The organism is Treponema bryantii, from assembly GCF_900111035.1.
Taxonomy (GTDB): domain Bacteria; phylum Spirochaetota; class Spirochaetia; order Treponematales; family Treponemataceae; genus Treponema_D; species Treponema_D bryantii_C.
The window spans coordinates 57,672-108,160 of sequence record NZ_FOFU01000011.1 but is presented as its reverse complement, the minus strand read 5'-3'; the positions used below and the strand labels follow the sequence as shown (position 1 = coordinate 108,160).

General features: G+C 33.2%; 46 protein-coding genes (1 of these 46 only partly in view). 32 read left to right on the top strand and 14 right to left on the bottom strand.

Features of this window, described 5'->3' with window-relative positions; genetic code table 11:
* The coding region (locus tag BMY21_RS14250) for an IS3 family transposase (protein WP_143064247.1) at positions 1–301 on the top strand (301 nt) is incomplete at its 5' end.
* Positions 302–367: 66 nt separating this feature from the next.
* On the opposite strand, the gene BMY21_RS14245 is transcribed toward BMY21_RS14250, so the two are convergent.
* The 7 genes from BMY21_RS14245 to coaD all read right to left on the bottom strand — a co-directional run bounded on the left by BMY21_RS14245 (position 368) and on the right by coaD (position 7,209).
* Positions 368–658, bottom strand: a complete 291-nt coding sequence (locus BMY21_RS14245; RefSeq protein WP_074645337.1) for a hypothetical protein — start codon at positions 656–658, stop codon at positions 368–370.
* Between the two features lie 42 nt (positions 659–700).
* Positions 701–2,422 carry a M30 family zinc metallopeptidase gene (locus BMY21_RS14240; RefSeq protein WP_074645335.1) on the bottom strand — a complete coding sequence of 574 codons (1,722 nt, stop codon included), beginning with the start codon at positions 2,420–2,422 and terminating at the stop codon, positions 701–703.
* Between the two features lie 21 nt (positions 2,423–2,443).
* Complete coding sequence (locus BMY21_RS14235) at positions 2,444–5,335, bottom strand: adenylate/guanylate cyclase domain-containing protein (RefSeq protein ID WP_074645333.1); 2,892 nt, start codon at positions 5,333–5,335, stop codon at positions 2,444–2,446.
* A gap of 40 nt (positions 5,336–5,375) precedes the next feature.
* Positions 5,376–6,071 carry a ribonuclease III gene (rnc, locus tag BMY21_RS14230; RefSeq protein ID WP_074645332.1) on the bottom strand — a complete coding sequence of 232 codons (696 nt, stop codon included), beginning with the start codon at positions 6,069–6,071 and terminating at the stop codon, positions 5,376–5,378.
* 68 nt (positions 6,072–6,139) lie between these two features.
* Positions 6,140–6,379, bottom strand: coding sequence for an acyl carrier protein (acpP, locus tag BMY21_RS14225; RefSeq protein ID WP_027726958.1), 240 nt, complete (start codon positions 6,377–6,379; stop codon positions 6,140–6,142).
* 18 nt (positions 6,380–6,397) lie between these two features.
* Complete coding sequence (gene rpmF, locus BMY21_RS14220) at positions 6,398–6,586, bottom strand: 50S ribosomal protein L32 (RefSeq protein ID WP_074645330.1); 189 nt, start codon at positions 6,584–6,586, stop codon at positions 6,398–6,400.
* Positions 6,587–6,732: 146 nt separating this feature from the next.
* Entirely contained in the window at positions 6,733–7,209 is a 477-nt protein-coding gene (gene coaD / locus BMY21_RS14215) for a pantetheine-phosphate adenylyltransferase (protein ID WP_074645328.1), read from the bottom strand.
* Positions 7,210–7,264: 55 nt separating this feature from the next.
* On the opposite strand from coaD, the gene BMY21_RS14210 reads away from it, so the two are divergent.
* From BMY21_RS14210 to BMY21_RS14160, 11 genes are all read left to right on the top strand, one after another.
* Complete coding sequence (locus tag BMY21_RS14210) at positions 7,265–7,900, top strand: hypothetical protein (RefSeq protein WP_074645326.1); 636 nt, start codon at positions 7,265–7,267, stop codon at positions 7,898–7,900.
* A 75-nt stretch (positions 7,901–7,975) separates the two neighbouring features.
* Entirely contained in the window at positions 7,976–8,692 is a 717-nt protein-coding gene (locus BMY21_RS14205; protein WP_074645325.1) for a HEAT repeat domain-containing protein, read from the top strand.
* 94 nt (positions 8,693–8,786) lie between these two features.
* A complete protein-coding gene (locus BMY21_RS14200; protein WP_074645323.1) occupies positions 8,787–9,377 on the top strand; it encodes a Maf family protein in 591 nt (196 codons plus the stop codon).
* Between the two features lie 123 nt (positions 9,378–9,500).
* A complete protein-coding gene (gene rpsB / locus BMY21_RS14195) occupies positions 9,501–10,376 on the top strand; it encodes a 30S ribosomal protein S2 (protein WP_074645321.1) in 876 nt (291 codons plus the stop codon).
* A gap of 3 nt (positions 10,377–10,379) precedes the next feature.
* A complete protein-coding gene (tsf, locus tag BMY21_RS14190) occupies positions 10,380–11,213 on the top strand; it encodes a translation elongation factor Ts (protein ID WP_074645319.1) in 834 nt (277 codons plus the stop codon).
* Between the two features lie 98 nt (positions 11,214–11,311).
* On the top strand, positions 11,312–11,854 hold the full coding sequence (gene frr, locus BMY21_RS14185; RefSeq protein WP_074645317.1) for a ribosome recycling factor: 543 nt from the start codon (positions 11,312–11,314) through the stop codon (positions 11,852–11,854).
* Between the two features lie 11 nt (positions 11,855–11,865).
* Positions 11,866–12,591, top strand: coding sequence for a polyprenyl diphosphate synthase (gene uppS / locus BMY21_RS14180; RefSeq protein WP_074645344.1), 726 nt, complete (start codon positions 11,866–11,868; stop codon positions 12,589–12,591).
* Between the two features lie 2 nt (positions 12,592–12,593).
* The gene (locus BMY21_RS14175) at positions 12,594–13,430 is read left to right on the top strand and encodes a phosphatidate cytidylyltransferase (protein WP_074645315.1); all 837 of its coding nucleotides are present in this window, start codon (positions 12,594–12,596) and stop codon (positions 13,428–13,430) included.
* A 2-nt stretch (positions 13,431–13,432) separates the two neighbouring features.
* A complete protein-coding gene (dxr, locus tag BMY21_RS14170; protein ID WP_074645313.1) occupies positions 13,433–14,521 on the top strand; it encodes a 1-deoxy-D-xylulose-5-phosphate reductoisomerase in 1,089 nt (362 codons plus the stop codon).
* A complete protein-coding gene (locus BMY21_RS14165; protein WP_074645312.1) occupies positions 14,518–15,621 on the top strand; it encodes a M50 family metallopeptidase in 1,104 nt (367 codons plus the stop codon). Before dxr ends, BMY21_RS14165 begins: the two co-directional genes overlap by 4 nt.
* Positions 15,622–15,641: 20 nt before the next feature.
* Positions 15,642–17,549 carry a WD40 repeat domain-containing protein gene (locus tag BMY21_RS14160; RefSeq protein WP_074645310.1) on the top strand — a complete coding sequence of 636 codons (1,908 nt, stop codon included), beginning with the start codon at positions 15,642–15,644 and terminating at the stop codon, positions 17,547–17,549.
* On the opposite strand, the gene BMY21_RS14155 is transcribed toward BMY21_RS14160, so the two are convergent.
* From BMY21_RS14155 to BMY21_RS14140, 4 genes are all read right to left on the bottom strand, one after another.
* The gene (locus BMY21_RS14155) at positions 17,546–19,036 is read right to left on the bottom strand and encodes a glycogen synthase (RefSeq protein WP_074645308.1); all 1,491 of its coding nucleotides are present in this window, start codon (positions 19,034–19,036) and stop codon (positions 17,546–17,548) included. The genes BMY21_RS14160 and BMY21_RS14155 overlap by 4 nt on opposite strands.
* 79 nt (positions 19,037–19,115) lie before the next feature.
* Positions 19,116–20,303 (bottom strand): pyridoxal phosphate-dependent aminotransferase, encoded by a 1,188-nt coding sequence (locus tag BMY21_RS14150; RefSeq protein ID WP_074645306.1) that lies wholly within the window; start codon positions 20,301–20,303, stop codon positions 19,116–19,118.
* 38 nt (positions 20,304–20,341) lie between these two features.
* Positions 20,342–21,289 (bottom strand): dTDP-4-dehydrorhamnose reductase, encoded by a 948-nt coding sequence (rfbD, locus tag BMY21_RS14145; protein WP_074645304.1) that lies wholly within the window; start codon positions 21,287–21,289, stop codon positions 20,342–20,344.
* Between the two features lie 23 nt (positions 21,290–21,312).
* Entirely contained in the window at positions 21,313–22,035 is a 723-nt protein-coding gene (locus BMY21_RS14140; RefSeq protein WP_074645302.1) for a DUF6675 family protein, read from the bottom strand.
* Positions 22,036–22,174: 139 nt separating this feature from the next.
* Here BMY21_RS14140 and BMY21_RS15890 point away from each other — a divergent pair, with 139 nt between their 5' ends.
* The 15 genes from BMY21_RS15890 to BMY21_RS14070 all read left to right on the top strand — a co-directional run bounded on the left by BMY21_RS15890 (position 22,175) and on the right by BMY21_RS14070 (position 36,112).
* On the top strand, positions 22,175–22,345 hold the full coding sequence (locus BMY21_RS15890) for a hypothetical protein (protein WP_177177768.1): 171 nt from the start codon (positions 22,175–22,177) through the stop codon (positions 22,343–22,345).
* Entirely contained in the window at positions 22,335–22,898 is a 564-nt protein-coding gene (locus BMY21_RS14135) for a hypothetical protein (protein WP_074645300.1), read from the top strand. The genes BMY21_RS15890 and BMY21_RS14135 overlap by 11 nt, the downstream gene beginning before the upstream one ends.
* Before the next feature lie 20 nt (positions 22,899–22,918).
* Positions 22,919–24,688: a capsule assembly Wzi family protein gene (locus BMY21_RS14130; RefSeq protein WP_074645299.1), complete on the top strand. Its 1,770-nt coding sequence runs from the start codon at positions 22,919–22,921 to the stop codon at positions 24,686–24,688.
* Positions 24,689–24,801: 113 nt separating this feature from the next.
* Positions 24,802–25,206, top strand: coding sequence for a sugar 3,4-ketoisomerase (locus tag BMY21_RS14125; protein WP_074645298.1), 405 nt, complete (start codon positions 24,802–24,804; stop codon positions 25,204–25,206).
* Positions 25,199–26,287 (top strand): acyltransferase family protein, encoded by a 1,089-nt coding sequence (locus tag BMY21_RS14120; RefSeq protein ID WP_074645296.1) that lies wholly within the window; start codon positions 25,199–25,201, stop codon positions 26,285–26,287. Before BMY21_RS14125 ends, BMY21_RS14120 begins: the two co-directional genes overlap by 8 nt.
* The gene (locus BMY21_RS16110) at positions 26,287–26,727 is read left to right on the top strand and encodes an acyltransferase (RefSeq protein WP_074645295.1); all 441 of its coding nucleotides are present in this window, start codon (positions 26,287–26,289) and stop codon (positions 26,725–26,727) included. The genes BMY21_RS14120 and BMY21_RS16110 overlap by 1 nt, the downstream gene beginning before the upstream one ends.
* A 51-nt stretch (positions 26,728–26,778) precedes the next feature.
* The gene (locus BMY21_RS14110) at positions 26,779–27,414 is read left to right on the top strand and encodes a DUF3990 domain-containing protein (RefSeq protein WP_074645293.1); all 636 of its coding nucleotides are present in this window, start codon (positions 26,779–26,781) and stop codon (positions 27,412–27,414) included.
* Positions 27,395–27,823, top strand: a complete 429-nt coding sequence (locus tag BMY21_RS14105) for a hypothetical protein (RefSeq protein ID WP_083379883.1) — start codon at positions 27,395–27,397, stop codon at positions 27,821–27,823. Before BMY21_RS14110 ends, BMY21_RS14105 begins: the two co-directional genes overlap by 20 nt.
* Before the next feature lie 10 nt (positions 27,824–27,833).
* Positions 27,834–28,934 (top strand): DegT/DnrJ/EryC1/StrS family aminotransferase, encoded by a 1,101-nt coding sequence (locus BMY21_RS14100; RefSeq protein WP_074645291.1) that lies wholly within the window; start codon positions 27,834–27,836, stop codon positions 28,932–28,934.
* A 20-nt stretch (positions 28,935–28,954) separates the two neighbouring features.
* Positions 28,955–30,406: a flippase gene (locus tag BMY21_RS14095; RefSeq protein WP_074645289.1), complete on the top strand. Its 1,452-nt coding sequence runs from the start codon at positions 28,955–28,957 to the stop codon at positions 30,404–30,406.
* Positions 30,396–31,514, top strand: a complete 1,119-nt coding sequence (glf, locus tag BMY21_RS14090; protein ID WP_074645287.1) for a UDP-galactopyranose mutase — start codon at positions 30,396–30,398, stop codon at positions 31,512–31,514. The genes BMY21_RS14095 and glf overlap by 11 nt, the downstream gene beginning before the upstream one ends.
* Positions 31,515–31,525: 11 nt before the next feature.
* Positions 31,526–32,569, top strand: coding sequence for a glycosyltransferase family 2 protein (locus tag BMY21_RS14085; protein ID WP_074645285.1), 1,044 nt, complete (start codon positions 31,526–31,528; stop codon positions 32,567–32,569).
* 21 nt (positions 32,570–32,590) lie between these two features.
* Positions 32,591–33,850, top strand: a complete 1,260-nt coding sequence (locus tag BMY21_RS14080; RefSeq protein WP_074645283.1) for a glycosyltransferase — start codon at positions 32,591–32,593, stop codon at positions 33,848–33,850.
* Positions 33,851–34,217: 367 nt separating this feature from the next.
* Positions 34,218–35,180: a glycosyltransferase family 2 protein gene (locus BMY21_RS14075; RefSeq protein WP_074645281.1), complete on the top strand. Its 963-nt coding sequence runs from the start codon at positions 34,218–34,220 to the stop codon at positions 35,178–35,180.
* A complete protein-coding gene (locus BMY21_RS14070; RefSeq protein WP_074645279.1) occupies positions 35,177–36,112 on the top strand; it encodes a glycosyltransferase family 2 protein in 936 nt (311 codons plus the stop codon). The genes BMY21_RS14075 and BMY21_RS14070 overlap by 4 nt, the downstream gene beginning before the upstream one ends.
* A gap of 12 nt (positions 36,113–36,124) precedes the next feature.
* On the opposite strand, the gene BMY21_RS14065 is transcribed toward BMY21_RS14070, so the two are convergent.
* A complete protein-coding gene (locus BMY21_RS14065; protein ID WP_074645277.1) occupies positions 36,125–37,318 on the bottom strand; it encodes a HipA domain-containing protein in 1,194 nt (397 codons plus the stop codon).
* Positions 37,319–37,412: 94 nt separating this feature from the next.
* Between BMY21_RS14065 and BMY21_RS14060 the strand changes: the two genes are divergently transcribed.
* From BMY21_RS14060 to BMY21_RS14040, 5 genes are read left to right on the top strand one after another with little or no spacing between them, the layout of a single operon-like run.
* Positions 37,413–38,327, top strand: coding sequence for a glycosyltransferase family 2 protein (locus tag BMY21_RS14060; protein ID WP_074645275.1), 915 nt, complete (start codon positions 37,413–37,415; stop codon positions 38,325–38,327).
* 30 nt (positions 38,328–38,357) lie between these two features.
* The gene (locus tag BMY21_RS14055) at positions 38,358–41,024 is read left to right on the top strand and encodes a YidC/Oxa1 family membrane protein insertase (RefSeq protein ID WP_074645272.1); all 2,667 of its coding nucleotides are present in this window, start codon (positions 38,358–38,360) and stop codon (positions 41,022–41,024) included.
* Between the two features lie 45 nt (positions 41,025–41,069).
* Complete coding sequence (locus tag BMY21_RS14050; protein WP_074645269.1) at positions 41,070–43,790, top strand: YidC/Oxa1 family membrane protein insertase; 2,721 nt, start codon at positions 41,070–41,072, stop codon at positions 43,788–43,790.
* A gap of 20 nt (positions 43,791–43,810) precedes the next feature.
* Complete coding sequence (locus BMY21_RS14045) at positions 43,811–45,802, top strand: aminotransferase class I/II-fold pyridoxal phosphate-dependent enzyme (RefSeq protein ID WP_074645266.1); 1,992 nt, start codon at positions 43,811–43,813, stop codon at positions 45,800–45,802.
* Positions 45,802–47,040, top strand: a complete 1,239-nt coding sequence (locus BMY21_RS14040; protein ID WP_074645340.1) for a CDP-glycerol glycerophosphotransferase family protein — start codon at positions 45,802–45,804, stop codon at positions 47,038–47,040. Before BMY21_RS14045 ends, BMY21_RS14040 begins: the two co-directional genes overlap by 1 nt.
* Here the strand turns inward: BMY21_RS14040 and BMY21_RS14035 are convergent.
* Positions 47,030–48,994, bottom strand: a complete 1,965-nt coding sequence (locus tag BMY21_RS14035) for a hypothetical protein (RefSeq protein ID WP_074645264.1) — start codon at positions 48,992–48,994, stop codon at positions 47,030–47,032. The two genes, BMY21_RS14040 and BMY21_RS14035, sit on opposite strands and share 11 nt — an antisense overlap.
* Before the next feature lie 11 nt (positions 48,995–49,005).
* A protein-coding gene (locus tag BMY21_RS14030) for a hypothetical protein (RefSeq protein WP_074645261.1) crosses the window boundary here: on the bottom strand, positions 49,006–50,489 show its 3' portion. The gene runs 199 nt beyond the window's last position; the window shows 1,484 of its 1,683 coding nt (coding positions 200–1,683); the start codon falls outside the window, past its right edge; the stop codon is at positions 49,006–49,008.

Below are 50,489 nucleotides of genomic sequence, written 5' to 3'. Positions count from 1 at the left end.
TCATTCTGACCAAGGCTGGCAGTATCAACATATTTATTATAGAACGGCTCTGACTAAACATGGGATTATACAATCTATGTCTCGTAAAGGAAACTGCTATGACAACTGCATTATGGAAACATTTTTTGGTCGAATAAAGAATGAATTATATTATGGTCATGAAAGGGATTTTAAATCTTTTGAAGAGTTTTCTGTAGCAATCGCAGAATATATAGATTATTATAACAACAAGCGAATACAGGTTAAAACAAAATGGATGCCTCCTGTAAAATACAGGGAAGCATCCATTCGTTCCGCCTAGTTCATAATATGTGTCCAGAATTTTGGGTACATATCATTAGTTCGGGGTCTTTTTTTATGATGTAGATTATTTTACAACCTTCCATTCAAGAACAATCAGATATCCATCTTTAAGTTCGTTAATCGATAACTTTCCGGATTTTTCAAATGCACCTTTTATTTCAATCTTCTTGCCCTGAGCTTTTCTTAACTCTATCAAAACCTCATCAGAAGCCTTGATTGAATATTGCTTTTCATTTTCTGTTTCCAGTCCAATAAAAGTAAATGGCTCATTACCATAAACCTTAATATAACCAGTTACAATATCAATATTATCATCTGACAATGAAGGCTTAGAATATGCAAAAAAGACTTCCATACTGCATAAGAATAAAAAAAATATTAAGTATTTTTTCATAACTTATTGCTCCAGTTGCACAGGGATAAACTTAAGCTTATCTGACCAGTTATTTGGAATTTCTATATATTCTTTATCAGCATCATAATGAATTATCAATGTTCCTCTAGGTCCAATATATTCAGTACCGTTATTTATATTATTCACAAAACATTCATTAAAAAGAACTGGCCCCTTATAAGAAGTACTGGATTTTCCACCATACAACAATTCTGCCATATCAGAATTCATATCATCTGAGCTGTAGATTATATAATCATTAAGATTAATAGCATTACAATTAAATTTTACTTCCTCTCCTCTAATTGTATATGTTTCAGAAACTGATTTATTTAATGTATGTTTTGTTGATGAAGTTGGATACAACATTACTTCATAAAACAATTCCTGTAACTGAGTAAAATTATTGATTGATTCATCACGAGTTTTTACAGCCTCAATAATTGCTTTTTCATCTATATATTCATTTAGAGCAATAGCCCTAATACAATCAATTCCCCAGTTTCTTAAAAGAAAAGCACCAAAAGCATATGTATTTGCATAAGATATTAATACATAATCTGTATCTAACCATGTTTCGAAACCAGAATTAAAAGTTTCACAAAACAAATCTAATCTATTCTGAGGACCTGCCTCAGGTGAGATACCTAACTGTTCCAGCATAATATCTTCACAAACCATAGACATCAATTCATTAAACCATGTACTAGACTTTTGCATTATAAATCCTCCATCATATGTATTCAATGATTTATTTACAAAATGAAGTAAATGCTGGAATTCATGTCCAAGTGTTGAATAAATGTCTTCTATTCTGGTATAAAGCATTTGACTATCAATATGAATGCATTCACATTCATTCGAAGATTTTAAGTCTTTAATTTCTGCAAGATATTCATTTTTAAAAAAATCTAAAGGCCAGAAATAGCCCATCAAAACAGCATTTGACTCTTTATCAAAATCATTATTCAAATCGTAAACAATAATATGTATTTTTGTTTTATTTGGATCTACTGTAATAAAAGCATCTTCTAACAATTCTTTTGCTTCATCCTTAAATTCTGGGATATTAGAACCAAATATGTAAGTTTCCTGTTTATAGATATCATCAAATTTTTCAGCTAATATTCTGCAATCTTCAGGTAATATATACATTGATTTATTCGGCTCATTTTTATACCAGACATAACAATAATCACCAACAGCATATAATTCACAATCTTCTGTATAATCCGTTCCTGTTACTCCTGGAGATACTTCTGAATAGAATGTTTTTTTAATTGGATCATAGTCATCAGGCGAAAAATTCTTATCTAAATCATAAAGCTTCTTATCCTGTAATATTCCATCTTTTGTAATTTGAAAATTTACTTCCCAACTTCCAGACTTTTTATTCATAACCTTTTTAAAAGGATTTGAATTATAAGTCTTCAATGCATTCATATCAATTTTATAATCTTTATGGTCTCTTGGAATTATTACAGTTTTCCCCTGAGCCTTTTTATCTTTGATGTATTTTGCTACAATTTCCTTGTAAGTAGTTTCAGTTTTCAAAATCCTTTCAAAATCTTTTAAAGTTTGATTCTGAATTACCACGAATGTCTCTTTTCCATTTGTTGGAAATGGGTATAGAGAATTTTTATATCCCTCTTTCTGGATATCATTACTACAAGATGCAAGTAATAATATTGATAAGCTCCATGCAAGAAACAATAATTTTTTCATAAATCTTTTCCTCTTTTTTACTTATTTTGAAGTCATATTAATTACGCCGTCCCAGTCATCTGCTACGCCATTTTCTATAAAGTTCTTACAGCGGTCTGCAAAAACAAGTGCAATCGGATCACCGCCGCACATAGAATTGGCCTGCATGAATAATTTACCTGCATTTGCAAAATCACGTGTAAGGTATTTATCCAGAGCGGCGTGGAAAACATCAATCTGTTCACTCTGTTCTTGTGTAAGTTCGTTTGTAAAACCCACAATACTGTATAACTGAACTGGAGTTGAGCGACCGACTACTCTAACCTGATCAAGACGCTTTGCAGCAATTGTTCCTTTATGTGCACCAGAATCAGCCATATTCCAGGTATCATCAGAACACATAATCCATGAACCATAAGCTTTATTTACACCTTCAAGACGGCTTGCGAGGTTTACTGTATCTCCAATCATAGTGTAATTAAGCTTACTGAAGGTATCGGTTTTACTTCCCATAAGACCTACAAAGGCTTCACCCGAGTTTACACCGATACGGGTTTGAAGAGGTTTAAGCTGAATTATTTCTTTTCTTCCATCTTCATGAGTAATCTCTTTAGGTTCAAACAAATCAGCATGCTTTTGGTTAAACTCAACTTCTACTTTTTTCATTCTGATTGCAGAATCAAGACAAAGATATGCCCATTCTTCCGGCGTATGAGCATTCATAGGGTCTGGAGCACCAAACATTGAGATAATCGCATCACCTTCATATTTATCGATGTTACCACTGTTTCGCAGAATCTCATTTGACATCTGTCCAAGGTATTCATTGAGAATCTCAATTAACTTGTTTGGTCCTTCATCACCATAAAGTTTACCAATGCTTTCACTGAGTGTTGAGAATTTCTGAATATCAGAGAAAAGCGCTGTAATACATTTTTTCTGACCTTCTGTTTTGAATGCATCCGGATTTTTACGAAGTTCATTAACGGTATCCTTGTTGGCAAAAGAAGAAGCAATCTGTGTAATGAACTGCTTTTCTTTATTACTAAGGAAGAAGCGGTAACCAATTCCGGCAGCCAGGTCTACGACCAGACACAAAATTGTTCCAATAAATTGAATATAATATTTACTGAAAACAAATAATCCGCCCCATACAAGACAATAAATAAGATATGCAATGAAGGTAATGATATTCTGTTTTGCATTTGAAGCCTTAATAAAAGTAAGCATAAAAATAGAAAGAGCGAATGCAAGTAAAAAGCCCCACTGCCATCTTACGTTATAGATAAAATCTTCGTTTAAGAGTGTATTCAAAACATTAGCGTGAATACCAACGTTCATATATTTAGTAATGTAAGGAGTTGCTCCAATATCAGTTGTTGAAGTAGCAGTATTTCCGATAATACAATATGCATTCTGATAAAGCTCCCTTAATTCCTTCATAAAATCATTAAAGGAATCTGAAAAATATTTCAGATTATCAAAATCTTCTGTAAGGTATGTTTTTAATTCTTCAACAGTTTCTTTATCTAACTGATTGGCAAGTTTATCAAGTCTTTGTATAACTGTCTCAAGATATCCGGCAAAAGCAAACTCATTTACATCCTTATAAAACTGATTTCTTAAATTAAAATATTCTGAATATTCATCTGGAGTAATTCCATCTATTACTGAACCATCTTCATTAAAACCAGTACACTTAGAAAGAAGCTGATCCTTCATATTTGTAATTTCATCATATTCATCAAGTAAATACCATGCAGCTCTTGTATATTCCATTTCTGAGCCATCATTTTCATAAACGGCCTGCTGAGCAATATTATTAAGACATACAAGTATCTGTTCTTCGAATGTATCTAGATGAATGATATTTATGATTGAATCATTTTTAAAGGATTCGTCACTTGAACCATGGCGGTAATTTATTATAAGTCGGCCATTAGAATCAAGCGGAATTTTTAAATCTTTTCGTTTTCCTGTATAAACATTTTTTGCATTTTTTACAATAAGATAATCTTTTTCTCGTACAAGAGTATTAGAATCAGCAATTTCAAGAAATGGACCAAAAGCAAGCTGATTGATATAAGTATCATTGAACTTTACAAGGAGCTGTATTCTTCTGCGAACACCATCACTGTCTACTACAGAGTTTGTAAAGTTTGCACCATGAGCACGTGTCATCAGTTTATTCATTGCAGGATTAAAACCACGTTCCTCACCTGTTGAAATTGATGTATATTCATTTCCCAGTTCTACAAGATTTGAAACATCTTCTATCTTATCTGTAAGCATTCTTTTAATGATATATTGCTTATCTTCATTTGTGATATCATAACCTAAATTATCATGATTGATTGTAAGATATACCTTTCCAAAGAACTGAAGACAACGTGCAAAATACTCATCGTTATCGCGCGACATGTTTTCTGCAATATAGGTCTGGAGATTTTCAAAAGTAGGCTCAATATTTTCAGCTATCATTTCGCTGACAAGAGCAGGAACTTCTGAAGCCCGTACATAGCCTGCATTTATTGCAGCAGAAAGCTGACTGATAAGTTCATTTATTGTATCTTCTGTTGCGTAAACCTGCTTGAAGATTTTCTGTTCGGCTGCAGGAGCAATACCGTTTTTAGTTGGTGAAATATACTCAATATCGAAGATTGCTGTATCAACACCAAGTTCTTTCATGCGTAACAATGCGTCAGCAATAGTATCGCGTCCCCATGGCCACTCACCAAGCTCTTTAATTGCATAGTCATCAATTTTTACGAGCATGATGTTTGGATCTGCAGCAGGTTCTTTTCTTTGTGTTAGTAAAGAATCATATAAACGGAAATCGAGTTTTGAAAATATACCAGAATAAAATAAAACTCCGAAAACTAAAAAAATGATTAATTTGATGAAAAAGCTGATAAATAGGTTTTTATTATTCATAAACCTATTATATCAGATGTTATTAAATAAGTAAAAAAATTTAATTAAAAGAGTCTAAAGCGAGTTTTGCAGCCAGTTGTTCTGCTTCTTTTTTTGATTTAGCAGTTACCGGACCGAATACTTTATCACCTAAATGAACACAAACTTTAAATGTCTGATCATGATCTGGACCTGTTTTAGAAACCAGTTCATACTGAGGACATTTTTTTGTTTTTTTCTGATATTTTTCCTGAAGCTGTGTTTTAAAGTCTTTTACTCCCTGTGAAAAAGTTTCTTTTACAGCAGGTTCAATAAAAGAAAGTACATATGCTTCTGCAGCCTTGTATCCTGAATCAAGATAATAAGCGCCGATAATTGCTTCCATACAGTCAGCAAGAATTGCAGGCTTTGTGCGGCCACCGCTCATCTCTTCACCGTGACCGAGCATCAATAGCTTGTCTATTCCAAACTTAATTGCTACAGGAGCAAGAGCTTTTTCCGAAACTACAGCGGATTTAATTTTTGCTAAATCACCTTCAGGATTGTCTAAATTATTATACAGATAGGCAGCAGTTACCATTCCAAGTACTGAGTCGCCAAGGAATTCAAGCCGCTCATTATTTTTCACTCCGTGTGCTTCATTTGTAAGTGAACGATGATGAAAGGCCTGATCTAAATGCTCAAGCTTCTTAAATTTTATTCCTACCCTGTTACAAAAATCAGACAGTTCTTTTTTACGTTGTTTTGCAAGTTCCATTTTTTTTCCGAAAAAAAAAGCACAAGTTTAATACTTGTGCTTTCTACGCTTTATCTTAGTCTAAAGACTTATTTGCCCTGTTCAGACTTGATGAAATCATAAGCGTCGCGAACAGTTTCGAATTCGTTTGCTTTTTCATCTGGGATGCTAACTCCCAATTCTTCTTCGATAGCATATACCAATTCATAAGTATCAAGGCTATCTGCTCCAAGATCGTTTCTGAAAGAAGAATCCAAAGTAATCTTTCCTTCGTCGATTTCCAATTTGTCAGCAATAAGCTTCTGGATTTTTTCAAACAATTCGTCCATTCTTTTTACTCCTAAGAATTAGCCATTAACTTCAGGTGTGATAACCTGGCGTCCGCGGTAGAAACCACATTTTGGACAAACGTGATGAGACTGTACAAGGTTTCCGCAGTTGCTGCATTCAACAAGCTGTGGTGCCTTAAGTTTCATGTTGATTGTCTGACGTCTTTTTGTTACGGCCTTTGATGTTTTACTTCTTGGTACTGCCATATATATAACCTCACTATAATTTATCAGATATAACTGAAGTTTAATATACAACAATTCCAATCTGAATGTCAATCTATTATATCAAATTAACACCGTTTGTCAAACAAAATTTCAAATTTTGTCATTTAAATTCCCCGTTACGGGAATTATTCATATTTCTTTTTTAATGCATCTGCCACAATAGATGGAACCATACGGGAAATATCACCGCCGAACTGAGCCAGCTGCTTTATTGATGAAGATTTTACGATTGCATATTTTTCTTTTGACTGAAGGAATACAGTTTCAATATCTGGATTCAAATTCTGATTCATCAATGCAAGTTCAAATTCGTAACCAAAATCGTTAGCAGAGCGCACTCCCCTTACTAAAACTTTAGCACCAACTTCTTTTGCATAATTTACAATGATACCTTTATATGAATGAACAGAAACATTTCCGAATGGTTTAATCAGTTCCTTTAAAAACTGAACTCTTTCTTCTTCAGAGAACATTGTCTTTTTTTCGGGATTTACAGAAACAACTACATCTACACTTTCAAAAAGTCCAGATGCTCTTTTAATAATATCTAAATGTCCATTTGTAGGAGGATCAAATGACCCTGCAAATACAGCTTTTACCATATATAAGTAATCTATCTTATTTGACGAAAACGGGCAATAGATGTAGAATTACCGCATGAAGAAGATTTATGTTTTAATTTCACTTATACTCGGAGTTTGTTTAATTTCATGTGGCTCAAAGCCTCAGGTAGAAGATACTAAGCCTGAAGCACCTGTTGTGGAAGAAACACAAAGCTTAGAAGTTGAAGACACTGAAGACGTTACAGAAGTTGAAGAAGATGTTGAATTGATTAATGAAGATGTTTCTATTCAGGAAGAAGATGAAGAAGAATATCTGCGTTCTACACAGGCTCTTTCTGCTGATGAATTTGTAACAAAAGACGAATTCACAGAAGATAAGGCTGAAATTCTCCGTATCATCAAAGAACTTCAGAAAGTAATGGAAAAAGAAGATGTTGAAGCATGGCTTAAATATGTTGATAAAGACTCTAAAAATTTCTATTCAAATCCTGTAAACATCAGAAAAGTAAATAAAAAACTTCCTAATAAAGCTATCGTTTTGAATGGAATTGGTGACTATTTTAAGTATGTTTTCATTCCTTCACGTCATAACCGTGAGATTACAGAAATCAGATATATCTCGAAGACAAATACAAAGGCCGTTCAGGTACATGAGGACGGAAGTATTACAAGATATTATCAGTTCATAAAAGTAAACGGTAAATGGTACGTTCAGTTAGACCGCGTGTAATTTTCGTTGATTTTTTGGCTAGTATATTCTATAATTATTATATTAGGTCTATGACCAATTACGGAGGAATTTTTAATGAAACTTTCTAGAAAAGTTCTTATTGCATCTGCAATGATGTTCGCATGTGGCTTTGCTTTTGCTCAGGAAAAAGAAACATCTGTTGAAAGCGAATACCTTAATGATGTTGATGGCGATATCATTATGACACTCGCTGACTCAGATGAATATGATAATAAACTTGTAGCACTTCAATACCTTCAGGCTGCACTTGATGATGGTAATACTTCTGATGCTGTGATTCAGGCACTTGATCGACTTGCTGGCGAAGGTCTTACAACACAGTCTCGTACAAACGGACGTCTTAATAACAACTTCCCAGAAATCCGCCGTGAAGCATGTAAGCTTATGGCAAAAGTTCCTACCGAACATTCTAAGAATATGTTAGTTTCAATTGCTGTTGCAGATAATGAGCCAATGGTAATTGCAGCTGCTGTAAAATCTCTTGGTGAAATCGGAATCAATGAAAATGATGAAACTGTTGATGCAATCGCTTTTGCTAACCGTCGTAATCAGGTTTTGAATCCAACAAGTTCACTTGCACTTGAAGTTCTTAATGCTTTCGAAATGCTTGCTGATAAAACAGAAAATAAAAAGACTATGATTGATGCTGTTGCACGTATTTCAACAGACTATCACTATGTAACTCCTGTAAGACAGAAGGCATACAAGCTTTTGAAGACACTCTCAAGCAACTCAGATTCTAAAAAATCAAACAGTTCTGATGCAAAATAATTTTGCAATAGAATTCTAATATTTAAAAAGGGCTTCCGAAAGGCAGCTCTTTTTTTAACATAAAAAAAGTAATTACAATAACGTCGGAGCAAATATGGAACCATTTATCCTCGCCTCATCTTCACCACGCAGACAGGAAATCTTAAAAATGCTTAAGATTCCATTTAGAGTTATCATTCCAAATATTGATGAAACACTAACTTCTGCAATTGAAAAAGAACAAATACCAGAATTACTTGCACAGGAAAAAGTTTCTGCTGTAATTCGTTCTCTGCCGGTTGGTCAGGAAATTCAGTGGATTCTCGGAGCAGATACAGTTATTCTCTTTAATGACAAGATTATTGGAAAACCAGAGAATCATGACCAGGCTGTAGAATATCTTTCTGCACTTCAGGGAAATACTCATACAGTTTTAACTGCAATTGTTCTTTATAACGGCCGTGAAAAGAAAACAATTTCTCGCCTTTGCAAAACCAACGTTACTTTTGCTCCAATGACTAATGAAGAAATTGAATGGTATGTAGAAACTGGTGAATGGCATGGAGCTGCCGGCGGATATAGAATCCAGAGTCTTGCATCCTGCTTTATCTCAAAGATTGAAGGCTCTTATTCCGGAGCGGTCGGCTTGCCTATTTTTGAGCTTTACGATATATTGAAACAAGAAGGATATTCTTTATTAGAATAGACTTCGAAATATAAACAGTCCGTAGGACTGTAAATCTTCCGGTCACATTTGTGATTCGAGAAATAGAGTTTGGTGGTGAATGTGCTGTAAAGCATTTGTAATTCACCCGTGAAGGAGTTAATCATGGCAGTAGTAACCATGAAGAACCTGTTGGAATCTGGAGTACACTTCGGACATCAGGTAAAACGCTGGGATCCACGTATGAAGAAGTACATCTTCGCAGAACGCAATGGTATCCACATTATCGACTTGCAGAAGACAATCGCTGCAATCAAAGACGGCTATGATGAAGTACGTAGAGTTACTGCATCTGGCAAATCTATCCTCTTCGTAGGAACTAAAAAACAGGCACAGCAGGCTGTACAGAAAGAAGCTGAACGCTGTGGTATGTTCTATGTAAACAACCGCTGGCTTGGTGGTATGCTTACAAACTTCGCTACAATCAAAAAATCACTTCAGCGCCTCAAGAAAATCGAAAAGATGGAAATTGACGGCACATTCGATAATCTTACAAAGAAAGAAGTAGCTGCTCTCCAGAAGGAAAAGGCAAAGCTTGAAAAGAACCTCGGTGGTATTAAAGAAATGAAGGAACTCCCAGGAGCTCTCTTCGTAATCGATACACACAAGGAACAGCTTGCAGTTGCAGAAGCACGCAGAATGGGTATCCCAATCATCGCTGTTGTTGATACAAACTGTAACCCAGAAGGTATCGACTACCCTATTCCAGGTAACGATGACGCTATCCGCGCTATTTCTTTGTTCACTTCAATCATTGCTAACGCTGTAATTGAATCTGACAATGAAGCTGGTCTTAAGATTCTTGAGAACCTTAATGACGAAGATGATGTTCAGACTGACGCTTCTACACGTACAGAAGATCAGGAAATCGTTGATTACTCAAACTATCAGCCAACTGAACCAAAAGAAGAAGATGTTGAAGCAGACGAAAAAGAAAGCCTTGCTGACGACGTTGACGAAGACAAAATTTATAAGGACTAATATATGGCAATCACAGCAGCTGACGTAAAGGCACTTCGCGAAGCAACTGGTGCCGGAATGATGGAATGTAAAAAAGCCCTTACAGAATGTAACGGCGACATGGCAGAAGCCGAAAAATATCTTAAGGAAAAGGGACTTGCAGCTATGGCTAAACGCGCTGAGCGTGCTACAACTGAAGGTCGTCTTTTCATCCGCCAGAACGGCAATAAAATTGCAGTTGTTGAACTTACCTGCGAAACAGACTTCGTAGCAAACAACGCTGACTTTATCGCTGTAGGCGAAAAGCTTCTCGACGTAACTTTCGAAAAGGGTTACACAAAGGTTGAGGCTGATCACGAAGCTATCCTTGAACCACTCAAGGTATCTATCCGTGAAAACATGAAGGTTGCAAAGGTTGAAGTAATTGATGTACCTGCTGATGCATCTGCTTCATTCTACGTACACTCAGACAAGAAAACTGGTGCTGTAGTTGTAGTTAAGGGTTCTACTGCAGATGTAGTAAAGACTTTTGCTTATGACTGCTGTCTCCACATTGCAGCTTTCACACCAGCTTACACATCAAAGAAAGATGTTCCAGAATCTTATGTTGCTGAACAGAAGGAAATCTTCAAGGCACAGATGGATCAGGACGAAAAGATGGCTGGTAAGCCTGAGAACGTTAAGGAAGGAATTCTTCAGGGTAAGATTAACAAGCACCTTGCAGAAATCTGTTTCGAAGACCAGATGTTCGTAAAGGACGACAAGAAAACTGTAACAGCAAAACTTGCAGAAGTTGGAAAGGAAGCTGGTGCTACACTCAGCTTTGCTACAGCAAAACTTTTTGTTCTTGGTAAGTAAATAAACCACCGTCATTGCGAGCGAAGCGAAGCAATCCATTTAACAGATTGCTTCGTCGCTTCGCTCCTCGCAATGACGAGTTTCTAGGAGGAAAAAAAATGGCAGACATTGAAGAAAGAATGGAAAAAACAATCGCTTCTTTGAAGGATTCTTTTAACACAATCAGAACTGGACGCGCTAATGCCGCAATTTTTGATAAGGTTCGTGTTGATTATTACGGAACAAAATCACCTTTGAATCAGGTTGCTACAATTGCAATTCCTGAAGCACGTTCTGTCATCATCACTCCTTTTGACAAATCACTTATTTCTGAAATTGAAAAGGCTATTCAGGTAGCTGATCTTGGATTGAACCCATCAAACGATGGTAAGGTAATCCGCATTGCAATTCCTGCTCTTACTGCAGACCGCCGTAAGGAACTTGTAAAGCAGGCTAAAACAGTTGCAGAAAACTCAAGAACTGCAATCCGTAACATCCGCCGCGACGGAAACGATGAGCTCAAAAAGCAGCAGAAAGACGGAGAGCTCACAGAAGACGGACTTAAAACTGAAACAGACAAGCTTCAGAAGCTTACAGATAAATACATCGATGAAATCAACAAGATTTACGATGCAAAAGAAAAGGACATAATGCAGAACTAATGCAGGCAATTATGGCTTTGGATAAGGAAAATCTTCCGCTGCATGTTGCCATTACTATGGACGGCAACGGAAGATGGGCTCAGGCAAAAAAACTTCCACGCACTTCTGGTCACGATGAAGGACTTCGCACCGCAAAAAGAATTGTAAAGGCTGCAAGAGACATCGGAATTAAGTATCTTACACTTTATGTATTTTCAACTGAAAACTGGAAGCGCGCTGAACAGGAAGTTGGATTCCTGATGAACCTTATCCACACTCACCTTTGTGCAGAACTTGCTTTTTATAAAGAAAACGGAATAAGAGTTCGACATATCGGTAATTTTGAAGCATTACCGGCAAGTATTCAAAAAGATATCAAACAGGCAATGGACGATACAGCAGACTTTAAGGGTATGACTGTAAATCTTGCCATCAACTACGGCGGCCGTGACGAAATAATCCGCGGCATCAAAAAAATCATAGAAAATAAAGTATCTCCCGACCAACTGGATGAAAAAACTTTCTCCAGCTATCTCGATATGCCCGAATGTCCGGATGTCGATGTTCTTATCAGAACTGGTGGGGAACAGCGTTTAAGCAACTATCTGTTATGGCATGTTGCTTATGCTGAACAAATATATACAGACACACTCTGGCCTGATTATTCAAACGAAGAGTTCTATTCACATATAGAAGCCTTCCAGCATAGAAACAGACGTTTCGGTGCCGAAAAACCGGCCTCTAAAAAAGGAAAATAATTATGAGCAAAGTTGCAAAAAGACTTTTGACATTTTTTATAGGAATCCCACTTGTACTTGCAATTGTATTTTGTGACTGGTTGAATCACCTGCCTTTGCAGATTACCATTGGAATCTTTGCAGTATTAGGCGCAAATGAGTTTTACAACATGCTGTCTAAAAAAGGTATAGTACTTTTTAATCGTGAAGTAGTTTTGATTGGCACTGCCCTCCTTCCATTTTCTTGTTATACCTTTATTTTATCAGGTCTTTCACTTGATATTACACCATGGCTGTTCATTTCTTTAGTGATTCTTTTGATGGGTTTTGAATGCTTTACTGCAAAGTCTTTTGAAAACTCACTTTCTAAAATTGCCTATACAACACTTACCTTCTTCTACACAGGCTTCCTTCTTACATTCCTTTCAAGAATGACAATCCTTCCAGATTCAAAAATAATCATAAGTTTGTTTTTGATTTTTGTTTTCATGTGTGATTCTTTTGCATGGTTCTTTGGAATCCTTTTTGGAAAATCAACACGAGGATTTGTTGCAGCAAGTCCAAATAAAAGTCTTGTAGGTTTTATTGGCGGAATTATCGGTTCTTTGGGTTGTGGTTTTGTTCTTAAATATTTCTTCCCAGTTGCAATTTCAATCAGCAATTTAAATCTTGTAATTCTTGGTATCATTACTTCAGTTTCTGCAATTATTGGTGATTTGATTGAATCTGTTTTCAAACGTTCCTGCGATATTAAAGACAGTGGTAATTTAATTCCTGGCCGTGGTGGAGTTCTTGATTCAATTGACTCAGTTGTAATCGCAGCTCCAATTTTCTATATTGGATATAACTTCCTGTTCTAATTATGAAAAGAGTTCTAGTTCTTGGCTGTACTGGCTCAATAGGAACCAGTACACTCGATATTATCAATAATATGGGTTCTGATTTTTGTGTATGCGGACTTCAGGCTCACTCAAACAAAAATAAACTTACTGAACTTTCAGCAAACTACAAATGCTCTTCACTTCTTTCCTGTGAAGACAATTCTGCAGAAGCTTTTCAAAAGCTTATAGATGAATCAAAACCAGATATCGTAGTAAACGGAATTGCCGGAGCTGCAGGACTCGTTCCTTCAAAAGTTGTACTTGAAAACGGAATTGATCTTGCTCTCGCAAATAAAGAGACAATTGTAATGTCAGGTCCTCTTATTAAAGAGCTTGCACGTACTAAAGGGGCTCAACTTCTTCCTGTTGATTCAGAACATTCTGCAATCTTCAATCTTACTCAGAGAATTGGAATGAATAACATCTCTAAGATTGTGATTACAGCAAGCGGCGGTCCTTTCCGTACATATACAAAAGAACAGCTCGAAAACGTAACACTTGAACAGGCACTTAAACATCCTACCTGGAATATGGGAAAGAAAATCACAATTGATTCTTCGACACTTGCAAATAAGGGACTTGAAGTTATTGAAGCTGCTTTTCTTTTTGATGTAACAGCAGATCAGATTCAGGTTGTTGTACATCCGCAGAGCCTTATTCATTCCCTGGTACGAACAAATGACGGCGAACTTTACGCACAGATTTCTGAACCGGATATGAAGCATCCGATTTTATGTGCCCTCAACTGGCCGGAAAACAAGGCTTGTTACATGGAACAATTTGATTTGTTTGATAAAGAGATGACTTTTTACAAACCTAGAATGGATGATTTCCCGCTTCTATCATACGCTTTTGAATGTGTAAAAAAAGGCAACTGTTATCCTATAGCTTTTAACGCAGCTAATGAAGTTGCGGTACATGCTTTTATAGACGGAAAAATTACATACCCAGCTATTTCAAGAATTGTTCGTTCTGTACTTGATAATGACTGGAATACTAAACTAGATTCATTTGATACTGTATTTGAAGCAGATAAAAAAGCACGTACATTTGCATCGGAGCAGCTATGAAATGGCTTTACGGAATTCTCTGTCTGTTCTTTTTAATTGTATTTCATGAATTCGGCCACTTTATTGCAGCAAAACTTTTTGGTGTAAAAGTTGAAAGTTTTTCAATTGGCTTCGGTCCTGTTTTATTACATAGAACTGTACGTGGAACAGATTACCGTTTATCTTTAATTCCTCTTGGCGGCTACTGCGGCATGAAGGGAGAAAAAGATTTCCAGAAGGCTCTTGAAGAAAAGCTGCCTCAGGTTGGCGGAGATGCGGATTCTCTTTATGGCATTCATCCTTTTAAGAGAGCTTTAATTGGTTTTGCAGGTCCTTTCTTTAATTTTATTTTTGCAGTAATTGCCTGTGCATTTATAAATAGAATCGGATACACCTATTATACTTATTCAAATAAGATTTTAATAAATGATAATGTAACCTCTTCTGCAGCAAGAGATGCAGGAATTATTTCCGGAGATCAGATAATCAGTATCAATGGAAAAACCATTGAAGATTTTTCTGATCTTGTTGAAGAAGTCTCAATGAGACCAGATGAAGACCTTCTTATACGTGTTTTACGAGATGGAAAAGAGCTTGAGTTAACAGTTCACACAGAACTCGATAAATCAACAGGTTCTGGTAAACTCGGTGTAGCAGCAGATACATCTGATGTACTTGAAAAAGAATCTCCACGATATGGATTCTTTGGTGCAATAGGACACGGTTTTATTGATGCCATCAAAACAGCAGCCTTAACAATCAAAAGCATTGGTATTTTATTTAAGGGTGTTGATATGGATAATGCTGTGAGCGGTCCTGCGCGTGTTACAGAAATGCTTGGAAGTACTGTAAAAGACGGCTTTTCAGAAGGATTTAGAGTTGGTTTTGTAAGCCTTATGAGCCTTATGTCTGTAATCAGCATTTCTCTTTTTATTATGAATCTTCTGCCTATTCCAATTTTGGATGGCGGACTCATTCTTATTGCTTTTATTGAAATTATAATAAGACGCCGTATAAATCCTCGCATTCAATATTATGTGCAGTTTATCGGTCTGGCATTCATTGCTTTACTATTTATCATTGGCGTAAAGGGTGATATTCTATATTTTATAAAAAAATAATTCAGGAGTTTTGAACCGTTATGAAAAAGTTTTTTTCTTTGATTGCTTCAGCTTTTTTGATTTTCTCTGTTTCAGCACAATCTCATATTTCAACCCAATCTCATCAGGCTCAGGTAACTCAGGTTGCTCCGGTTTCTGCCAGAGGAACTGATGGTTCATATTACACAGCTTCTGATGATGGCTTTGTTATTAAATGGACTTTCGACGGACAGGGTGAACACTATCAGTTCTCTGATGTTGCAATTAAACTGTTTGCAGTTTCTCCAGATGGAAATGAAATTGCCCTTTATGAAACAGACGGTGGTTCAATTAACCGCATTACAGTCTGGGACTGGAAAACTCTTTCGAGAAAATATCTGAAGAAGTTTTCTGATTCAATTACATCACTCTCCTACTCTTCAAAAGGAAATTATCTTATTGCAGGAACAGCTACTGTAGACGGTGCCGTATTTATCAGAACACAGGGCTGGCAGATTGTAGATAAAATTAAAGCAAATACAGGAATTGTAAGTTATATTCATACAAGTGCTTCAGAAAAGACCTGTGCATTCTATTCTCCTTCGGGAAATCTTTCTTTTTATGATTTTACAACCGGAAAATTGAAACAGAAGATGCAGATTGTAAAAGGACTTTCTCAAACTGTAATGTATAATGAAAACCGTTATTTTGCAGGAATCAGAGACGGTTCAATTTATATTACAGCAGCAGGAAAAACAATTGCATCTGTAACAGCAAATAATCCGATTATTATTTCAACAGAATCTGATTACAACCTTTATTATCTTGAAACTGATGGCCGTGGAAACTACGAAGTAAAAATGCTCGAAAGCCTTGAAGATAACAAGGTTTCAAATCCACGTCTTGTAAAATCGCTTAAAGGTCCGCGTGGCTCAGCAGTAATCACCGCGGCTGTAAAAGATGCTACAAACATTTACTTTGGAAGCAAAACAGGTTCCGTTTATAAAAGTGAAGTTGAAGCAACTATTACAACAAACACAATGGTAGAAATGACAGAAAATACATATTCAAAGATTTATGGAATGGCACCTGCTGAAAATGATTTCTACTTCCTTACTACAAATGCAATTTACCGCTCTTCTTATGATACAGGTGTAATCTCAAGGCTTTCATCAACATCAGGAGAAACAGATATTATTTCTTATAAAGATAATTCTGTAATTCTCTGGAGTCAGTCAGAAAAGACTCCAATTAAACTTTTAAATCTTGATACAAAAACTCCTTCAGTTCTCTTCACTCCAAAAAACAGTGTTCAGAAAGTACGACTTTGCAGTGTAGATGGAAAAGATTATCTTATTGAAATTGAAAGTAACAGTGTTGTAAATCTTTATGATATTCAGACTGGTACTCTTTCTGAAGTTTATTCTGGAACAGGTATTCAAGATGCTGTTTATATGAACAATAAACTCGTTTATATTGCCAAGTCTGCTGCAACAAATCCACAGACACCACTGCTTACAGTAAATCCTGAGACAATGGAAACAGTACCGATCAGCATTAAGGGTAACGTTACCTACGCACTAAGTACAGATGGTAAAACAATTTATGGTCTTTACATTGTTTCTGATGAGACAGGCCGCAATACTTATGTATTCTCTTATAATGTTTATACAAAGCAGATGACAAATATTTTGAAGTTTGCAGAAGAAGATGCAGAAGCATTTACTTATCTGAATGGAAATACTCTGTTTACAAATATCGGACGTAATAAGGTTTACTGCTATAATCTTTCTACAAAGAAAAGATTTGCTTATAACCGCTCAGCTTCTATTCCTAAAACACTTTGTTTGAACAGCCGTCGTGCGGTTATTTTGAACTCTAATGGTAGTATTTCTTGGTGCGGAACTTCTGATTCTAAATTGCTTGCAGACTGGTATCTTACTAAAGATGACCAGTGGTACGAGTTCTAACGCCAGTCGGCAGTGTTAATTCCACAGCCACGCCACAGAGCATCAGAATATATTCCTACATAATTTTGAGCGCTTGTGTCCCAGCTGAAGTTTTTCTTCATACCGCGTACCTGCATTTTTTTGATGTGATCTTTTTTATTGTAGTATGCCCATACAGCCCAGCCAGTTGTGTCGTAAACTGCACCTGGAGTCAGATTATCAAACAGGAAGCCGGTTCCATCTCCACTAAACTCATTGTACTGCTCTACTGTGTCTGCAAGACCACCAGTACGGCGTACAATTGGAAGAGTTCCATAAAGCATTGAGTACATCTGATTAAGACCACATGGCTCATAGCGTGAAGGCATTAAGAAGAAGTCAGAACCTGCTTCAATCAGATGGCTAAGGCTTTCATCATATCCAATGTAAGCACGAAGATTCGGAAGTTTTGACTGAAGGGAATTGATTTCGTCTTCACACCATTTTTCACCGCTTCCCAGAATTGCAAACTGTACATCCATATTTGCACAGATGCTGTAAATGCTTCCGTAAGATGGAGCAAATACTTCTGCAATACCCTTCTGATCTGCAAGACGGGTTACAATACCAATAACTGGAACATCTTTTTTTACAGGAAGTCCCATTCGCTTCTGAAGAGCTTCTTTACATTTAGCCTTACCACTAAGATCTTTATAATCAAAATTAGCAGGAAGAAGTTTATCTGTTTTTGGATTCCAGGTTTCGAGATCACAGCCGTTGAGGACACCTCGAACAACATCTGAGCGTACACGCAGCAAGCCATCGAGGCCGAAGCCACCTTCTACACTCTGCATTTCGCCAGCATAAGTTGGAGAAACAGTTGTAATCATATCTGCACAGGAAATACCAGCCTGTAAGAGGTTGATACTTCCGTTACGTTCAAAACCACCGCCGTAATAAAGATTCCAGTCCAATCCAAGAGCCGGGAAAGAATCTTTACTATACCAGCCCTGATAGCCCAGGTTGTGAATTGTAAGGACAGAGGCAGTATGAGCAAAATAGCCGTTACGGCAAACATGCTTCAAAAGTACAGGAACAAGACAACAGAACCAGTCGTGGGCATGCATAATGTCCGGATACCAGCCAAGCAGACGACAGAGCTGGAAAGCACCGTGGCACAAAACAGCAGAACGGTATGGATTATCATGGAAATCAGGCTCAGCCTTAGTTCCATAAATACCGTCGCGTCCGAAACACTGCTCGTGATCAATAAAGTAAACAGGAACATCAGTTCCGGGAAGAGGAGCTTCATAAACCTTTACCCAGGTTTCTATGGTTCCAGCGGCAACAGCAAGAGGAGCCTCAATGGCCTTAAGTTTGCTGCGGTCTATCTTATAGTAACGAGGCATAACGATACGAACATCATGTCCCTGTTTTCTAAGATTTATTGCAAGTGCTGAAACGGCGTCTGCAAGTCCACCGGTTTTAGCAAAAGGAACTGTTTCCGAAGTAACCATCAAAATTTTCATATAAACTCCTGAGTAAGGCCGCTGGCGGCCGGTGATAAATAGCAAAGCGTTAAAAAAATTGCGAAAGCAATTTTTAGCTTTACCCTTCAATTACTGCTTTCTTAAAAGCCTCTTTACTATTCAATATTGACTGTTCAGAACAGCAGTAAGCGATTCTGAACCAGCCTTTGCCTGCGAATCCGCTTCCTGGAGCGCAGAGAATATTGTATTTTTTCAGATGATTTGTGAAGGCCATATCATCATCATTCCATTTATCAGGACATTTTACCCAGAGGTAGAAAGCACCTTCTGGTTTTGCATATTTGAGGCCGGCATAATCCATAACCTCGCAGATTTCTTTCATGCGCTTTTCGTATGTAGAAAAATCACATTCTGCATCCCAGCTTTTTGCAATAACCTTCTGGAAAAAGGCCGGGCAGTTTACAAAGCCAAGGACGCGTGTACAGAAAATTGCAGCTGCAATAAAATCAGCTTTTTCAGGACAGGCAGGATTTACACAAACATAACCTACACGCTCACCTGGAACACTGAGATTCTTTGCAAACGAAGTTGCAATTACAGAATATTCATATTTATCAAAAACTGTAGCAACTTTTTTTCCATAAGTAATGTCGCGGTAAGGTTCATCACAAATCAGATATGGATAACGGCCTGTTTTTGCACCAAACTCTTTAAGCATATCTGTAAGCGCAACCAAATCAGCTTCATCATAAATACGACCACTTGGATTGTTAGGTGAATTAATAAGAACTGCAGCAGTTTTTGAACCAAGAGCTGCCTTTATAGCATCAACATCAAGAGAAAAATCTTCTTTAGTTTTTACAGGAACAACAACGCCCTCGTGATTATGAACATAATTATTATATTCAGCAAAATAAGGACAAGGAATAACAATTTCCTCACCAGGGTTCAAAAGTGACTTAAGGACAACATTAAGTGCACCACCGGCTCCAACTTCCATAACAACACAGTCTGCAGTAACAGGAACACCCTGCTCTTTTGCAGTTTTAACAGCCATTGCGGCACGGGTTTCAGGATATCCGGCATTCGGCATATAACCGTGGCGGAGGTGGGTTGTATCTGCAGCTACTTCTCGAACTGCATCAACTACTTTCTGCGGGGGGTCAAGGTCGGGGTTTCCGATACTGAAATCATAAACTTTATCTGCACCGTATTTCTGCTTAAGAATGGCGCCCTCTTCAAACATCTTGCGGATCACACCGTTGGATGGGCTTTCAACAATATCTTTAACTTTCTTTGAAATCATAAAGATATTATACCACAGATTTTGGAGACTTGCAAAAGTTATGGATTAAATCTGTCGCTCTTAATGAATTTCTCGAGGCTGTTCTGCCATTCAGGAATCTTGAGCTTAAGACTCTTGGAGATTTTATCCTTGCTTAGAACAGAATAAGCCGGGCGCTGAACTTTTGCTCCGTATTCTTCTGTTGTACAAGGATTTACAGTACATTCCTGTTTTATGCGGCCGAATTTACGTCCAAGACGGTAAATCTCGCAGGCAAATTCATACCAGTTTGTCTGACCTGCATTTGTAAAGTGATAGATTCCATATGCAGGAGCACTGTTTTTTCCAAAGAATGATTTAGCATTATCACTTTTATCGATAAAACGGAGAATTACAGAAGCCAGGTCTGGCGCATAAGTTGGAGTACCTTTCTGATCATTTACTACGCGGATCTGATCATGACTGTTCATAAGCTTTGTCATAGTGTATACAAAATTTTTGCCATCAAAACCATAAAGCCATGCAGTACGGATAATGTAATAAGTGTTCATTTCCTTCATGATAGCATCTTCACCGGCAGCTTTAGTTTTACCGTAAACTCCAAGAGGAGCCTTTGGAAGGTCTTCTGTGTATGGAGCAGTTCCCTGGCCATCAAAAACATAATCAGTTGAAATATGAATCAGTTTAGCACCAATAGAACGTGCAACGCGGGCAATATTAAGAGGACCAGTTGCATTAAGTTTCTCTGCAAGTTCAGGTTCTTCTTCTGCTTTGTCTACATTTGTATACGCAGAACAGTTAATAATCCACTGGATTTTTCTGTCTGCTTTACGTAAATCAGAAGGGAAATATGCGGCTGTTTCGATTTTATTGGTAAAATCAATAAGTGCCTGTGGATCAGTAATATCAACCTCGCGGTCTGTACCAATCCATGGAAGTTTTTTTTCATCAAGCTGCTTTGCAACCTCACTACCAAGCATACCTTTGCAACCGATTAACCAGATCATTTTCCCCTTCCTCTTTTCTTGTATTAAAACTTCTTAAATATAAATGAACAGAAAGTATTTATTCTGTTGATGAATGATGTTTGAATTCGTTCTGTAAAGAATGGAACACGAGGTGCATTTACACCACCAATTCCATAAAGTACCCAGTTATCTCCATCGCGGAACAAAAGGATACAGATTTTCATTTTACGTGGCCAGATACAATCGAACTTATCAAGATAACGAAGCTTGTTTGTATTAACTGCAGAATAAAGGATAGAATCTGCCCCGCGAGTGAGTTCAATATCTTCCTGAACTATGTCAAAAGGCTCCATCAAAAGGTCTGCACGAATTGTTTTACCGTCGGCACGTTCAATAGTCTCTTTGATTTCTGCAGAATCATAAAGATTCCACCATGCATCATGACGAACTGAATAATATGGAATACCTGCATATTCAGGAACATTATTCAAAATAGCTTCAAGCCGCTGTGGAAGATCTTCATTTCCTTTATAAGGCTTAATCTGGATTACTTCTGCAAGATATTTAGGATTCAAATCATGTATTTCTGTAAGAAGCTTATCTCCAAGAGTAACTTCACCCTTTTTGAGGCAAACAAATTTTTCGTAATTAATGTTTTTGATTAAAATTTCACCAGTTGCAATCTTAGCCCGCTCTTCATCCGTAAGCTTACTGTTAAAAGGATCTGCAAATACAGCTGCAACAAGAGTAATCAAAAGTAATGCTGAACAAAGTAATTTCTTCATATTTGTCCTCCTATTATAATTTAAAACACGTAAACTTGCAATTCAGTACACTTTTTTGGTAGAAATATTATTTTAATCTTTAGAAACTTGACGATAAAATATTTGTATAGTATATTTATTTTAAATAAGGAGGTAGCAGATGCATAAACAGAATGTAGTTGGTATTGTTTTTCGCGGTCCGGAAGGAAAGAAAGCTATCATGCAGATTATGCGTGCTAAAGCTCCTAAGCCAGATCCTAATCTCGAAAAGCGCATGAAAGCATTCCAGGAAGCTGCAAGCAAGGAAGGCTTCTTTAAGAATGCAAGATAATACATTTTATTTAGACGAGCTTACTCAAGATACATTTAGTTATGAACTCAAAACTTTTCGTTCTCAACATGATGAAGTTCAATTAGAAAAGTATTTAAAGAATTATTCAAAAAAACATGTAGAGAAAAAAGTTAATAAAATTTATCTAATTCGATCAACCAAAACTCATCAAATTGCAGCCTGGTTTGGATTAAAAACTGCTACATTACCATATAATGATATGGGAGATTCTTTTTTAATTCCTGCTATTGAATTAACTCACTTTGCCGTAGATGAACGTTATAAGAAAGCTGACAATTCCTCTGATTTTATGCGAACTGGTGAATTCATTTTCTGGAATTATATACTCCCAATTGTACAAGATGTTTCACAAAAAGTTGCATGTAAAGCACTATTCGTTTTTGCAATAGACACACCAAAACTAATTAAATATTATAAAGAAACATTACAATTTAGAGAAATAACAAACACAAATGAAAAACAGTTTTTCGAATATGCAGTTCCAGATTATGATGAAGACTGCAAGTTTTTATATTTTCCTCTAAATGAATAAAATATTTAAACGAGAATACAATGACTAAAGCAAAAAAACATTTCTTTTTTACTATTCTTTTACTGACTTCATTTCTGCTCAATGCTCAAGAATCCCTCAAAAGCATAGAAGAAGATTATTATGATTTCTTATCCCTCACCGGAGTTGTAAAACGCCCTACCCTGGGCTACCGGACCTTAAGCGACAGCGTCTGGAACTTTAAAGACGTAGAATCCTTCGAAGAAAACGAAGACGGTACATTCACAAAAGTCCGCACTCCAGGCGAAGAAAGCGCAAAACACCTCTGGAAAAATAACAACCTTGGAACAACTTATACACTGTGGGAGCCGGCAGCTACGGCAGACAACTGGTTTACCCGCGGCCTTAAACAGGGAATTACCGCCCGCATTTACGGACCTGAATGGTTCAACAGTTACAACAGCGCCGCCCCTTATGGACAAAATGACGGCGGATTATGGCAGGGACGCGGCTATAATACGGCGCTTACTGCGGGCTTGAGACTTGAAGGATATGGATTTGAGTTGACTTTTAAACCGCAGATTAGCTGGAGTCAGAATAAGGAGTTTGAATATATTCAACCAAATTATTCTGGAGAAGCTTTTAAGGATAAAGCAGATACCTATGGATATTATGGAGTTCGTTCTATAGATGCTCCACAAAGATTTGGTGATACATCATTCTGGAATTATGATTGGGGTGATACCGAACTCAGATATTCATGGAAAACTTTTACGGTTGGTTTTGGAACTCAGGCTATATGGCTAGGACCTGCAAAATTAAATCCAATTATTCATTCAAATAATGCTGCTTCTTATCCAAAAATTGATTTTGGTTTACGAAAGACAAATCTTATTATGCCTTATTTTGGCTGGGATTTAGGTTCTATTGAATTCCGCGGATGGTGGGGAAAATTATCTGAAAGTGACTGGTTTGATAATGATGATAAAAATAATCACAATCTAATAAGTGGTTTTTCAATTAATTATGAATTTCCATATATATTTAAGGGCTTATCCTTTGGATTTAATAGAATAATGTTATCGAAATGGAATAATATTAATCCTTATTCATTATTTCGCATTTATATACCTAATATGGATGGAAATTCAGATTCTGCTGATCAGCGTTTTTCAGCAACAGTCTCATATTTATTACCAAAAATTGGTATGGAAGTTTATTTCGAATGGGCAAGAAATGATTTTAGTCCTAATATAGATTACATTATAAGATACCCATTTCATACACAAGCATGGTCAATTGGAGCTCAAAAGACTTTTCATTTTTCAAACCACTACAGTATTAAACTTCTATTAGAAGTATCTTTCTTAGAAAATTCAGCAGATTATGATAGATTAATAGATTGGTATACCACTTTCTATTGTCATGGAGAAATACTGCAAGGGCATACAAACAGAGGACAATGGTTAGGTGCAGGTATAGGCACAGGTGGTAATAGTCAATATTTAGGAATAGAATTCTTATATCCAAGCGGTTCATTTACATTATTCGTACAACGTAGAAACCCAGATTTAGATTATACAATGTATATCGATTCTAGAAAACAAAGCGAAGATTATAGTAATAAGAAATGGACTGCAGAAGCCAATATTAGAGCAAATTTTGATTTTGGTATGAATTATACTTTTTTTGCTACTCAAGATTTAATCATGAAATTAAACTTTGTATTCAATGATGAACATAATCCATTAAATTATAATCCATATTATGGTAAGCATTCTTCACACCGACTGAATTTTGTTTTTGGATTGAATATTCATTATATATTTTAAATCTAATCAATTAATATGATTATTTAATTAAATTAAAATTTTTATAAAAAATATAAAAAATAGACATTAAACATTTAATATGTTAATATTTTAAATAATGGCAGGAAATACAAATGAACTATAAATTAATAGATATGCCAGTTCATGGCGATAAACGCGGTAAACTTGTTGCTATTGAAGCATTAAAAGATATTCCATTTGAAATCAAACGTGTCTATTATATGTTTGATACCCTTCCAAACGAATCTCGTGGTTTTCATGCACATAAAGACCTTGAACAAATAATTATTGCTATGGATGGTGCCTGTCGTTTTATTCTTGATGATGGAGAAAGACGAGAACAGGTTTTACTAAATAGGCCTGATGTTGGATTGTATATAGGAAAGAACATGTGGCGAGAAATGCATGATTTTTCTTATGGTTGTAAACTTGTTGTTCTTGCTAGTGAACACTATGATGAAAAAGAATATATTCGAAATTATGATGAATTTTTAAAAGGTTTAAAAAACAATGACTAATAAGTCTTTTCAAAGATATTCGAATTTTGAATTATTAAGATTAATTCTTATAACATTTGTAATAATTTTGCATTATAATGGATTTGTTTGTAATATTCTTACATTAACAGAAGATTCTTCTTTATTAATAAAATATACAACAAGACTTGGAGAATCTTTTTCAATATGTGCAGTTAATACATTTGTTATTTTATCAGGATATTTTTTATGTAACAAAACTGTTGTTTCCATAAAAAAAATATTTAATATTTTTATTCCTGTAATATTTTATTCTGTTTTTATATATTTAATAAAAATATTAGTTGGAATTAATAACTTTTCTTTTCATCCCTTTATTGGCAGTTTCATTCCACGTAATTATTATGCATGGTTTTATTGTACAGTTTTTATTTTATCACCATTCTTAAATCTAATAACTAAACAATTAAGTGTAAAAGAATATAATATTTTTATATTAATCATATTAATTCTTTTTTCTATTATTCCAACATTAGAAGATTTTATTTGTGATACATTAAATATTTCAACATCTGGAATTTCTCCTATTTCTTTACTTGGTAATTCAAATGGATACACTCTTATAAACTTTATTCTTTGTTATTTCATTGGATCATCAATAAAAAAATTTAATCCTAATATATCAATTCTTAATTCACTTATATGTTATATTTTTTTAAGTATAATTATTCTTTTGGAAACAAAATATAATTCATCTCACTCATTTGATTATTGTAATATATTTATAATTTTGCAAAGTTTTTTCTTATTTTGTTTTTTTAAGAATATAAGTTTTTATAGTAAATCAATAAATTTTTTATCAAAAAGTGTATGGGGCATCTTTTTAATACATGATACTATATTAGGATATTTCTCAAGCTTTTTTAATCTTCAATACATTGCAAAATCAAACTTGCTAATTTTTTTATTTTATTCTCTTTTTTTTATTATTCTAACTTTTATAACATCTATTATTTTTGATAGAATTTTTGATTTACTACTAAAACCTATTTATTTTCTTATAAATAAAAATCGAGTTTTTTCAGTAGATATTTGTGCAAATAAAGCAAGTGAGGAATTATAATGATTCATAATTTATCCGACTGTAAAGCAAAAATCCCTGAATCTACAAATATTTGGCAATTCTGTGTTATTTTTCCAAATGCGAAAATTGGAGAAAACTGTAATATTTGTGCAAATTCATTAGTCGAGAATGATGTAATTATTGGAAATAATGTAACAATAAAAAGTGGTGTTCAATTATGGGATGGCATTACACTGGAAGACAATGTATTTATAGGTCCAAATGCAACTTTTACAAATGATTTATACCCACGTTCCAAAAATCCAGATTGGAAATTACAACGAACAATTATAAAAAAAGGGGCCAGTATAGGTGCTAATGCTACCATTTTATGTGGTATTACAATTGGTGAAAATGCAATGATTGGAGCTGGAAGTGTTGTAACAAAAGATGTTCCAGCAGGAGAAACCTGGATTGGAAATCCAGCTCATAAAATTTAATACTTTTAATTCCCTTGACGTTATAAGTTTAGTTATTTAAAATATTCTAATATGATTTCAAATCAACGAATAAAATTATTTCATGGTTCAAAAAACGGTCTCAATGATAAAATCCAGCCTATAAGCAGATCTTTATGCGATTTTGGTAAAGGTTTTTATATGGGAACAGAACAAGAACAACCTTTAACTTTGATTTGTAATTATGAAAATGCAACTCTTTATGAATTAGAATTAAATACTAGTAATTTAACTATAAAAGAAATCCCATTAAATCTTGACTGGGCTCTATTTGTAGCCTTTAATAGAGGACGATTAAATAAAGATAGTGCACCCCAATTGTATAAAAATTATGAATCATACAAAAATCAGATTGATGTCTTTAAAGGTTATATAGCAAATGACAGAATGTTTGTTGTACTAGACAGATTCTTTGATGGAGCGATTACTGATGTTGCTCTTGTTGAAAGTCTTTCAGCATTAAAACTTGGCATTCAATATGTTGCAATAACCCAAAAAGCATGTGATTCAATCCGAGTTATAAATGAACATAAATTAACAGCGGAACAGAAAAATCAGTTGATTATAAAAAGTGAAGAAAACAGAAAAACTGGAATCTCTCTTGCAGATGAGATTTGCAAACAATATCGCAGGGAGGGAAAATATTTCGATGAAATTATCAATGAATAATCTTCATACACTCTCTCAATTCGAACGCCAACTTTGTGCAGTACAAGGAAAAATGTTTGAACTTTCTGCAAAAAAAAATCTTTCAAGTCAGGAATTCATAGATTTTTATATGCAAAGTAAAACTGCAAGTTTTTTTGATTTATCTTATGACAGAACTCAATGGATGGGAGAAGAAAATTTACTTTACGATGTAATGGAAGAAAAACCAGATCTTAAAACCGGAACAACGTATGATACAGAATCACTTTTTTGGATTGGATATACTTATCGTTACTGGCATTTTTTAACCAAACAAGATAGTAGAACAATATCATTAAGGTGTAATGCACAAATGATGCATGCTCTTTATCCAGCATATCATACATTAGATTGCTCACAAGCGATTGAACGAATTTTAGAAGCAAAATAGAGGAAAATAAATGCAAGTACCTTTTTTAAGTTTAAAAGATGTGACAAATAAATATAGAGATGAAATCCACGAAGCAGCATTACGAGTTATAGACAGTGGCTGGTATCTTCAGGGAAAAGAAAATGAAAAGTTTGAAACTGACTATGCACATTACATTGGCACAAAATATTGTATAGGTTGCGCTAATGGATTAGATGCACTCATATGGATTTTCCGCGCATACATTGAACTTGGAATAATGAAACCAGGGGATGAAGTTATTGTTCCAGCTAATACTTATATTGCTACAATTTTATCTATAACAGAAAATGGACTTATTCCAGTTTTAGTAGAACCGAATATAAATACATATCAAATTGATGATTCTTTAATTGAATCAAAAATTACAGCTAAAACAAAAGCTATTATAATAGTTCACTTATACGGACGGTGTGCATATACAGATAAGATTGGTGAACTTTGTAAAAAATATAATCTTAAACTTATTGAAGACAATGCACAGGCGCATGGATGCATGTTCAATGGTAAAAAAACTGGTTCTATTGGTGATGCCGCTGGACACAGTTTTTATCCAGGTAAAAATCTTGGTGCATTAGGTGATGCAGGTGCTGTTACAACAAACGACGTAGAGCTTGCAAAAGCGATTCATAGCCTTGCAAACTATGGCAGTCAGAAGAAATATGTATTCCAGTATTGCGGTAGAAATAGCCGCTTAGACGAAATTCAGGCCGCAATTCTTGATGTAAAACTCAGACATCTTGATGAAGATGTAGCCTTAAGAAAATCTGTTGCAAAGAAATATATTGAAGGAATTAAAAATCCAAAGATTGTTCTTCCTAAGATTTCAGATTGGAATCAGCATGTTTTCCACCTGTTCCCAATTCTATGTGAACAACGTGATGAGCTTCAGAAATATTTGGAATCAAATGGTATTGGAACAAATATTCACTACCCTATTCCTCCTCATAAGCAGGAATGTTATAAAAAATGGAATTCAATTTGTTTGCCTATGACAGAAAAAATTCATGCTCAAGAATTGAGTTTACCTATGAGTCCATGTTTAACAGATGAACAAGTAAACTATATAATTGATACAATAAATAACTATTAATCTTTTGGATTTTTTTTAATATGTTGTTTAAGAACAAAAATAATTTAAAACTTAATGCCACAATAAATTCAATTAGAGCAATATTAGGATTAATATTCCCTCTAATTACTTTTCCTTATTCAAGTCGAATCCTTGGTCCGGTTAGTTTAGGAAAAGTAAATTTTTCTCAATCTATTGTTAATTATTTTGCAATAATAGCAGCTCTTGGAATTTCAACTTATGGAATAAGAGAAGCTGCAAAAATAAAAGATAATAAAATAAAACTGACACAATTATTTAAAGAAATCTTTACAATTAATATAATATCTACTATAAGTGCATATCTATTATTATTCATTTCAATTTTTTTAATACCAAAATTCCATGAATATCGTAATTTAATAATAATTTTTAGTTGTTCTTTACTCTTTACTACAATAGGAGTTGAATGGCTGTATACAGCACTAGAAGAATTTATATATATTGCTTTACGTTCTTTTATTTTTCAAATCTTAAGCATGATTCTTCTTTTTTCATTTGTAAAATCAAGTGATGATATATTAATATATGCTGGAATTGCAGTTTTTTCATCAGTAGGATCAAACATTTGTAATTTTGTTCATTTAAGGAAATATATAATTATTAACCAAAAAATTAAACTTGAAATAAAAAAACACATAAAACCTATTTTCATTTTATTCTCTATGACTGTTGCAATAAGTATTTATACCTTATTAGATACAAGTATGTTAGGTTTCTTATCAAATGATGAACAAGTAGGCTTTTATAGTGCAGCTACTAAAATTAATAAATTGGTTGTATCTGTTATAGCATCTGCTCTTACAGTATTGTTACCTCGCTTATCCTATTATATTTCTAAGAAAGACAACGATAGCTTCACATCTCTTTTATCAAAATCTTTTAATGTAACTATTCTTTTAGCTTTACCATGCACCATAGGACTTTCATTAGTTGCAAAACCTACTATTTTACTTTTCTGTGGTTTAAAATATTCAGATGCAATTCCTGTAATGAAAATTATGAATCCAATTATCTTGGCTATTTCTATCAGCAATTTAATTGGTGTGCAAATGTTTATGCCATTAGGAAAAGAAAAAATTACTTTATATTCTGTTCTTATTGGAGCTGTTTCTAACTTTATTCTGAATTATATTTTAATTCCTATTTATGGAGCATTAGGAGCAGCAATTGCAACCTTAACAGCTGAATCATCAGTAACAATTTTCCAGTTTATTTTTGCACGCAAATATTTTATCTGGAATAAAATACTTCCAAATATTTTTCAAAGCATTATAGCAACTATATTTATGTCAATTGTAGTATTCTTTGTTTCAGAAACATTACAAAATTCAATTTCAAGTTTATTTATTTCTATTATTATTGGAATTATAATTTATGGAACAGTATTGATTCTTTTTAGAAATACACTTTTAATGGATTTACTACAAAAGAGGAAAAAAAATGAAATATGATTATCTTATAGTTGGTTCTGGTTTATATGGAGCTACATTTGCATACCTAGCAAAACAGCATGGTAAAAAATGTTTAGTAATTGATAAAAGAAAACATCTTGGTGGAAATATTTATTGTGAAAATATAGACGGTATTCATGTACACAAATATGGTGCTCATATATTTCACACCTCAAATAAAGATGTTTGGAATTTTGTAAATTCTTTTGTACCATTTAATCGCTATACAAATTCTCCCGTTGCAAATTATAAAGGGGAACTATATAATCTTCCATTCAACATGAATACATTTTATCAAATGTGGCATGTAAGAACACCTGAGGAAGCAATTAAAAAGATTGAAGAACAAAAAAAAGAAGCTGTATGTTTGTTACATGGAAGAGATCCTGCAAATCTAGAAGAACAAGCATTAACTTTAGTAGGTCGTGATATTTATGAAAAACTTATTAAAGGTTACACAGAAAAACAATGGGGAAGAAAATGTACAGAACTGCCCTCTTTTATTATAAAACGTATTCCAGTTCGATTTACTTTTGATAATAACTATTTCAATGATACTTATCAAGGAATTCCAATAGGTGGATATAATAAACTTATTGAGGCTTTATTAGACGGAATTGAAACAAAAGTAAATACAGATTTTTTTGAAAATAGAAATTATTTTGAAAACATCGCTAAGAAAATAGTTTTTACAGGAAAAATTGATGAATTTTTTGATTATCAATATGGAAAACTTGAATATCGTACAGTTCGTTTTGAGACAGAAAAATTAGCAATTCAGAATTATCAGGGCAATGCCGTTATAAATTATACAGAAGCAGAAATCCCTTATACCCGTATAATTGAACATAAACATTTTGAACCTGAAAATCCAACATATAATAATCCTATTACAATTATCACACGTGAGTACTCTACAGAATGGAAAGATGGAATGGAACCATTTTACCCTGTTAATAATTCAAAAAATAATGATTTATATAAAAAATATAAATTACTTGCTGAAGCTTCTAAGAATATTATTTTTGGTGGACGTTTAGCAGAATATAAATATTATGATATGGATGATGTTATAAGCAATGTTTTATCTATTGAAAACGATATTTAGGAGAAGAAAAAATGAAAAAGATTTTATCAATTATCATTCCGTCATATAATATGGAAAATTATATAGCTGCATGCTGTAGCAGTTTGTTGGTATCGCCAAGTTTTTTATCTAAAATTGAAGTTTTAATTATAAATGACGGGAGTAAAGATAATACTTCAATAATTGCCCATAGTTTTCAGGAAAAATATCCAGAGACTTTTATTGTTATTGATAAAATAAATGGAAATTATGGATCATGTATAAATGCCGGGTTAAAAATTGCACATGGCAAATATGTTAAAGTTCTTGATGCAGATGATACTTTTTATACAAATAATTTTGAGGAATATATTTCTCTTTTGGAGAATACTGACGCTGATTTAATCATTTCTGATTTTGATGAAGTAGATCCTGATGGAAAAGTTTTTTGGTCACTAAAATATCCTTTTCCTACGAAAATTGAAAATTCCATTGATTCATTTTCATGTAATATAATACCTTATTTTTCGATGCATGCTGTATCCTATAAAATTGAAAATATAAAACGATTGGATTATTTTCAGTCTGAAGGTATTTCTTACACAGACCAGGAATGGATATTTCTTCCAATGGCAAATATTAAAACTTTTATATATTTTAATAAACCTGTTTATAGATATCTTGTTGGACGTAATGGACAAACAGTTAGTCCAGAAGCTCATGCAAAGAATATTTGGATGGAAATAAAAGTCGTTAAAAAAATTATAAATGATTACCTAACACATTTAGATATAATTAATGACGCTAATATAACATATATAGAACAAAAATTATTAGAACGTTGTACAACTATATACCATTATTATCTTATTGATTTTACAAAATATGTTTCTCTTTCAGAGTTAAAAGAATTTGATGATTTAATAAAAAATAAATTAAATAAAATTTATGTACTTCTAGAAAACAATAAAGATTTGTTATCATTTAATTATATTACTTCATATAGAAAAAAATATTCAAATAATACTTTTAGCTTTAAGTTTTTTTATCTTTATAGAAAAATATACTTATTTTTAAATAGTAAATTACATAAATAATTTTTTAAATGGGGATTTTCAATGCAAACAAAAAAAACAATTTTAATGATTCCTTCTTGGTATCCATCTAAAGAAAAACCATTTCAAGGAACATTTTTTAGAGAACAAGCTTTAATACTTCAAGAACATTATAATTTTGTTGTATTGCGAACTGTTGAGAATAAATATTTCTTTCTTAAATATCTTTTATTTATGTTTTTAGGAAAAACAAAACCGTCTATCTCTTTTATAAAAAATGATAATGGCTTACAAGAATATTATTTAAAATTTGTTTCTGTTAAATTTTTTTTAATCCCATATATTATTTTTAAAATTAAAAAAAGAAAAGGTCAAATTCGAGAGGGTATTGGAAAACTTGAATTAAAATCTGAAAATAAAATACGTTTTTCAAATATCTCTAGACTTTACAAGAAATCACTTTTACCTCATTTTGATTGTGTATATTCACTAACAACACAAGATCTTGTAACTTTGGGAAAGACATTTTCCGATGTTTATAATGTACCACATATTACTGCTGAACATGCGCCATTTCCTTGGCCAGGAACAACTTTATCTGACGCAACAGTAGATGCAATTGAAAGTGCAGATGCATTTCTTGCAATTAGTAATGATAAAATTAGACAAATTGCATTCCAACGAGTAAAACTTCCAAGAACGTTTCTTGTTAGAAATTATTGTGATGAATCTCATTTTACATTATCAAAAGACAACCACACAATAAAAACATTTTTAATTGTTGCTGGAAATAACTTAGCAAAAAATTATCCATTATTCTTTGAAGCAATGGAAGAATTAAATAAGATTGCAGAAAAAGATTTTAAAATCATTATAGCAGGTTATGGAGCATCAATCGGTTATGATACGCATACTGAAGCATTTGAAAAAAAAGTTAAAGAATTATCAATTGCATCAAAAACGACATTAATTCGATCCATTTCCAGAGAGGAAATACCACACTTATATAATAAATGTGATGCTTTTGTATTAAGCAGTATAGAAGAAGGTTTACCCGTTTGTACTTTAGAAGCCGCTACTAGTGGATTACCAATTTTTTCTACACGTTGTGGCGGTGTAGAAGATTATGTTGATGATACAATTGGTAGAATTGTACCAATCAGTGATTATAAAGGATTAGCGAATGCTTGTAATGATTTTTTAAATGGGGATATTACCTTTGATAATAATTATATAAGAAATAAAGCTGTTTCTCTTTTTGGGCAAGCAGCGTTTAAAAAGAATATGAAATTAGCATTTGATTACGTCATGGGAAAAAACTAAATTATGATTAATAATTTAATTGATTCTAAAACCTTAAATATTCAAATATAGAAGTTCTCCACAATATTTTAATGATTTTTGTAATTACACATTATTATAATGTAATGTGTAGTCAAGTTTATAAAATACACTTATGTCAGCTCTAGAACTTCTAGTGAAGCAAAAAAAATTCAATTTTCATTTAATTATTGTATTGTTCAAATGAATATTTCTATTGGTGAATTATTTTAAATTTTTTTATGAAAAATCTTTATTCGTATATTTTTCATCAGATTTACAATATGAATTTTAATCACTTACGTTTTGTTTATCATTTGTTAATAAAAAAATAAAGATTAATTTTGTTTTATATATTATACTAAAAACTATGTATGAAGAAATAACATTATCAATTTTATTTGTAACATATAACTCTGATTTAACGAAAACAAAAGAAACTTTATTATCCATCATTCAACAAAAAAACGTTTCTTTTGAAATTATTATTGCAGATGATGGATCTAAACAAAATAATTTTGAAGACATCAAAAACTTTTTTCAAAATCACAATTTTAATAATTATAAGCTAGTAGATAATAAAGAAAATCAAGGGACTGTAAAGAATTTTATTTCAGGGTTAAATAACTGCTCAGGCAAATATGTAAAACCTATAAGTCCAGGCGATTTCTTCTATAGTGACTTTTCACTTTCTAATGCTTATGAATTTATAAAACAAAATAAGGCTTCTGTTTATTTTGGACGAACCGCTTATTATAGTTATGAAAATAATAAAGTTTCTTTATTTAATAATTTGGCAAATCCCAAAGACTTAAGACCTTATAAAAAGCAAAAATTAAATATTATTAAAAGAAATTATTTTGCCCGACGAGATTCTCTTCTAGGTGCCAGTGTAATTTACAACACAGATATAATAAAATCATATATTCAAACTTTATCTCAATTTGTAAAATATGCTGAAGATTATTCTATTTTTTTAATGCTTGCCAATAATGAAAAAATCTCTTATATGGATTTTAATAATTCAAATGAAAATTTCTTTATATGGTATGAGTCTTCATCTGGTATTTCAACACAAGTTAATTCCAAATGGCATGATATCTTATTGAATGAACTAAAAAATACATATCAATATTTATTAGATAAAAAAATGCTTTCTCAAAAATATTATGATTGTATTTTTTCACGTTCAAAACTCACAAGATTCAGATTACAGCTTTTATTGGATCCTGTTTATTATCTTTCTAATAAAATTAAAAAAGTTTCAAATAAAGGCTGGTCAACTTCAATTCCAGACACAGCTTTACTCCTAAAGATTAAGGGGTCTATATGATATCCATCGCAATGGCCACATATAATGGTGCCGAATTTGTAGCAGAACAGATAGAATCTATTCTTGAACAGACTTATACTGATTTTGAACTTATAATTTCTGACGATTGTTCAAAAGATAATACAGTTGAAATTCTAAATCAATATGCAGCAAAAGATAAAAGAATTAAAATCATTATTAATGAAAATAATCTAGGATTCAAAAAGAACTTTGAACAATTAATTTCTATGTGCCATGGTGATTATATTGCATTTTGTGATCAGGACGACATATGGACTATTAATCATCTTGAAATTCTCATAAATGAAATTAAAGATAAAGATCTTGTGTGTGGAAATGCTGATTTAATTGATAAAGATGGCAACAAAATGAATATAACTACATATGAATGTCTTTCTAATTTTAATCTACCAGAGCAGAATGAAGCAACTTTTAAGAAACTGCTATATGGCAATTTTGCCCAGGGAACTGCTATGATGATCAAAAAAAACATAGCCAACAAAATCATACCTATACCTGATTGCTGTCTTTATCATGACTGGTGGGCAGCTTCTATTGCAGCAATAAATAATGGATGTACATATACAAATAAAAAAGTATTATTATATAGACAGCATGGAACTAACCAGACTGTTACAAAAAAATATAAAATTATTGCATCTATAAAAAATGCTTTACAACAACGAAAAAATATAAAAGAAGAATATAAACAAAAAATTGAATTTGCAAGTGAATTAGAACAACGGACTTCAAATCCTGCTTTTTTAAGTTCAATAAATGAATCAAAAGAATATTACACTGCCCTTTTACATAATCCTTTTAAAGCAATTTCATTATTCAAAAAGAATTATTCTGATATTTATTGGGTAAGAAATCCATCAAAGAAACTATTTTGGCTCAGATTTATTAAAGTATTTCTTTTAAAAATTTAGAGATTTTAAGTTCTACATTACTTTTCCAGCTTCCTCAACCCGCTGTTTAAGTAGATGGCATAACATTAATCGCCTTTTCTCTGTCATATTATCATTGGCTTTTAATAATTTTTCAAACCAATCAGAAATATCATTTAAGGATTCCATAGGAAATGAATTACAATATTGTTTTACAGGCAAAATTGTTAACTGATCTTTTTGATTGTAACCAAAAGGTCTTGCTGTTATATATTGTGATGAAACAATTTTTACATCTGATAACGCAGGTGTAGGCACTTTATAAAACATTGAAGAGCCTGAATCAAAGACAGGAGTTAGGCTTTTCCATTCCAGAGTTTCTGAATTGCGTATAAAACCAAAATTGCCCCAATGTCTGTCGATATTTGCAATTATAAAATCAACAAAAAGCATTTGAGTTATATCGCGTTCTATTGATTCCAGATCTTTAATTCCGGCAATTGTACAGCAATCCTTAAAATGAGAAAACTTATCCCATAAGCCCCCTGAAAATGGTTTTAGATTATAAATATACGAAGCAGGAACAAATTCTAAATCGCTTGATAGAAAATTCTGACAGGAAGAATAGTAATTAAATCCTTCTGTAATCAATGAATACTTTACACATGGAATATTTAGACGTGTACAAATCTCTGTAGCTAATACTTCATTGAATGGTTCCTGCTGTTCAAGACCGGTTCCACCCTTAACAAGAATTCTCTGATTATTATTAATAATCCAGCGTTTTTTCAACCAGCCATCAGAAGTATTGTCTGGAGAAATCGGATTGATTTCGTGCCCATCATTTCCCCATATACCAAATAGAGCACGGCCTACATCTTCAGAAAATTCATTTTCAAAAAAATTAACGTCTTTCCAGTATAGATTGAGTTCAACTGGATGTGCCCAATAATGATCTGAAAGACTTAATCCCATACTCTTGGTTACTAAAGATGCAATACTGATATTCCCTAAAGTTTCCCTGGCTTCGCTGAGATTTTGTCTGCTCTCTGGAATTGCTCTTCCCTGCCACCATTTTCTCATTACATCAGTAAGAGTTTTTTGTTCAACTTCAAAACTCTGTAATGCTAAAGGCAGATGTTCTTTGTTCAAAACCTCATCTACGGAAACAATATTTTCTCCATCAGATTCAAATTTGAGAACAGGAATATCTTTATGCTTTAGAATATATTTTGTAAATGATGACATTAAAATAACTATACCTTATATCTTAAGTATTATTCAATCTTGAATTCACCTCGATACTACCTTATAATAAATTCATATAAATCAAAGATTAAACATGCAAGTCTCCATAATAATCGTTAATTACAACACAAAAGACTTTCTCAAAAACTGTATAGATTCAATCTACAAATATACTTCAGAAGTAGAATATGAAATCCTTGTTTCAGACAACGGCTCAACAGATGGATCTTTAGAAATGCTTTCCCGCGACTACCCGAAAGTTCGTGTTATTGCAAACGGAAAGAATCTTGGTTTTGGAGCTGCAAATAACAGAGCGTTAGACGTTGCCCAGGGTAAATACATTTTCTACCTTAACAGTGATACCCTTCTGTTAAACAATGCTGTAAAAATATTTTATGATTATTTTGAAGCCCATCAAGAAGATAAGCTTGGTGCTATTGGTGGAATGCTTTTAGATGCAAATGAACGATTCATTCATAGCGGTGGCACATTTCCTTCTCTTAAGAGCGAACTTTTAGATCTGATTAAATTAAATATTGGTAATGTCTATCTTACATTAGGAACCATTCTCCGTTTCAAAAATATGCATAAAAATCATTTTGCAAAAGAAGAATATGGTCAAATTGATTTTATTACTGGTGCAGATATATTTTTGAAAAATGATGAATATGCCAGATTCGATGAAGATTTTTTCTTGTATTATGAAGATACATTCCTTCAATACAAAATGAAGCTTGCAGGGCTTGAACGCCGTATAATTCCTGACACTAAAATAATTCATTTATGTGGTGGTTCTGTTGGTGAAGGTATGACTATTTACCGTAAAGCAAGTTTCAGCAGAATTAACTATGAATTTTCAAGAATAAGATTCTTACGAAAGACCAATACGAATAAAAAATCTGCTTCATCAGGAATAAAATTCTGTAAATTCCTCATAATTTTCTCCTGGATAAACCCTTTTATTATCAAAAAAACTAAACCACACTTCAGAAAACTGTTAAACTTGTAACTTTCAACTAAATCTATTATTATCTATTATATGTTTTTATCTAATCTTATAATCTCGCCTATAAAAACTATTCTTGAATTATTTTTCAACTTCTTTACTAAAATATCAAATGAGGGACTTGCCGTAATTGGATTAAGCCTTGTTGTTACTCTGTGCTGTCTCCCTTTATATATTGTTGCAGAACAATGGCAGGAGCAGGAACGAAAAATCCAGCTTAAATTGAAACCAGGTGTGGACCGAATAAAGAAAGCTTTTAAAAAAGATGAACAATACATGATTCTTACAACTTATTATCGTCAGAATCATTACCATCCTATTATGGCATTACGTTCTTCTTTTAGTTTACTTATTCAGATTCCTTTTTTTATTGCAGCTTATTCTTTTCTTTCTCATGTAGATGCCCTTAAAGGATATTCATTCTTATTTATAAAAGATATGGGCTCTCCTGATGCCATGTTCAAAATTCGAAATTTCAGTATTAATATTCTTCCAATTGCCATGACTCTTATAAACTGTATTTCTGGTACTATTTACTCTAAGGGACATGGAATAAAAGAAAAGCTTCAGATTTATATTACGGCTGCTGTTTTTCTTGTATTATTATATACCTCTCCATCTGGACTTGTACTTTACTGGACAATGAATAATGTTTTTTCTCTTGTAAAAAATATTTTTTATAAAATGAAAAAGCCATTAACTGTCTTATATATTCTATTCTGTGTTTTCTTTGTATTTGCAAGCATCTGGATATTTACTACAAAAAATCAATATTTCATTACTGCTGTACTATTTGCAACTGTAATTGTAATATTTATTCCTTTCATCTTAAAAGGTATTAACTGGTTTATAAGCAATTGTCTTCAGAAACTAGATAAAAACACTAAACTTAGGGCTGGACTTTTTGTTATTTCAGCAATCACTTTAGCTGTCACTGCTGGTCTTACAATTCCTGCAACTATTATTGATTCCTCTTCTTCTGATTATTTTTATATTGATTCCTATACAACTCCATTTCCATTCCTCTTTCATTCTTTTACGCAGGCTTTAGGTCTTTTTGTTTTCTGGCCTGTATGTCTATATGCACTTTTTCCCGCTAAAGTAAAAGATATTTTTGCTTTCCTTGGAGTATCATTTGCATTTATTGGTATTTTAAACTGTTTTGCTTTTTCAGGTAATTACGGTCTTATGAATGTTGATTTTTCATTAATGGATGAAGCACAAAGTTTTATGCTTTCTATGCCTTTAATGATTTTGAATATTATTCTTACTATTGCTGTTTTCGCTTTTATAATCATATTTCTTAAAAAGAAAACTGTTGTTCCTTTTTATGTTTCAATTATAGTATTGATAAGTGTATCTGTTACAGCTTTAACAAATTTAATTCATATCAATAACAATTTTAAAGGTTCTACTCCACCACAGCAGATTACAAAACTTGATTCTCAATTCCACCTTTCTAAAGAAAAACAGAATGTAGTTGTATTTATGGTCGACCGTGCTGTAAGCAGTATTTTTCACAATATTTTTGCAGAAATTCCAGGACTTGAAGAAAAATATGATGGTTTTACTTATTATCCCAACACTATCTCAATGTCTTTTTATACAACATTGGGTGCACCAGGTCTCTTTGGCGGCTACGATTTTACACCATGGGAAATTAACAAAAGAACAGAAACTTCTATTCGAGAAAAACATAACGAAAGTCTTTTAGTAATGCCAACTCTTTTTACAGATGAAGGTTATGATGTTACTGTATCAAATTTACCTTATGAAAATTACAATCTTCAGCCTGTAGAACAGATTTATGAAAATCTACCAAATATTAATCGTGTTATAACACAGGGACCTTATACCAGTTACTGGTATAAAGAACATAATATGACTCCAAAAGCACAGACATCATTTTTGCTAAAAAGAAATATTTTGTTCTTTAGTCTGTTTAAGCTGGTAAATCCTCCATTTAGAGTAATTGTTTATGGTTGTGGCTACAGATTATTGAGTAATCCTTTTAGACATGAAGCATACATGGTTGATGCGTATGCACCTTTAGATTATCTTCCAGAGCTTACTGATTTTAATGCAACAAACAATACATTTACTCTTATTGATAATGAATTAACTCACACTTATGGTCTTTTACAAGCTCCAGAATTTGTACCAGTAGATAAAATCACAAATCCTGGAACTGGCATATTTGAGAATGATTCTACATATCATGTAAATACGGCAATGCTTCTTAGACTTGGAGAGTATCTCGATTATCTTAGAGAAAATGATTGTTATGATAATACCAGAATTATTATTGTTTCTGATCATGGTAACCCTGCTGACTCAGGCTTATTTGAAAATAATCAGGGCTTCTTAAAAACAAAAGAAGAATTGCAGGCAGTTCTTTTAGTTAAAGATTTTAATTCAAAAGGAAAAATGACTATTGATAATACCTTTATGACTAATGCAGATACTCCGGTTCTTGCGCTTAAAGATATTAATGATAATCCAGTAAATCCATTTACACATAATCCAATGAAAGTTCAGAATAAAAACGATTATGTAAAGATTTCTACAGCCCCAATGCAAAGTCTTAGAACAAGAGATGATAAGCAATATACTGTAAAACCAGAAGAATGGATTACTGTACATGATGATATTTTCAAGAATGAAAACTGGTCTCATGTTGATTTTGAACAAACTAAATGACTTTTTTTACTATAGTAAGTATAATATGAATAATTCGAGGTTATAATGCTAGATTTATTATATTCAGTAATCATTTATCCACTATATCAGTTGGTTGAATTAATATATTTTGTTGGATGGAAAGTTTTTAAAAATTCCGGATACGCATTATTCATTGTAAGTTTTGGAGTTTCATTTTTATGTCTTCCTCTTTATATCATTGCTGAAAAATGGCAGGAAACAGAACGACAGACTCAGGCAAAATTAAAATCTGGAATCGACAGAATTAAGGCTGCATTTAAAGGTGATGAACAATACATGATTCTTTCTACTTATTACAGACAGAATCATTATCATCCAATGATGGCCCTTCGTTCTTCTATCAGTCTTGCAATTCAAATCCCATTTTTTATTGCAGCTTACAGATTTTTGAGTAATCTGGAAGAATTACGTGGATTCAGTTTCTATATCTTTAAGGATTTGGGAGCTCCAGATTCATTATTTAAAATCGGAAACTTTAATATAAATGTTCTTCCTATTGCAATGACCTTAATTAATGTTATTTCTGGAACCATTTATAGTAAAGGTCATCCAATCAAAGAAAAAATACAGATTTATGTAACAGCTCTTGTATTTCTGTTCCTTCTCTATAATTCACCAAGTGGTCTGGTAATTTATTGGACAATGAATAATCTTTTTAGTCTTGTAAAAAATATTTTTTATAAGATGAAGCATCCTCTTATTGTTCTTTATGCATGTCTTTGTTTGATTGTTCTTGGAGCAGACTGGTATCTTTTGTTTAAGCATCACGGATTCTTATACAGAAGAATGATGCTTATGTCTGTTCTTTCTATTGTGTTCTTTACTCCATTATTGATTAAGTGTATTGATTGGCTTGTAAAGAAACCGTTTAAGTTTATCGCCGACAATAAAACTGAACGAACACGTTTGTTTATAATAACAGGAATAGCACTGGCTGTTTTAGTAGGTTCTACCCTTCCATCTTATGTTATTTCTTCATCTCCAATGGAGTTCTCTTTTGTAGATAAATACAATTCGCCATTCTATTTCCTGCGTCATTCTTTATGGCAGTCAATTGGTTTTTGTGTTTTCTGGCCTTGCTGTATTTACTTTATGTTTGGTAAAAAAACTCAAACATTAATGACTATATTTGGAACCTTATTCTGTTTTGGAGCTGTTATTAATGCTTTTGTTTTTGGTGGACATTACGGAAATCTTTCAAACATTATTACTTTCTCTGATGCTGGTGCTTTAAAACCTTCAACTTTATCTGCATTAATAAACCTTACAATCTTACTTATTCCTGCAATAATAATTATTTGTTTACTAATTTTTAAGAAATCTAAATGGGTTTCAACAGTTGCATCTGTTCTTGTAATTGCATTCGTTGGAATTTCAATTGTACATAGTGTTACTATTTCTAAAAGCTACAAACAGTTAAAAGAATTAAAAAAGAATAATGATGCTATAACTTCAAGCACGAATATTGAACCTATTTTTCACCTTAGCAAGACTCTGAAAAATGTATTTGTTATTATGCTTGACCGTGCTGTAAATGGATTCCTTCCATATATTTTTGAAGAAAGCAAAGACCTCTACGATAAATATGATGGATTCACATATTATCCAAACACTGTATCATATGCAGATCATACAATAATTGGAGCACCTCCTATGTATGGTGGATATGATTATACTCCTTATGAATTTAATGAAAGAAAAGACGAAGCTCTTGTTGATAAACATAATGAATCTATTACTGCACTCGCAGAAGTATTCCATAACGAAGGTTATGATGTAGCTATCACAGATATGTCATGGGCTAACTACAGCTGGATTTCTGATTTGAGAATTTATAAGGATTATCCTTATATTAATGTACATCCAACAATCAGAGTTTATACAGACACCTGGTTAAAGCGACATCCAGAAGCTGCTTCTTCTACTGCCAGAAGTGATTTACTTAAACGTAACTTTATCTGGTTCAGTTTCTTAAAAGTTATGCCACTTTATTTTAGAGACTCAATTTATAATGATGGCTTCTGGTGGAATACAAACAAAACTTTAGGAAATCTACAGGATGTTGTAAACAATTATGCCGCATTGGATTTCCTACCGGAATTAACAGATTCAACTTCTGATAAACCATCTTTCGTGTATTTTGTAAACGAATTGACTCATGAACCAAATTATTTACAGGCTCCAGATTATACACCTCTCTCTGAAGTAACAAATAAAGGCTCTGGTATATTTGCAGAAGACGTTCATTATCACGCAAACTCTGCTGCTTTAAAACGTCTTGGAGATTTCTTTGATTATCTAAAAAAAGAAAACCTTTATGATAATACAAGAATTATTATTACTGCAGATCATGGAGCTCCTTTAGACAATCATATTTGTCCAGAACAGGGAAAAGCAAACTTACCATTCCGAATTGAAGCTTATAATCCTCTTTTACTGGTAAAAGATTTTAATGCACATGGTACTTTAAAAACAGATTCTTCTTTTATGACAAATGCAGATACACCTGCACTTGCTATTAAAGATATAAATGATGAAGCAATAAATCCATTCACAGGAAAAAAAATTAATAGACCTGAAGAAAAAGAAAAGGTATTTGTTGCATTCGTTAATACATGGTCACCTGATGCACATAGTAAAAATACATTTAAAATTACTAATGATCAGTGGTATTCTGTTCATGATGATATTCTTAATCCAGATAACTGGAAAAAAGAATCACCATATAATAATGATAATAAATAACTTTTGTAAGGAGATATAAAATGACAGAACAAGAATTTGATTATCTGATGGCAGTTCGCCGCAAAGAAGATACTACAGGCTTTTCAAAAGACACTGTTTTGGCCTGTTCAAAAGCTGGTTGGGTAAAAAACAACAAAGTTACAGCTGACGGTATGGAAGCTCTGGCTCCTTATAAAGTTGACAACGCTATTATTATGGCTGCAGGCCGCAGCCGTCGTTGTATGCCGCTTTCTAACTACCTTCCAAAAGGTTTGTTCGAAATTAAAGGCGACACAATGGTTGAACGCCAGATTAAGCAGCTTCACGATGCTGGAATTAAAGAGATTGTACTTGTAGTTGGATATCTTAAGGAACGTTACTACGAGATGGCAAAAAAATATCCTGAGCTTATTGTAATTGATAACACAGAATGGGAAGAAAAAAATAACATGTCTTCTCTTTATGCTGCTAAGGATTATATCAAAGCAAGTTACATCTGCTGTTCTGATAACTGGTTTGCTCATAACGTTTACCGTGATTACGTTTATGATTCTTATTATGCATGTCTTTATTCAGATGAGTTCTGTAATGAATATTGTGTAAAAGGACTTGATGACCGCGGATATATGACTGAAGTAAAGAAAGGTGGAGAAAAAGCCTGGTATACAATTGGTGAAGCTTTCTTCTCTAAATCTTTCAGTGCTAAGTTTGTAGATCTTATGGTTAAGGAATACTACGATCCAGACATGAAGTATATGCTCTGGGATGATTTCCAGATTAAACATATTACTGAGCTTCTAATGAAGATTAAACGTTACGACGATTCTGAATGTAAGGAATTTGATACAACTGATGATATTCTTCAGTTCTACCCTAACTTCAAGGAATTTATCGATCAGTTTTTTCAGGAAGACGAACTGATTAACTCAACACAGCGTATTTCTTATCTTTCAAATTATTCTGATACTAAACAGTATTCTGTTGTTGCTACAGAACAGCTTACAGGCCGTATGCATGTAAACGAGAACCTTTTTGGACCAAGTCCAAAGTGTCTTGAAGTTCTTCATAATGCAAAAATGGAAGATTTGTATTTATACGATCTTACCCGTGAAGATGAACTTGCAATTGAAGTTTCTAAAGTAACAGAGATTCCTACAGATTCTATTTTTATTCACTCAGGAAGTTCTGATGTTATTAAAACAATCATGACAATTGTTTTGAATAAGGATGATACTGTACTTATTTCTAATCCAGCATGGAATTACTATAAATCAGTTTGTGAATTACGCCATGCTAAGGCTGCTTATTACGATGTTGTTCCTGGTAAAGACTCTTACGAATTTGATATTAAGAATCTTCTTTCTGAAGCAAAGAAAACAAAACCAAGAATCATTGTTATTACAACACCTCATAATCCTACAGGTGCTGTAATTTCTAGAAATGATCTTGAAAAGGTTATTAAAGAAAATCCATCTTCACTCATTATTGTTGATGAAGCATACCTTGGACTTTCTACAGTAACTTATGATGCAAAATATCTTTTGAGTTCATATAACAATGTTGTATTCTGCAGAACCTTCTCTAAACTTTATGGTCTTGCAGGTATTCGTATGGGTTACGGTTTGTGTACTCCAATGGCTAAGCAGGTTTTCAAGCTTGACTTGAACCCGTTCCGTGTTTCTAACATTGGACGAAAAGTTTGTATTGCTGCTCTCCGCGACACTGACTATTATTCAAAACTTACTAAAACTATCATTAAGCTTAAGGATGATTTTATTTCTGAAATCAATAAAATCAAAGGAATTAAAGCTTATAAATCTGCTGCAAACTTTATCTTTATCCGTTTTAATGAAAATCTTGGAGAAAAAGATAAAGAAATTGATGTACAGGCTCTTAAAGATTATCTTTCTTCTAACGGATATCTCACACGCCTCTGGACAGAAGGAAGTCATCTTTCTATGAGAATTACTGTTGCACCACAGCCAGATATGGATAAGGTTTTAGAGCTTATTAAGGAGTTTGTATCAAAATGATGATTCTTCCACTTTATATTGACCCTGGTACAGGAAGTATGCTGTTTTCAATTTTAATTGGAGCAGCTGCTACACTCTTTTTCTTATCAAAAGCAATGTTACTTAAGTTAAAAGTACTTTTTGCAGGTAAAAAAGGTGTACAGGAAGATAAAGCATATAAGAAATATGTTATCTACTGTGAAGACAAACGTTATTGGACTGTTTTCCAGCCTGTTATTGAAGAGTTCGAAAAGCGTAAGATTGAGCTTACATATTACACAGGTTCAAAAGACGATGCTGTATTCGATAAGAATTATGAATTCATAAAAGCAGAATATATTGGTACAGGTAATGTAGCTTATGCAAAACTGAATATGCTTTCTGCAGGTATTGTTCTTATGACAACTCCTGGTATTCAGGTATATCAGCTTAAACGCAGTAAGAATGTTAAGCATTACAGCCATATCTTCCATTCCTGCACAGATTCAACAATGTATCGTCTTTTCGGTCTTGATTACTTTGATTCTGTACTGATGACTGGAGATTACCAGGCAGATGATATCAGACTTCTTGAGAATCAGAGAGGATTACCTGCTAAGGAATTAGTTACTGTTGGTTGTACATATCTCGATGTTCTTAAAGAAAAAATGGAATCTATTCCAACTGAAGAAAACCATAAATTTACTGTTCTCGTTTCTCCATCATGGGGAAAGAGTGCACTTCTTGGACTCTATGGTGAAAAACTTCTTGATCCACTTGCAAAGAGCGGTATGAGAATTATTATCCGCCCTCACCCACAATCTCGTATTTCTGAAAAAGATATGCTCGATCGTCTTCATGAACGCTATAAGGATTACGAAAACATTGAATGGGATAACGAGCGTGATAATATCTACTCTTTGAAAAAAGCAGATATTATGATTTCAGACTTCTCTGGAATTGTATATGACTATACCTTCCTTTGTGACAAGCCTGTTATGTATGCAAACTCTGAAATGGATTTGCTTCCATATGATATTTATGATACTGGTCATGAACCTTGGGCTGTAACAACATTACAGAAAATTGGTATACCAATTCAGGAAAAGGATTTTGAAAATATTGCAGAAGTAATTAAAAATGCTTCTGACAGCCCTGAACTTGCTAAGCTCAGAGCTCATTATAAATCAGAAGCATGGCAGCATATTGGTGAAGCTGGTAAATTAACAGCTGACTATATGATTAATAAAATGGCTTCTTTTGAGAATCCTAAAAATTAATACTAACACCAACTGTTAGAATTGCACCGAACATTGTCGGATACTCATCAGTATCTGCAATGTCAAACGGTGTAGTAAAATCTACATCTCTACAGTTTCCATTATTACCATAATCATCTCTATTATATTTATCCTGATCTATTACAGTAAAATAACTGAACATAAGTCCAAGATTTCCATAGAAAGAAAGTGGCCATCTGGTATTTAACGAAACTCTACCTCCGGCACTTACAATATGAATCCAGTTATATGCTCCATCATGAAGGAAGTATTTTTTCAATTCATCACGATTCTTATTACTTAATTCGGAATAAATATTACTTCCAGGAACCTGCTGAGTACCGTAATCTGCACCATGTCGAATTAACTGATAAGAGGCTCCTGCATTTGAATTAGCAGAAGGTTTAATCTTAAACTGGAGTAAAAATTCATCTGAGTTTGGTGGCAGATAATATCCGAGTGATTCACCATTATTTGAATAATTTTCACAAATATAATGACTGTACCATGGAGCATAGTTTATTGAATGGTGTGTATAACAATATGGTTCAATTTTTGTATATCGGAAGCTTAAAGAAGCAAATGTAAGTTTTGGAAGTATATATTTTATACCGCCCTGATAAGCAAACATAGCTCTTGTGTAAATGAATGGATTATTATTTAAACCATTTATTTCATCAAGATAGAAAGATGCCCATACAGAACCAAGACCTGCTATTGTATATTTAAAATCTCCAAATAATGCAAGATTATCACAGTCACCAATATGATTCTGATATTCTACGTAGTTTGCAAGTGGGAATATATATCCAATTTCAAAACGTTTTGGCCAGATTACAGAACAACCAAAATCCAAATGCAATCTCTTTAAATCCAATTCAATCATATTAAGAGAAAATGCATTCTGATACATATATGAATCATCAAGGTTTGCAGGATTACCAATCAACTGTAATTCCTCTTCATTTATATAATCCTGATTTGGATATTCAAGAATACCTGTTAATGAATAGAATTTAAGGAAATTAAAAAGTTTGAACTGCGCATCGACTGCCATAAATGGATAAGCCTGTTTGTTTAATACAAGAGAACTACCGTTATCCATAGCAGCTATTTCTCTGTCATAACGACCGGCTCCAATAATTATATTATTATTGAAAAATGAACTTCTGATTTCACCATCAATTGAAAATCCCATACCAAAACTAGTTGCCCATCCTTCAAGACCAGAAGCACTCATATTCTTTGCAAAATAGAACTGTCCGCTCCATGGCTTTTTATATGAATATGGCAGGTAAGAATTATTCAAATAACGGTGAATATAACGTTTCTTAGCCGATACATCATATTCAGAATCATCAGGCTTGTGATAACCAAGCAAAAAGTTAATAACTTCTTCATCATACCAAGGGTAACCAATGAAATAGTCACCAACCTGCATAAGAGGCATTTTTGAAAAATCAAGTACACCCTTCAATCTGTATGAAAGACCTTTTCCAAGATCTCCTTCAAAATTGATTTTATACATATTATCCATACCCCAGCTGTTGTAGTCGGAGTCTGTATAAAGTCCGCCTGAATATACAAATTCAAACTCGCTCTTATAATTAAATGTTACTGGAAAGTTTTCATTCGAGTTTTTTATACTTGCATTAAAGAAATCATTCTTTCTTTCTTTTTCAGAAGGTTCATATTTAGCAAGATACTGCTCAATAATTTTTATTTCCTGCTCTGACATTTTTTCAGAATTATCATAAATCTCACGAAGACAATTTAAAATCTGTGATTTTGAATATGGCTTATAACTGTTTAAAGGTGAGCATAAACCTTTTTTCTGTGCAACATCGAGCAATTCATAAATCTCATCTGTCACAGAAACTGTTGCATTTGTCTGAGCAAAAGCGCTGAACCCGAGAAGAACAATACTTGCAAATAATACAGTAATTTTTTTCATTTTATGCCTCTTTATTTGAATAATTGATATTCTAATCCACATGCAATCTCTATTGCATGATTAATTTCACTATTAAAAATCTGAATTGTATAAACTGTCTGTCCGTAGACACTCAGATTATCTAAGAAAGAATATGAACCGTTAAGCTTAATCTGATGTTTATATGTCAGTTCACCAGACATCCACATGTTACGTCCTTTATTTTTTGCTGCTAAACAGTCTTCTTCACTATCAGCATCTTCTGCGAGTTTATATTGTACATAAGGATAATAAGTCCAGAATTTACCATTATAATTTTTGTCTACATCAAATAAACTCTCTGCCGTATTCTCGCCATGAATCGAGAATATATATCCAATTCCAGCTTTCCATTTATCCTGACTGTCATATTCAGCATTTAATGTTACAGCAAAACAGTCTGGTCCAAATGGAGATCCAATCCAGGTACTTGTATCTGGGTCTGTCTGAACGTTGACTCTCTTTCTATACAATGACCAGTCTGGACTTTGTTTTACATATAAATATGGAGAAGTATAAACACCTTCGAGATGTGTTTTTATAAGACCTTTTTGTGGCAGATTAATATCATATTGTAAACCAAGCTGGAAACCAATACTATCTGGAACAGACAAAGCTCTATCTGTTCTTGAACCACCTAAATCAAGAATCTCATTTTGTGCATACATACCATAAATCTTAAAGTTTCTGAATGGAATAATTTCAAACATTAAACCAAAATATGCACAGAAATGTCCTTCACTGTAATAATTAGATTCTTCAGGTGAAAGCGCATCCCCATACTGTGTCCAGGAATTAAACTGATGCATAAGCATGAACGGATTCAGATAGCGAAGTTCAAACGGAGCATTAAGCAAAGAGCCTTCGAGCACATTAATCTTCAACCACTTAAATGGTCTCAAATTAAGCTGATGTAGATACAAGAACTTTGTATTATCAACTTCTGCAACGTGTAACGAATATTTCAGATATTCTGTATACAGATTCAATGAACAGTACATATCTGTTTCAAAAGTTCTGTTATAAAGAATACTTCCAAGTTGTGTATTATAAATCTGAAGGCCTTCTTTACCAATTATAAAATCAAGACCCCAGTTTTCGAATGCGTGACCGGCTGCACCATAAGCAAAACGAGGGAATGTAAATTCAAACTGATCTCCAGCATAAACTATATTTGTAAAGTTATCTGGATCTGCAACTGACGGCTGATTTTTTGCTATAATAAAGTCAGGTTCAATTGTTACATAATCTGAAAAACCAAAAATTACAGGAATTGTAATAAAGAAATCTTTAATATAATAATCAAAACTCCAGTTAATATCTTTATTAGATTTATAATAAAACTCAGGATTTACTTTAATATTTCCGAAAAGCCTTACTTCCTGTTCCGGAAAAAAATCATCATTCTTATTAAGAAAAGCTTTTACCTTTTCATACAAAACTTTTCCGCTGTCTGAAAGCTTTTCATATGGGATTC

Excerpts from the sequence above, each read along its gene's own strand:
- rfbD (WP_074645304.1), bottom strand. The coding sequence starts at position 21,289 with ATGATCTGGTTAATCGGTTGCAAAGGTATGCTTGGTAGTGAGGTTGCA.
- BMY21_RS14205 (WP_074645325.1), top strand. The coding sequence starts at position 7,976 with ATGAAACTTTCTAGAAAAGTTCTTATTGCATCTGCAATGATGTTCGCA.
- BMY21_RS14070 (WP_074645279.1), top strand. The coding sequence starts at position 35,177 with ATGATATCCATCGCAATGGCCACATATAATGGTGCCGAATTTGTAGCA.
- BMY21_RS14245 (WP_074645337.1), bottom strand. The coding sequence starts at position 658 with ATGGAAGTCTTTTTTGCATATTCTAAGCCTTCATTGTCAGATGATAAT.
- BMY21_RS14105 (WP_083379883.1), top strand. The coding sequence starts at position 27,395 with ATGAAATTATCAATGAATAATCTTCATACACTCTCTCAATTCGAACGC.
- BMY21_RS14135 (WP_074645300.1), top strand. The coding sequence starts at position 22,335 with ATGCAAGATAATACATTTTATTTAGACGAGCTTACTCAAGATACATTT.
- BMY21_RS14050 (WP_074645269.1), top strand. The coding sequence starts at position 41,070 with ATGCTAGATTTATTATATTCAGTAATCATTTATCCACTATATCAGTTG.
- uppS (WP_074645344.1), top strand. The coding sequence starts at position 11,866 with ATGGCTTTGGATAAGGAAAATCTTCCGCTGCATGTTGCCATTACTATG.
- BMY21_RS14045 (WP_074645266.1), top strand. The coding sequence starts at position 43,811 with ATGACAGAACAAGAATTTGATTATCTGATGGCAGTTCGCCGCAAAGAA.
- rpmF (WP_074645330.1), bottom strand. The coding sequence starts at position 6,586 with ATGGCAGTACCAAGAAGTAAAACATCAAAGGCCGTAACAAAAAGACGT.
- BMY21_RS14200 (WP_074645323.1), top strand. The coding sequence starts at position 8,787 with ATGGAACCATTTATCCTCGCCTCATCTTCACCACGCAGACAGGAAATC.
- BMY21_RS14240 (WP_074645335.1), bottom strand. The coding sequence starts at position 2,422 with ATGAAAAAATTATTGTTTCTTGCATGGAGCTTATCAATATTATTACTT.
- BMY21_RS14075 (WP_074645281.1), top strand. The coding sequence starts at position 34,218 with ATGTATGAAGAAATAACATTATCAATTTTATTTGTAACATATAACTCT.
- BMY21_RS14175 (WP_074645315.1), top strand. The coding sequence starts at position 12,594 with ATGAGCAAAGTTGCAAAAAGACTTTTGACATTTTTTATAGGAATCCCA.
- BMY21_RS14120 (WP_074645296.1), top strand. The coding sequence starts at position 25,199 with ATGACTAATAAGTCTTTTCAAAGATATTCGAATTTTGAATTATTAAGA.
- BMY21_RS14165 (WP_074645312.1), top strand. The coding sequence starts at position 14,518 with ATGAAATGGCTTTACGGAATTCTCTGTCTGTTCTTTTTAATTGTATTT.
- glf (WP_074645287.1), top strand. The coding sequence starts at position 30,396 with ATGAAATATGATTATCTTATAGTTGGTTCTGGTTTATATGGAGCTACA.
- BMY21_RS14150 (WP_074645306.1), bottom strand. The coding sequence starts at position 20,303 with ATGATTTCAAAGAAAGTTAAAGATATTGTTGAAAGCCCATCCAACGGT.
- BMY21_RS14210 (WP_074645326.1), top strand. The coding sequence starts at position 7,265 with ATGAAGAAGATTTATGTTTTAATTTCACTTATACTCGGAGTTTGTTTA.
- BMY21_RS14095 (WP_074645289.1), top strand. The coding sequence starts at position 28,955 with ATGTTGTTTAAGAACAAAAATAATTTAAAACTTAATGCCACAATAAAT.
- BMY21_RS14140 (WP_074645302.1), bottom strand. The coding sequence starts at position 22,035 with ATGAAGAAATTACTTTGTTCAGCATTACTTTTGATTACTCTTGTTGCA.
- BMY21_RS14110 (WP_074645293.1), top strand. The coding sequence starts at position 26,779 with ATGATTTCAAATCAACGAATAAAATTATTTCATGGTTCAAAAAACGGT.
- BMY21_RS16110 (WP_074645295.1), top strand. The coding sequence starts at position 26,287 with ATGATTCATAATTTATCCGACTGTAAAGCAAAAATCCCTGAATCTACA.
- dxr (WP_074645313.1), top strand. The coding sequence starts at position 13,433 with ATGAAAAGAGTTCTAGTTCTTGGCTGTACTGGCTCAATAGGAACCAGT.
- tsf (WP_074645319.1), top strand. The coding sequence starts at position 10,380 with ATGGCAATCACAGCAGCTGACGTAAAGGCACTTCGCGAAGCAACTGGT.
- BMY21_RS14125 (WP_074645298.1), top strand. The coding sequence starts at position 24,802 with ATGAACTATAAATTAATAGATATGCCAGTTCATGGCGATAAACGCGGT.
- rpsB (WP_074645321.1), top strand. The coding sequence starts at position 9,501 with ATGGCAGTAGTAACCATGAAGAACCTGTTGGAATCTGGAGTACACTTC.
- BMY21_RS14060 (WP_074645275.1), top strand. The coding sequence starts at position 37,413 with ATGCAAGTCTCCATAATAATCGTTAATTACAACACAAAAGACTTTCTC.
- BMY21_RS14235 (WP_074645333.1), bottom strand. The coding sequence starts at position 5,335 with ATGAATAATAAAAACCTATTTATCAGCTTTTTCATCAAATTAATCATT.
- BMY21_RS14065 (WP_074645277.1), bottom strand. The coding sequence starts at position 37,318 with ATGTCATCATTTACAAAATATATTCTAAAGCATAAAGATATTCCTGTT.
- acpP (WP_027726958.1), bottom strand. The coding sequence starts at position 6,379 with ATGGACGAATTGTTTGAAAAAATCCAGAAGCTTATTGCTGACAAATTG.
- coaD (WP_074645328.1), bottom strand. The coding sequence starts at position 7,209 with ATGGTAAAAGCTGTATTTGCAGGGTCATTTGATCCTCCTACAAATGGA.
- BMY21_RS14100 (WP_074645291.1), top strand. The coding sequence starts at position 27,834 with ATGCAAGTACCTTTTTTAAGTTTAAAAGATGTGACAAATAAATATAGA.
- BMY21_RS14085 (WP_074645285.1), top strand. The coding sequence starts at position 31,526 with ATGAAAAAGATTTTATCAATTATCATTCCGTCATATAATATGGAAAAT.
- BMY21_RS14055 (WP_074645272.1), top strand. The coding sequence starts at position 38,358 with ATGTTTTTATCTAATCTTATAATCTCGCCTATAAAAACTATTCTTGAA.
- BMY21_RS14040 (WP_074645340.1), top strand. The coding sequence starts at position 45,802 with ATGATTCTTCCACTTTATATTGACCCTGGTACAGGAAGTATGCTGTTT.
- rnc (WP_074645332.1), bottom strand. The coding sequence starts at position 6,071 with ATGGAACTTGCAAAACAACGTAAAAAAGAACTGTCTGATTTTTGTAAC.
- BMY21_RS14035 (WP_074645264.1), bottom strand. The coding sequence starts at position 48,994 with ATGAAAAAAATTACTGTATTATTTGCAAGTATTGTTCTTCTCGGGTTC.
- BMY21_RS14080 (WP_074645283.1), top strand. The coding sequence starts at position 32,591 with ATGCAAACAAAAAAAACAATTTTAATGATTCCTTCTTGGTATCCATCT.
- BMY21_RS15890 (WP_177177768.1), top strand. The coding sequence starts at position 22,175 with ATGCATAAACAGAATGTAGTTGGTATTGTTTTTCGCGGTCCGGAAGGA.
- frr (WP_074645317.1), top strand. The coding sequence starts at position 11,312 with ATGGCAGACATTGAAGAAAGAATGGAAAAAACAATCGCTTCTTTGAAG.
- BMY21_RS14160 (WP_074645310.1), top strand. The coding sequence starts at position 15,642 with ATGAAAAAGTTTTTTTCTTTGATTGCTTCAGCTTTTTTGATTTTCTCT.
- BMY21_RS14155 (WP_074645308.1), bottom strand. The coding sequence starts at position 19,036 with ATGAAAATTTTGATGGTTACTTCGGAAACAGTTCCTTTTGCTAAAACC.
- BMY21_RS14130 (WP_074645299.1), top strand. The coding sequence starts at position 22,919 with ATGACTAAAGCAAAAAAACATTTCTTTTTTACTATTCTTTTACTGACT.